This window comes from Paraburkholderia sp., assembly GCF_047605525.1.
In the GTDB taxonomy this organism is placed as follows: Bacteria; Pseudomonadota; Gammaproteobacteria; order Burkholderiales; family Burkholderiaceae; genus Paraburkholderia.
Genome location: NZ_JASGFN010000020.1, coordinates 1 through 57671, shown reverse-complemented (window position 1 = coordinate 57671; position 57671 = coordinate 1). Strand labels below are relative to the sequence as shown.

The window sequence follows — 57671 nt, the reverse complement described above, 5'->3', positions numbered from 1 at the left end:
CGCTCATTCCTGAACGCATGGACGACATGGAACCATCCGCCCGGCAGAGGCGATCTCCACGTCGTTGCCACAACTGGTCAGCGTGCCGGGTCTGCGCGATCCGGCATCTTTCTTACCGAGGTCGCATGCACGCGATGCGAGGTGAGATCAAGGAGACACCATGTTGCGTCGTCTTTTCAGACACATCTATGTGCAGGTCCTGATCGGGATCGCTGCCGGCCACTTTTTTCCGACGTTCGCCCAGTCATTGAAGCCGCTGTCCGACGTGTTCATCCGTCTGATCAAGATGATTACGCCGCCATTGATCTTCACCACGATCGTATGTGGCGCTTCGCAGATCGGCGAAATGCGGACGTTGGGCCGGATCGCGGGCAAAACCATCATCTATTTCGAGGTTGTGACCACGCTGGCCTTACTCATCGGAATGTTGATGGTGAACCTGATCGGGCCCGGTGTCGGCATGAATATCCAGCCGGGGACAGCCGATGTTCATGTGTTGGCGCAATTTCAGACGGAAATGCATCACGGTGGCGGCCTCACGGGCTTTTTTCTCAACATCATCCCTTCGAGTTTCCTGAGTCCCTTTGCTTCGGGCGACATGCTTCAGATCGTCGTGATCGCCTGTTTATTCGCGGTTGGATTGTCCTATATCGGCGAGAAGGGACAGCCGGCCCTGGCGTTCTTCGAGTCGGTGTCGGAGGTCCTTTTCAAGATTGTCGGCTTCATCATGAAGCTCGCGCCGCTCGGTGCGTTGGGGGCGATGGGCTTTGCAGTCGGGAAATATGGACTGTCCGCATTGAATTCGCTCGGCATGCTGCTCGTGACGATCTATCTGGCAACAATCTTTTTCCTCGTGGTCGTGCTGGGAACCATCTGCCGGATGAGCGGTTTCAGGCTGCTTCGATTGCTCAATTATCTGAAGGGAGAAATTCTTCTCGTCCTTGCCACGACGTCGTCTGAATCCGTGTTCCCGCAGTTGATCCGCAAGCTCGAAGCCATGGGCTGTCCGAAGCAGGTCGTCGGTATCGTGATGCCAATGGGCTACTCGTTCAACCTCGACGGGACCTGCGTCGCCCAGGTCATCTGCGCCATTTTCATCGCTCAGGCGTACAACGTGCCGCTGTCATGGGTCGATCAGATATCGCTGATGGTGCTTTCGATGATCAGCTCGAAAGGCGCGGCCGGCGTATCGGGCGCCGGATTCGTCACGTTGTTGGCCACGCTCACGGCGTTCAAACAGATTCCCATTGAAGGCGCGGCGCTCATTCTCGGCGTGGACCGCTTCATTTCCGAAGTGCGGGCCGTCACGAACATGATAGGAAACGCCGTCGCCACGCTCGTTGTCTCCGGACTCGAAAAGGAACGCGACAACGCTCAAATGGCCACCGTGCTGAAGCTTCGGCGCGTGCGTGGCGAGGCATAGGAAACCTTTGCCTGAACGCCAGAATTATTCGATTTTTCTTGATGAAGAATTGCTGAACAATCGATGTACGAAATCCGTTCAATCGTACTGCGCCGGCAGTTATTCGAGAGGCATCGTGAATACCGACAAACTTCGCGTCAGAGTCTGGAGAAGTGCTACCCGGGGGCTCGCTACCTATGACGTACCGCGTTACGAAAGTCAGACGGTGCTGGACGTCGTGACGTTCATTCAGCGGCAACTGCAACCCGACCTCGCATACCGCTTCGCGTGCCGCGTGGGCATGTGCGGATCCTGTGCGATGAACGTCAACGGCAAGGCGCGCTGGACGTGCCGCACGCACGTGTCGAAAGTCGCGGCGAACAACGAGCTGGAGATCGCGCCGCTGTCGAACCTGCCGGTCATCAAGGATCTCGTGACCGACATGAGCCCGTTCTTCGACAAGTGGAGCCGGGCAAAGGGGCAATTTACGGGAGACCGCACGCGCCACGAAGATTTCGCCAGGGTGAGTCCCGAGAGCGCGCAACGAAAGGCGGCGGACGCGGGGATCGAGTGCATCGGTTGCGGCGTGTGTTATTCGTCTTGCGACGTCGTGACCTGGCGTCCGGATTATCTGGGTCCCGCCGCGCTGAACCGGGCATGGACACTCGTCAATGACGAACGCGACACGCAGAAGCTCGAGCGCCTGCGAGCCGTGGCCGGCGATGCGGGCTGTCACTCGTGTCACACGCAGGGCACGTGCACGGAGCGTTGTCCGAAGCACCTTTCGCCGACGGCCGGCATTGCCGGCCTCAAACGGATGACGATGAAGGCCGCCCGCGAAGGAGACCTGTAATGCAAGCCATGTCTCTTCGCGTCCAGGCTCATCTCTGGTACTGGCAGCGCATGAGCGCGACCGTACTCGCGCTTTGCGTGTTCATTCACCTGGGCGTCGTCATCTACGCCGTCCATGGCGGCTTGAGCGCAGCGGCCATCCTCGGCCGCACTCGCGGCAATCTGTGGTTCGGCGGCTTCTATTCCATATTCGTGATTTCGTGCGCGATACATGTGCCTATCGGTTTGCTCAGAATCGCGGAAGAGTGGTTGAACTGGCGCGGAAAATCCGCGAGGGCCGTCTGTTTCGCATTTTCCGCCGGCCTCGTGTTGATGGGTCTGCGGGCCGTTTACGGAGTCGTATCGTGATGCGAAAGAACGACTATCGCGCCCGCGCGCATCCCGCCTGGTGGGCCTTTATGGTGCATCGTCTGTCCGGTCTGGCGCTGGCCTTGTTTCTGCCGGTCCACTTCTGGGCCCTCGGGCATGCCATTACCGGAGAAGCTTCTCTCGACGGCTTTCTTCGTTTGACCGACCAGCCACTTTTCAGGTTTGGCGAGTGGGGGCTCGTGGTTCTGCTCTCGCTTCACATGATGGGGGGTATTCGTCTCCTGCTGATCGAATTCCTCCCATGGACAGGCCTGAAGAAGAACTGGCTCGCCTTCGGCTTAGGAGCGAGTACCTGTACGGGTCTCGCATTCCTGCTCGCACTCATTCATTAACGCCGGGTCTCGAGAATTCGCGTTGCGCCAAAACCCCACAATCTGCTTTACCAATTTAACAATCCGGAAGAGACGGCCATGAAACTTGACCTCGACGTCGTCGAAGAAGCCTCGAAAGAGCTGTATATCCGCGCCCTCAAGCTGCTCCCACCCGACGTAAAAGATGGCATTGAAAGGCTTTCCGTGACGGAAACGTCTCCGGTCGCGCAGCGGGTCCTGGAGACGATGCGGACCAATATCCGCGTGGCCGAGAACACCGAGAACCTGCTTTGTCAGGATACGGGCATCCCCATATACAACGTCGCGCTTGGCCGCAACGTCGAGTTCGACGGATTCGAGCTGAAGGCGGCGATCCGCAAAGGGTGCGAACGCGCGACGAGGGAGCACCCGCTGCGTTCATCGGTCGTTCATCCGCTGACACGCAAGAACAATCACACGTCGTGCGGCATCGAGGTTCCCGTCATTCACGTCGACTTCACGGACGAGAACGAGACCGCGACCATCGAGATGGTGCCGAAAGGGAGCGGTTCGGAGAACAATTCGTTCCTGAAGATGGCCGTGCCGGCTGAGGGTATCGATGCGATCAGGATATTCGTCGTCGACTGTGTCATCTCCGCCGGCGGCAAGACATGTCCGCCGACTATCGTGGGCGTCGGCCTCGGCGGCACTTCCGATCTATCCATTGCGCTGGCCAAGCGCGCCGCGACGCGCGCGCTCGGCACCATCTGCGCGGACTCCGAGGGCGCCGCCCTCGAACGCGAACTGACTGATGCGGTGAACCGTCTCGGTGTCGGCCCGCAAGGTCTAGGGGGGGATAGCACGGCGTTTGCGGTGCATATCGAACTGGCGTCGACGCACATCACGATGAATCCCATTGCGGTCAACATGCAATGTCACTCCGCGCGGCGTGCGAAGGCACTGCTTACCACAGACGGTCTCACTTACGGATTCTGAAATGGCTCACTATGACCTCCACACGCCTGTCGACGAGTCACAGATCCGCAGGTTGCGAGTGAACGATACGGTGACCTTGCATCAGACGCTTTTCGGTATCCGCGACGCGACGCAGATCCATCTGTTCGACAAGGGGCGCACGACGGAATTCGACCTTCGAGGTCACGCTGTCATTCACACTGCGCCCAACGTGCGCAAGGTCGCGCCGAGCGATGAATTCCCGGCGGGATATCAGCCGGTCTGCATCGGCACGACCACGTCGGACCGCATGGAGCGCTTCACGCGCCCATTGATGGAACAGTACGGCGTGCGCATGATCGTCGGAAAAGGCGGCCTGCGCGAAGGATCGAAGTCGGCGTTCCAGGATCTCGGCGGCGTCTACCTGGCAATCATCGGTGGCACCGCAGCGCTCGAAACGACCTGGATCGAGAAGATCGAAGCCGTCGATCTGGACGATCTCAATCCGGAGTCGCTGTGGAAATTCAGGATCAAGGGCTTCGGTCCGCTGCTCGTGGCCATGGACAGCCACGGCGGCAGTCTGTACGACGAAGTCAAGGGCGACACCGCCGCGCGGCGAGCCGAAGTGCTCGAACGTCTGGGAGTACACGCAAGATGAATATCGAGCGCATCAGGACGGATATCCTGATTCTGGGATCGGGTGGCGCCGGTCTGTTTGCCGCGCTTCATGCGCACGGGCAGGCGCCGGACCTCTCGATCACCGTTGCGGTGAAAGGGCTGCTCGGGAAATGCGGCTGCACACGCATGGTGCAGGGCGGCTATAACGTCGCGCTGGCTCCGGGTGATTCCGTGGAGCGTCACTTCATGGACACGATCGAAGGGAGCAAATGGCTGGCCAACCAGGACCTTGCGTGGGCACTGGTGAATACGGCGGTCGAGCGCGTGCGCGAACTCGAAAACGAGCTCGGCTGCTTTTTCGACCGTAATCCCGACGGGTCGATTCATCAGAAAGCGTTTGCGGGCCAGACGTTCGACAGGACAGTCCACAAGGGCGATCTGACCGGAATCGAGATCATCAACCGGCTGGCCGAGCAGGTATGGAGCCGCGGTATCAACCGCCTCGAGGAGCACAGAGCCGTCGAACTGATCAAAACCGCCGACGGCAAACACATCGCCGGTGTGTTGATGATCGACATGCGGACCGGCAAGTTCATATTCGTGCAGGCGAGGGCGGTACTGCTCGCAACGGGGGGCGGTCCGACGATGTACAAGTTCCATACGCCGTCGGGGGACAAGAGTTGCGACGGACTCGCGATGGCGCTGCGCGCGGGCCTCACGCTCCGCGATATGGAAATGGTGCAGTTTCATCCTACGGGGCTGCTTGCCGGCAGTCATACGCGTATGACCGGAACCGTGCTCGAAGAAGGATTGCGCGGTGCGGGCGGGCAATTGTTGAATGGCTCGAAAGAGCGATTCATGGATACCTATGACAAGCGCGGCGAGCGCGCGACGCGCGACATCGTTTCGCGCGGCATCTATTCTGAAATGCGCGCGGGGCGGACTTCGCCCAATGGCGGGGTGTACATCCAGATGAGCCATCTCGGCCCCGACAAGGTCCGAAAGCAGTTCAAGGGCATGGTGGAGCGTTGCGCGGACTGCGGGTTCGATCTCGCGGGCGGGCTCGTCGAAGTGGTGCCAACCGCGCACTACATGATGGGCGGCGTCACGTTCCGCACCGACTGTAGTACCGAACTCAGCGGCCTCTTCGCCGCGGGAGAGGACACCGGTGGCGTGCACGGAGCGAATCGGCTGGGCGGCAACGGTGTGGCGAATTCCACGGTATTCGGTGGAATTGCGGGCGACAACATGGCGAAGTGGGTAAAAGCGCAAGGTCAGTTTCGGGAACCCGATCCGTTTGCCATCGAAGGCGCAATAAAGGATGCGGAAGCACCATTTTCCAGAAACGGAAAGGGCCTCGAGGACATTCGCGAATCACTCTATGAATGCATGTGGACGAATGTCGGCATTATTCGCGATCGCGACGGACTGTTGCGGGCACGGAAGATCCTGGGCAAGCTTTACGAACGCCTGTTGCTGACCGGTGTCGTGGACGGCACGCGCACATTCAACGCACAGTGGCACGATTGGCTGAACCTGAAGAACCTGATTTCAGTTAGCCAGATCATCACTGAAGCGGCGATATCCCGCGAGAATTCTCGGGGCGCTCACTTCCGCGAAGATTTTCCGGAGGCCGGCGATCTGGAGATGTCCGCTTACACGACGATTCAGAAACGTGAAGGAGAAGTCGAGATCAAACAGGAGCCAGTGATATTTAGCCGGGTACGGCCGGGAGAGACGATTCTTTGCGAGCAGATGGCGGAATGAGGGGTGCCGCGTGGCAAGCCCATTTCCAGAAACTGCTTTGCGGTCCAGCTTGAATCGAGCCCGCGCCGATCCACCCTATTTCAAACGGAGACAACATAATGCCCCCCAATCTCGTTCGTACGCTCAGGCGCGGGCTGGTGCTCGCCGCCGCGCTTTCCGCCGTCCTGCAAACGCAGTCGATCGCTCATGCAGAAGACGCCTGGCCCACCCAGCCGATCCGGATCATCGTTCCCTTTTCGGCAGGCGGTTCGACTGATGTGCTGGCCCGCACGATCGGCCAGGGATTGGGGATGTTATGGAAGCAGTCCGTGATAATAGACAATCGCCCGGGTGCGGGTGGCATGATCGCCGCTGAAGTCGAGGCGAAGTCCGCCCCTGACGGTTACACATTGATGCTGGCTTCGGGGAGCATGTTCACCGTCAACCAGTACATTTACAAAAAGCTGCCTTATACGGGCAAGGATTTCAGCTATATCACGACGGTGGCAAGTAATCCGATGGTCGTTGCCGTTGCGCCGTCTCTGCCCATTTCGAATGTAAAAGAACTGATTGCGTATGGGAAAACGCAACATCCAAAACTGAACTTTGGTTCGGCCGGCATCGGGAGTCAGGTTCACATGGCCGATGAAGCCTTTGCGGGAGCGGCGGGCATTCCGATGGTTCACGTGCCGTATAAGGGCGAGGTGCTTGCGCTGAACGATCTGATGGCGGATCGCGTACAGGTCGTGTTGCCGAACATCGCCGCGGCCATGCCCTTCATGAAGGGCAAGACGATCAAGGTGCTCGCCGTGACCGGCGACCGTCGTTCAGGCGCGTGGCCCGATATTCCAACGGTGAGCGAAGCCGGTCTGCCCGGTTTCAATGTGACGGGCTGGTTCGCACTCGTGGCGCCCGCCGGTACGCCTGCGAACGTCATCAACAAGATTCAGCAAGACACCGTGAAGGTGCTTTCCCAGCCTGATACTCGCCAACGCCTGGCGGTGCTCGGTATGGACCCGGTGGGCGACACGCCTCAGCAACTGCAGAGCAGGATCGCCTCCGAATCGGCGAAATGGCAAAAAGTCGTCAGTACGAGCCATATCACTGCAAATTGAAGTGCGGCGCGGTGCAAAGCCGACTCCCGGTTGTTCCTTCAGTTCTGGTTCCTTTAAGCCCGCCGGATGCAATATCCTGGCGGGCTTTTTCATTTCACCGGCCGATCTTCGACGTCGCATCACGAACGCAGCGGCCTTGCTGAAGTTAGCGCACGATCGATCGGCGATCAGGTGTTGAATTCGTTGGAAGGAACCGAAGGATCAATCGCTGCTTGCCCTCGGCATTTCGGCGCGTGATTCACCCGGACCTACGCGTTCCGCTTTGTTCGTGCGGCGGCGGTTTCGCTGTGCGGACAACGTGACCATCACGACGAGCAACAGGGATGCGACAAGGAATCCGAGACTGATGGGCCGATCGATAAATATGGACATATTCCCGTGCGAGATCAGCAGCGCACGGCGAAAGTTCTCTTCGATCATCGGTCCGAGGACGAAGCCAAGCAGGATGGGCGCAACCGAGAAGCCAAGGTAGTTGAAGACGGTGCCGAGAAGGCCGAACGCCAGAACCTGCCACACCTGGAAGAGGCTGTTCTGTGTGCTGAACACGCCAACCGCAATAAAGAACATCGCGGAAGGAAAGAGATAGCGATAGGGTAGCCTGAGCAATTTGACCCACACGCCTATCATCGGCACATTCAGCAGAACGAGAAGGATATTCCCGATCCAGAAACTCGCAATGAGTCCCCAGAAGATATCCGGGTGCTCGGAGATCAATTGCGGACCGGGCGTAATACCCTGAATAATGAGCGCGCCCAGGATCAGCGCCATGACCGGATCGCCGGGTATGCCGAGGCTCATCGTCGGGATGAAGTCGACCTGTGTTTTCGAGTGCGACGACGCCTCGGGTGCCGCGACGCCAGCAATCACGCCGGTCCCGAATGCCTGGGGATGCTTCGAGAGCTTGCGCTCGAGCGCATACGCGACGAATGTCGTGATCGTCGGGCCGGTTCCCGGCATGGCCCCGAACAGCGCGCCCACGGCCGTCCCTCGCGTCATTGGCCAGAACGTGGCTTTGAGTTCCTCGCGCGTGGGACGCATGTCCTTGAAGCGCACGTTGAGCGACTTGCCTGATACCTGCATCCTGTTGACGTTGCAAAGGAAATCGGCCAGACCGAAGAGACCCATGGCGATAGCGACCAGTTCAAGCCCATCGTTCATGTCGGTCAGGCCAAAGGTAAAGCGGAACGTGCCCGTATTGACATCGGTGCCGACCATGCCGCAAAGCAGGCCGAAAAGCGTCATGGCTACGCCCTTCAGCGCGGAGCCTCTCGACATCGTCGAGCCGGCGAGAAGACCCAGCAACATGACCGAGAAGATTTCCGCGGGACCGAACTTGAATGCCATTGCGGTGAGCAATGGAGAAGCGAAAATCATGAGGATGATACCGGTGGACGCCGCAAAGAATGAACTCAACATCGTGATGCCGAGCGCCGCGCCGCCTCTGCCTGCCTTCGCCATCGGATATCCGTCGAGGCAGGTAATCGCATGGGGAGGGTGAGACGGGAGATTGAGCAGAATGGCGCCGATCGCGCCGCCGTATTGTGATCCGTAGAAAATACCGGCGAGCATCAGTATCGCCGGGACCGGGTGCATCACATAGGTAAGCGGCAGCAGTATGGAAATCGCCGAAAGCGCCCCCATGCCCGGCAACACGCCTACCATGTTGCCCACGAGGACGCCGAAGAACGACCACATCAGGTTGGAGCCCTGAAGCGCAACCGAGAAGCCGTAAAGGAGGTCATGCAAGGATTGTTCGATCATGTTGCTTACTATCCCCAGGCAAACGGCGCCAACTGAAGTTTTAGCGCCCACGAGAAGACAACGAGGGCGATCGCGCACATGACGATCGACAACGCGGCTGCGCGAAACAGGGTATTGGTTCGGTCTCCGAGCGCGGAAATGAACACGATCGCGAACGTAGCGGGAAGCAGGCCGCCGTACTTGCCGATCAGGATGAAGGCCAGCGTGCCCGCGATAATGCAGACGGCGCCGCGCAGGTCGGGCAGTCGCGAATGCGGGTCCGTCGGGTTGGAGGCCGCTTTGGGCAGATCCCTCGCCAGCGTGGCAATCAGAATGCCGACAAAAGCCAGAAGAGTGCCCACGGCTACGGGGAAGAAACCCGCCCCCATGCTCGTCAACGTTCCAACGTCATAAGACATGCCGGCGTACGCGGCACTCACGCCGATCACGACCATCAGTGCGCCGGCGTAGTAATCCTTGCTGAAAGAAAGTCCGCGGTTCAATGCACACCTCCGCCGCCTGGAGCGATTGACAGCCGGCGCGCAGCCCGGCGCATGACGTCTGGGGAGTACGTGGGTCAGCTACGTTGCCCGGCTCGTGCGTGGTGGCTGGGCGAAAGAAGCATTACGAATGGAATTCTGCTGTACAACCGGCGCGGACCCGCGGCCCGCGGAGAGCATGGTCTGCTCGATATACTCATACAACTCATATGTATGAATCGCAATGTAGTGTGTTAGCCTTCTGATTGCCATCAGGGAAAACATGGGTGTCGGCGCATCGTCGATGCGCGAGAAGAAGAGAATCTTTTGTTGACTTCAAGAATTACTGACTTTTCACCGTGATGGATGACGCGAATAATCAATTCGATCAATGAAATGCGGAAATCAAAACGTTCTGAACAGGAGAGATCGCAATGTCGATTGCAAGCCGCGGCGCCGACACGCTGGTAAAGACGTTGTCGAAGGCAGGGGTGAAGCATGTCTTCACTCTGTCGGGCAACCACATCATGCCGGTGTTCGACGCTTGCATTGGCGCGGGAATCGAGTTGTTCCACACGCGCCATGAGGCAGCGGCAGTGCATATGGCAGACGCCTATGCACGGTTGACGGGTAAGGTCGGCGTCGCGCTGGTGACCGGTGGTCCCGGTCACGCGAACGCGGTTTCGGCGCTCTATACGGCTCAGATGGCGGAATCGCCGGTGCTGCTTCTCTCCGGGCATGCTCCCCACGATCAGTTGGGCATGGGCGCTTTCCAGGAAATGCGTCAGGCGGATGTCGCGGCGCCATTGGTCAAGATGGCGGCCACGGCACGGCATCCCCATGCTCTGGCCGATGAGGTTGTCGAGGCAATGCGCGTCGCCCAGTCCGGACGGCCCGGGCCCGTTCATTTGAGCCTTCCGACCGACGTATTGGAAGGCGCATCTCTGATGCCCGAAGAAGTGAATGCCGACCGCTTTTTGCCGTTCAGGCAACTGCTTGACGCTACAACGGCAAAGCGCCTGGCCGCGAGCCTCGCCGGCGCATCGCGTCCGCTGATCCTGGTGGGTCCGGCGTGCATGACCCGCGCCGGCCGCGAGCGGATCGACACGCTCGCGGCGGCACTTGGCGTGCCGGTCATTGCAATGGAGAGTCCGCGGGGAATCAACGATCCGAGTCTCGGGGCTTTCGCTGAAGTCCTCGCGCAGGCTGACCGCGTGATGCTGCTTGGCAAGCGGATGGATTTCACGCTGGCATTCGGAAGATCGCCCGCGTTTTCGCCGAGCTGCACGTTTCTGCAAATCGATCCGGAGCCTCAGGAGATTGCGCGCACGCGTCGCGCCGTGGGGGAGCGCCTGATCGGAACGGCTGTCGCGGATAGTTTCCCTGCGCTCGAAATGCTGGCCGCGATTCGCGGCGACGCCCGGACGGCCGACGAACGATGGGCGCGTGACGTGCAGGACGCGATTACATGGCGGCCCGAACAATGGAGTACAGCGTCATCGTCGCTGGAAAAGCGTATTCATCCTGTTCAGGCACTCGCGCCGTTCCAGACTCTGCTGGACAGCCATCCCGATGCCGTTTTCATCTCCGATGGCGGCGAGTTCGGGCAATGGGCGCAAGCTTGCCTGCATGCGCCCAATCGTGTCATCAACGGGGTTGCAGGGGCGATTGGCGCCGCGCTTCCGTTCGCGCTGGCCGCGCGCATTGCGTACCCGGACGCGCCAGTCGTTGCCGTGATGGGGGATGGCACTTTCGGGTTTCACGCGGCTGAAATGGATACCGCCGTGCGTTACGGGTTGCCCTTTGTCGCCTTGGTTGGCAACGATGCGCGCTGGAACGCCGAGTATCAGATCCAGTTGCGATGTTATGGCCCCGAGCGGCTGAACGGCTGCGAGCTGCTGCCCACACGCTACGATCGTGTGAGCGAGGCTTTTGGTGGATGGGGTGCTGTCGTCGAACATGCCGAAGATATGAGAGACGCGGTCACGCAGGCACAGGGTTCGAAGCTGCCGGCATGCGTGAACGTCATGATCGAAGGTGTGGCGGCTCCGTCTTTCAAGCGCCGCGTCTTGTAAGCCGCTTCTCGCTCGCCGCATTGCGCGGGCTTCATTCCGCGTACGCCGCCGAGGTCGGCGGCTCTGCGCTCATGTGCGCTTTCCCCTTTCTGTCCGGCGTGCTGTTTAGCACGCTGTTTGGCGGCCCAGCGCACAGAGCGGGATCTGCCATGGCGATAGTCTCGTTTCCAAACGGTACGAATTCCGTGCCGCGAGAGTGGCATGTCGTTTGCAACAGGTCGGCCTCCACACCATATCAATAACGAGAACCATCATGCGATCCGACCGCACCGCTGCCGAATTTGCCCAGCCTCAACCACTGCCGGGGGCGCTTCTCGATGACGCCGGCGAAAATGTGCGGCGACGTCCGGCACGAGCGCTGACGCGAGTTGCGTTCTGCTTTGCGTGGCTGTTCGGGCTGGAGCCGTTTCTGACGGTATCGTCCGACGAGGCAACGAGGCTCGATCGTCATTGAGACGTCGGGCGTTGAAAATTTCGTTTCGAGGCGGCGCAATTTCTACATGCGATGACGGCGGGAGTTGAGCCGTTGCGCGCATGCTGGCGCAAACCCGTTATTAGCATGAACAGGCGCTGGCCGATCGGCAATCGGGAATAGCTGTTGCGCGCATCCGGCGATGGGAGACCTTCCCGTTCATCTGGACACCCGCCATGCAAACCGATCCGACCATCGACCCCGTCGCCGACCCCGCCAACCAGCCGCTCGACGAACCCGACGAGCAGCCTCGGCCATTGCCGGATACGCCGCCCGAAACCGACCCGCTCGCACCCGGCGCCTCTCCGGAGGACGAGGAGGCGCTCAGGCGCTCCCGGCAGAGTTCATAAGCTGGAATCTGGCGGAATCAGGGAAACTCCGGTGTGAAAAAAGAGGACAACCGGGCCGTTAAATGAATACGGCAGGCTTATTGATATTTGCCTGCCGCTTTCAGCACGGGTTTTGTCACGCGGCGGCCGGCGCCGCAATTCACCTCCGGACAACGCCCGTGCTGAAGGCTTCTTCGCGATGCACAGGCATCTCATAAAAGCGCCGGCGAGTACGCAAGCTGAAGTGAGAATCCGGAACGCCGCCATCGAGGCGGATTTTTTATCGACGGTAGTTTCAGGTATTGCAGACGGAGAGCCTTGAGCTGTGAGGCTGACCGGGTTATCGAGTGAATCTGATAAATAGCAATTTCGCAGAATAATCAGCGTAATGGTGAAAAGAGTTAATCACGCTATAGAAAGCCCATTCACCGAATGGGGTGCGCGGAAATGACAGCGTCGACTCCATTAAGTTCCCCGCATGTCGGAACTAAATTCCAGTCGGCACCGAAAGCATTGCTTTCAATCGTCCCATTACAAAAATAACCGTAATTTATTCCTTAATTGTTCCGACCCGATTACATCACCCGTATTAAATTGATGTTGCAAACGCACAACTTTGAATATTGAAAGATTGCAAATTTCATTTGAATGGGATCATCGCGCCTTGCGTTGATTTTGCAATAAATGATGGAAAAACAATCACTTAGGTCATTCCTGCCGAAGATTGTTGCGGAATTCGAAAAATCCTGTTGTGTGATTTGTCGGCGCTGCTACTAGGGTGTCCCCCTACACTCACGCTTCGTTTCAAGGGTGTCCCGCTGATCCGCCCGGTTCGGCCAGCGGGGCGGCGGCAGATGCGGTGCATCCGCTGCGGAGGCAGGTTCCGCTCCCCGTATAAATTTTTCGAATTGGAGTTCCCATGAAAAAGAGTCTCATCGTCGTCGCGGCTGCCGCATCGTTCGCTTCGGTCGCTCACGCACAAAGCAGCGTGACCCTGTATGGTCTGTTGGACGCGGGCCTGACGTACACGAGCAACGTTGACCACAACTCCAAGTGGGCAGCAGGCAGCGGCGGCATCAACCAGAGCATGTTCGGCCTGCGTGGTTCGGAAGACCTGGGCGGCGGCCTGAAGGCAATCTTCACGTTGGAAAGCGGCTTCAACATCAACAACGGCAAGTTCGCTAACAACAACGGCATGTTCAACCGTCAGGCGTTCGTCGGTCTGTCGAGCGAGCAATTCGGTACGGTCACGCTGGGTCGCCAGTACGACGCAGTGCAGGACTATCTCGCACCGCTGACCGCGACGGGTAGCTGGGGCGGCACGTACTTCGCGCACCCGTTCAACAACGACAACCTGAACACCAACGGCGGTCTGTCGGTCAACAACTCGATCAAGTACTCGAGCGCTAACTACGCTGGCTTCACGTTCGGCGGCACGTACGGCTTCTCGAACCAGGCTGGCGCATTCGCAAACAACCGCCAGTACAGCGTGGGCGCCGCATACCAGTGGCAAGGCCTGCACGTCGGTGCTGCCTATGCACAGCAGAACAACCCGGCTGCTAACACAAGCGGCGCGTCGGACGGCGTTCTGGCGAACACCTCGGGCGTTCTGACCGGCGACTTCCGTCAGCGTCAGTTCGGCGCGGCGGCTTCGTACGGCTTCGGTCCGGCACTGGTCGGCGTGGCATGGACGCAATCGCGCGTCGACAACCTGGTCGGCGCGGCACCGGGTCAGCGTCAAGGCCACACCAACAACTATGAAATCAACGGCAAGTACAACGTGACCCCGGCTTTCGGCCTGGGCGTTGCGTACACGTTCACCGACGCACGCGGCTACGGCATCAATGGCGACGGCAACGACATGAAGACCCGTTACCACCAGATCGGCCTGCAGGCTGACTACTCGCTGTCGCGTCGCACGGACGTCTACGCTCAGGCTGTGTACCAGCACGCCATGGGCGACGGCGGCGTGGCTTCGATCTACAGCGGCGACAACTCGATCCCGACCTCGTCGTCGAAGAACCAGACGGCGGCTACGGTCGGTCTGCGTCACCGCTTCTAAGCTTCAGCAGAAGCTCCTGTAGTACCAGAAGGTGCCGTTCGCGGCACCTTTTTTTATGCTCGCGGCAAACCGGCCGGCGCTCGGCGTGCCGATGATGGATGGATCACGGTCCATGCTGCGCCTCCCACACTTCGGCGCGGCAACGTATTGCGGTCTTTGACAATTGGTCATTGCTTCGTTGACAAGAATTGACCTTTACCCAAGCTCGCTTCGAGTAGTCTCGAATAATTGTTGTATGGACACCATTTATACGGCGACACCAGCACGCGTTTGGCGCGTGCGCGCTTTGATGCATGAATACTCTTTCTTCCGAATCCGCCGCGACATGGCCGGTCGTTCAGGAGTTAACCGATGAGCAATGGCAACGTGTCGCGCCGCTGCTGCCCGAAACACTGAACGACGGACCGCGTCGCGGCCGTCCGCCGATCGATCTTCGCCGCGTGCTCGACAGTGTGATGTGGGTGCTGCGCACGCGTGCGCCGTGGAGCGCGATGCCCGATCACTACGTGCCGTATCAGACTGCGCATCGCTACTATCTGCGCTGGAAAAAGTCGGGCGTGCTGACCGAGATCATGTTCACGCTGTTCAAGACCGACGCGGCGCTCGAAATGCGCACGACGCGCAGGGGCGGCGTGCGCGCCGGCCAGGTCGCCGAGACCTGAGGAACACGGATTCGCCGCATGTGGCGCATCCCACTAGATCTGTTCGCGCCCGAACGCGCATAGACGCTCGAGATCGAGCACGTCGATCTGGTTATACGACAGACGCAGAATCCGCAGCCTTTCGAGGTTTTGCAGCGCCTGATTGATCCGCTGGCGCGACACGCCGGCGAGCAGGCCGACTTCTTCCTGTGAAATCGTGAACGTGCGGCCCGTGTCCGGATAGAGGTCCGGGTTGAACAATTGCGCGAGCGACTGCGCGACGCGCGCGTCCACGTCGAGCAGCCGGCTGTTCTGGATCGACGCGATGAATTCACCCATCCGGTTGTTCAGTTGCCGGATCACGAAGCCCGTGAACGGCAGGCTCGATTCGAGCAGCGCATGGAAGGTCGCGGACGGCACGAACATCACGAGCGACGGCTGGATCGCCGCCACGTCGTATTTGCGCAGTTCGCGCTTGATCACGCTGCCTTCGCCGAACCACCCGCCCGGCGGCACGCCCGACAGCGTGCAACTGCGGCCCGACGCGTTATAGATGGCGAGCTTGATGAGCCCGGTATGCACGCCGATCCAATAATCAGACGGTTCATTGCGGCGCGCGATCCACGCCCCGCCTTCCAGATGCTCCGCGTGCGCGCTGGCGAGCACGAGCGCCTGGTGCTCCGCGGCGAGCGCGCGAAACCACGCGCAGGCCGCGAAGAGCCGCGCGAGCCCGGCGGGCGCGACGCGCTGGGGCGGGCGGCTGTCGGCGCGGGCGATGGAGGGGGCGTCGTTCATAAGCGATAGGCGATAAGCGGCGATTGGGGAGCGGTTCCGGCCGGGCCGCTTCGGCTCTGGTCCGGATCCTGGATGCGCCTTACTCTGTCATTTGAATGACAGACAGTTCGCGATGACAATTGCTAGGCTTTCCATCAGAACGGCTTCCAGTCAGAACAATCATCGGCGCGGCCCGCGCCCCAGGAGACGATGCAATGACACAGCATATGTTCGACGAAGGTCTCGAGCGGCGCGAGGCCAACTACGTCCCGTTGACGCCGATCGACTTCCTCGTGCGCGCAGCGCAAGTGTATGGCGAGCGGCTCGCGGTCGTCCACGGGGAGATTCGCCGCACCTGGCGCGAGACCGACGAACGCGCCCGGCGGCTCGCGAGCGCGCTGCGCCAGGCCGGCATCGGGCGTGGCGATACGGTCGCCGCATTGCTGCCCAACATCCCGCCGATGGTCGAAGCGCACTTCGGCGTGCCGATGGCCGGCGCCGTGCTCAACACGCTCAATACCCGACTCGACGTCGCATCGCTGCTGTTCATGCTGCGCCACGGCGAGGCGAAGGCGCTGATCGTCGATACCGAATACGGCGAATTCGCGCATCGCGCGGCGCTCGAATTTCCCGACCTGCGCATCATCAGCGTGGCCGACGCGCTGCCCGCCGACGCCGCGCAATTCATCCGCGCGACCGACTACGAGCAGTTCCTGCAAAGCGGCGACCCCGCTTTCGAATGGACGCAGCCCGCCGACGAATGGGATGCGATCGCGCTCAACTACACGTCGGGTACGACCGGCGATCCGAAGGGTGTCGTCTATCATCACCGCGGCGCATATCTGAATGCGCTCAGCAATATCCTCGAATGGGACATGCCGAAGCATGCGGTCTATCTGTGGACGCTGCCGATGTTCCACTGCAATGGCTGGTGCTTTCCGTGGACCGTCGCCGCGCGCGCGGGCGTGAACGTCTGCCTGCGCAAATTCGACGCGAAGACCGTGTTCGAGCTGATTCGACGCGAGTGCATCACGCACTATTGCGGCGCGCCGATCGTGCAGAGCGCGCTCGCGAATGCGCCGGCCCAGTGGCGCGACGGCATCACGCATCGCGTATCGGCGATGGTCGCGGGCGCCGCGCCGCCGGCCGCCGTGATCGCGAAGATGAAGGAAATCGGCTTCGATCTGACGCACGTGTACGGGCTGACCGAAACCTACGGGCCGGCGGCCGTGTGCGCGAAACAGGACGCGTGGGACGCGCTCGACGACGACACCCGCGCCGATCTGACCGCGCGGCAGGGCGTGCGCTATCACCTGCAGGCGGCGGTCGCGGTGCTCGATCCGAACACGCTCGCGCCGGTGCCGGACGACGGCGAAACGCTCGGCGAGATCATGTTCCGCGGCAACATCTGCATGAAGGGCTATCTGAAGAACGAACGCGCGACCGAAGCGGCCTTCGCGGGCGGCTGGTTCCATACCGGCGATCTCGGCGTGCGCACGGCCGACGGCTATATCCGCATCCGCGACCGCAGCAAGGACATCATCATTTCGGGCGGCGAGAACATCTCGAGCATCGAGGTCGAGGACACGCTGTACCGGCATCCGGCGGTGTCGGTGGCGGCGGTGGTCGCGATGGCCGATCCGAAGTGGGGCGAGGTGCCGTGCGCGTTCATCGAGTTGAAGGAAGGCGCGCGGGCGACCGAGGAGGAAATCATCGCGCACTGCCGGCTGTTTCTCGCCGGCTATAAATTGCCGAAGGCGGTGCGCTTCGGCGAATTGCCGAAGACTTCGACGGGGAAGATCCAGAAGTTCGAATTGCGGGCGCGGATCAATGCGGAGGGGAAAGGGTAACGCGGTCACGCGCGGCGTCCGGGTCGTTCAGCAGGCTGCGCATCCCGTGAACCAAACGCGAACGCACGCGCCGTCAGATCCCTACCTTGTGCGCATTCAGGATCAGCCGCAAGCCGAGCGCGGTCACCGCGCTCGCGGCGATGCGGTCGATCCACGCCTTCCAGCGCAGATAGATTTCACGCGGACGCTTGCTCGAAAAGCACAACGCGACGATCGTGTACCAGCCCGCTTCAATCGCGAAGATCGCGGGCGGCAGCGCGAAGTAGCACCACACCGGCGGATGCTGCGGCAGCAGCGCCGCGAAAATACTGCCGTAATAGACAGCCGTTTTCGGATTGCTGAGCTGCGTGCTCAGGCCGATCCAGAACGATTTGCGCGGGTTGCCGGCGCCGCTTTGCTCGGCCTTGAATGCTAGCGGTTTCGCGGCACCGCGCCAGATCTTCGACGCGAGGTAGATCAGGTAGACGCCCCCGGCCACTTTCAGGCCGACATACAGCCATTCGACCGTCGCGAGCAGCGTATAGAGGCCGAGCAGCGCGATGCCGCTGAAGAACACGCCGCCGATGCCCATGCCGAGCGCCGTCGCAAGGCCGTCGCCGCGCGACAGGCCGATCGCGTTGCGCGCGACGATGACGAAGCTCGGTCCGGGACTCATCGCGCCTAGCAGCAGCGCGGCGAGGATCGTGAGGATGGCGGTCGAGGCGGGCATTGTCTTGTCTCCTGGAGGGGCGGCCGTCAATGAAACATGACTTGACGGGCCGATACCAGATCTTTCTGGCGAGCATCGCATTGTCCGCCAATTGCGCCGCTGAAGCCACGAATACTGAAAAAGCCGTAAGCCTCGCAATAAACGCTATTAGAAAAAATCCGTTGCTGCGGACCAAAGAAATTGAATGCTAGAATGCCCGTCCATACGCTGAAGCTCTCCCTCGGAACAACGAGGCGAAACGCGGGCGCAATTCGAACTGCCGGCTGGCGAATTGGCTTGATTCCGGCGCCCCGGCTGGTCAGGGCGCTTTAATTCAGGATTTAACAGGCATGTTTTCCGGGTGCGGGTATTTACGCATCGGGCGTGCTGCCACGCATTCGAATTGCCTCCGTTCCCTTTGAATTACGTATCGGCTTCGCGTCGTTTTGCTAAATCCCCGTTTGTTTAACGCCAGCACGAGCTGCGACATCCCTACGTTATGAAAGAGCGAGAAGGACAACAACGGCTGTTCGAATTCGATGAGAATGTGCGCGAGCGCATGATCGCGTGGATCCGCCACCGCATGGACCAATACGGCATCACGATGGAAGCACTCGCGGAATCGCTCGAGGCCGATGCGAATGCCGTGCGCGCGGTGCTGTACCGCGACGCTTTCGGCAATACGTGGGACGGTTACGGCGATAAACCCGCGTGGCTTGCGCGCGCGATTCACGCCGGGCAGAGCATCGACCATTTCCGCTGCTGATCACATTGCACGCTGTGCTCGTGCAGCGTGCTGATCGGCAAACGTGCGTATTTGCCGTTGATCGCATATGCGATCTGTCTTAACATCGGCGGGTCGTTGCCTGCGTCGTATCTGCTTCGTTCTGATTCGCGCGGCACAGAACTGGAAGCTGCATGCCGGACAGTCGTCGAACTTCTGCATCCGTATTTCCCGCTCATCGTTTCCTTGCGTGCGTTCGCTATGTCGCGTTGTTCGGCCTGCTGTGGCTGAACGTCGGCGGGTCGCTCTGCGTGGCTCGTGAAACCGCGCCCCTTCCATTAGCACCGCATTCGCCGGCGCGCGCCGCATCGACCGCGAAGCATCCGTCCAGCGCGAAACATCGAACTGCCGCCAAGCCCCGGCGGCGGGCCGTTCATAAGCGCAAGCGCGTCGCCCATGCAGAGCGTCCGATGCACGTCGCGAGGCTCGGCTCCCGATCCGGCCGTCAGGCTGCACGGGTGGTGCGGCAGCCGCATCTGCTGGCACGCTGCGGCTATACACGCAGATCGCGCGCGTTGCTGCGCTCAAAAGCCATCTATGTTGTCGACGAACGGACGCAGACGGTGCTCACCGCGAAGCAGGCCGACAGAGTGCTACCGATCGCGTCGATATCCAAGCTGATGACGGCGGTCGTGTCGCTCGACGCAAAGCGTCCGCTGAACGCTCCGCTCGACGTCACGCCGCAGGATCGGGACTTCGACAAATTCACCGGTTCGCGCCTGAGCGTCGGCTCGAGGCTGTCGCGTCACGACATGCTGCATATCGCGCTGATGTCGTCGGAGAACCGGGCCGCCGCCGCGCTCAGCCGCGATTACGCCGGCGGCCGGCCAGGCTTCGTCGCCGCGATGAATGCGAAGGCGCGTGCGCTCGGCATGCGGCATACGCACTTCGTCAACGGTACGGGCCTGTCGCCGCAGAACGTTTCGACCGCGCGGGATTTGTCGCTGCTGGTGGCCGCGGCGAGCCGCTATCCGTTGATTCGCGCTTATTCGACCGACCGTTCGCAGGTCGTCTGGCCCGGCCACGGGAGCCTCAGCTATCACAACTCGGACGCGCTGGTAAGAGCCGGCGACAGCGCAATCGTGCTGCAGAAAACCGGCTTCATCAACGAGGCCGGCCATTGCGTGGTGATGCGGATGCTCGTGCATGGCCGCCCGATCGATATCGTCGTGCTGGGGGCGCCCGGTCCGCGCGATCATATCGCCGACGTGGTGAGGATCAGCCGCTGGCTGCGCTGTTCGTTGAAATAGGCGGGTTCGGCCGGACGCGCTGACAGAGGCAAAAGCAGCGGGGGCAAAGCAGGGCAAAAAAAAGCCCGCGCAAGGCGGGCTCAACTTTTACTGCATGGAGTTTCGCGACCCAGTCGCTCGACGGATCATGCGCGGTTTATGTGAAAGCAATATGAAATTCAGAAAAAAGCGCTTCGCGGAATCGCTTCACCACCGCGCACCATAGTCATACGTCACAGATCGAAAAACACCGTTTCCTTCTCGCCTTGCATGTGAATGTCGAAGCGATACACACCCGCGTTATGCGGGTCGCGACGCGCGATCAGCGTGTCGCGGCGCTCGGCCGGCACCGATGCCAGCACCGCGTCGCTTCCGTTCGCCTGCGCTTCGTCGTCGAAGTAGATGCGCGTGAACGTGTGCAGCAGCATGCCGCGCATCGTCAGGATCACATTGATGTGCGGTGCCTCGCCGGGATTCGCGCGGCCCGGCTTCACCGTTTCGACGATAAAGCGCTTGTGCGGATCCGTGCCCGTGCCGACACGCGCAAAGCCGCGGAAGCCGGTCTTCGCGATGTCGTCGCGCGATTCCGGATAGTGGCCGTTCGCGTCCACTTGCGACATTTCGAGCATTGCGTCGCCGACCACCTTGCCGTTGCCGTCGAACACCTGGCCGACGATCGAGATGTGCTCGCCGGCCGCTTCGCGCTCGGCCAGCACGGGCGTGAACAGGCTCTTGTAGTCGAAATCGTATTGCTGCGGGCAAAGACCGTAGGCGAAGTACGGGCCAACGGTTTGCGAAGGCGTTTGCTTGAGAGTCGTCATGGCTTAGCGCTCCATCGGGGTTTCGTTCGGGCCGCGCAGCACGATGTCGAAATCGTAGCCGAGCGCATAGGCTTCTTCCGTAATGTCGAGCGAGAACTTCGAGATCATGCGCTCACGGGCATGCTCCGGCGTGCCCTGGTAAATCGGGTCGAACGCGAGCAGCGGGTCGCCGGGGAAGTACATCTGCGTGACGAGACGCGAGCCGAAATAATCGCCGAAGAGCGAGAAGTGGATGTGCTGCGGGCGCCATGCGTTCGGATGGTTGCCCCACGGATACGCGCCCGGCTTGATGGTCAGAAAGCGGTAGCGGCCTTCGTTGTCGGTGATGCAGCGGCCCGCGCCGAGGAAGTTCGGGTCGAGCGGCGCGTCGTGCTGGTCGGCCTTGTGCACGTAGCGGCCGGCGGCGTTGGCCTGCCAGATTTCCACCAGCGTGTTGCGCACCGGGCGGCCGCCTTCGTCGAGCACACGGCCCGTCACGATGATGCGTTCGCCGAGCGGCTCGCCGTTGCGCACCGCGTTGCGCGTCAGGTCGTGATCGAGCGCGCCGAGGTCTTCGGTGCCGTAGACCGGCACGCGCTGGTCGCGCAGCTTTTCCTTCAGCGGAATCAGCGGACGCGACGGGCCGCGTTTGACCGACGAGCCGTACGGGGGATAGATGTATTCGGGATGCGACGCGAACTCGCGCTTGGTGAGGAAAGAATCTTCCATGAAGTGTCTCCGTTGGAGGAATCGTGGGGTGCGACGTTATGACAGGCACTTTATCCAAAGCCAGCGGTTATGCAAAATGACGTTTTCGCTCTTTTCGTATAACCTTCTGTTATGCAACGCAGCCTCGCGGATAGCCGCGTCAAATTCCGTCATCTCCAGTGCTTTCTGGCCGTCGCCCAGTTCGGCAGCGTCCAGCGGGCGGCGGACAGTCTGTCCATCACGCAGCCCGCGGTATCGAAGACGGTCGCCGAACTCGAGGCGATTCTCGGCGTGAAGCTGTTCGAGCGCGGCCGTCACGGCGCGGTACCGACGCGCGAGGGGCAGCTTTTCATGCCGCATGCGAGCGCCTGCGTGAGCGCGCTGCGCCAGGGCGTCGATCTGCTCGCGCGCGCGGAAGGCGCGGCCGCGGCGACGCTCGAAATCGGCGTGCTGCCGACCGTCGCGGCGGTGCTGGTGCCGCCCGTGCTCCGGCAGTTCGCCGCGCAGTGGCCGCGCGTGATCGTGCGGCTTGCGACCGGCGCGAACCCGGAGCTGCTCGAGCGCCTGAAAGCGGGCACGATCGAATTCGCGATCGGCCGTCTCGCGGACCCGGAGCGGATGGTGGGCCTGAGCTTCGAGCAACTGTTTACCGAGCCGCTGATCGCGGTCGTGCGGGCCGGGCATCCGCTCGCGCAAGGGGCGGCGTTGCCGGCTACGTCGCTCGAGGCGTTTCCGATCGTGTTGCCGCCGTTCGGCACGCTGATCCGCCAGTCGGCCGAGAGCCTGCTCGGCGCGTGGGGCGTGCCGCCGTTGTCGGCGTTCGTCGAGGTGCTGTCGGTATCGACGGGGCGCGCGCTGACGCTCGAGAACGGCGCGGTGTGGTTCGTGCCGCGGAGCGCGGTCGAATACGAGCTCGCGCACGGCATGCTGGTGCGCGTGCCGCTGCCGTCCGCCGGCACCGGCGAACCGGTGGGCCTGATCCGCCGTTCGGACACGCAGCCGTCGGCGGTGGGGCGCGCGTTTATCGAGGCGGTGCGCGAGGTCGCGCGTGACAGGATGGCGGCAGTGTCGGGTAAGGACGCGGGCAAGAGCGTCGCTAAAACCGAGGGTAAAGCCGCGAAAAGGCGCGGGCAACGAGCCGGCCCGAACCGGGCGGAAACCTAGCCGGAACCGCGCGCCATTCGGCATATGAACCATCCGGTACAAAATGACGGTTGCGAACGCCCCGCGACCCGGTGTACAAACACGGTGCGAAAGCCGTCGCAGCTCGCGTTTGCCGCGGCACATCACGCCAGATCACGCATCATGCATTTCATCGCGAGCGGCCGGAGCGGTTGGCGCCGAACCCCGCAAAGACCGGCCGCCGCGTCGAAAGACCGTACAAGGAGATTGCCATGCCCAGCGACTTGCCCACTCCAGAGGCCGCGCAGCGCGCCGTGTCGGCGCCTGAGCACAATCCGCTCGGCACGGCCGGCCTCGAATTCGTTGAGTTCGCCGCGCAGGATCCGCGGGCGCTCGGCGAGACCTTCACGCGGCTCGGCTTCAAGGCGATCGCGCGCCATATCAGCAAGGACGTCACGCTGTACCGCCAGGGCGAGATGAATTTCCTGATCAATGCGGAGCCCGATTCGTTCGCCGCGCGCTACGCGGAGGAGTACGGCGTCGGCATCTGCGCGATCGGCATTCGTGTCGCCGACGCGCAGCGCGCGTTCGAGCGCGCGGTGGAACTCGGCGCATGGGAGTTCGAAGGTGAGCGCATCGGCGCGGGCGAGCTGCTGATTCCGGCGATCCAGGGCATCGGCGATTCGCATATCTATTTCGTCGACCGTTGGCGCGGGCGCGGCGGCCAGCGTGGCGGCCTCGGCGATATTTCGATCTTCGACATCGACTTCCGGCCGATCGAAATCGACACGGCCGAGGCCGATCTCAAGCATACGGGCAGCGGCCTCATTGCGGTCGATCATCTGACGCAGACGGTCGGCGAAGGCCGGATGCAGGAATGGATCGACTTCTATCGCGACCTGCTCAACTTCCGCGAGATTCATGAACTGCACGCGAACTGGCACGTGTCGTCGGAATCTCGCGTGATGGTGTCGCCGTGCGGCGCGATCCGCGTGCCGCTCTATGAGGAAGGCACGCGCCGGACCAGCCTGATGCACGAATATCTGCCCGACCATCCGGGCGAAGGCGTGCAGCATATCGCGCTCGCCACCGACGATATCCTCGCGTGCGTCGAGCGGCTGCTTGCCAATGGCGTCGAATTCGTCGAGCCGCCGACGCGCTATTACGATCAGCTCGATGCCCGTTTGCCGGGCCATGGGCTCGATGTCGAGCGGCTGCGGCGCACGCATGTGCTCGTCGATGGCGAAATCGGCGCGGACGGCGTGCCGCTGCTGTTTTTCCAGACCTTCGTGCGCCGCCGCACCGGCGAGATTTTCTTCGAGATCGTGCAGCGTCAGGGGCATCACGGCTTCGGCGAAGGTAATCTCGCCGCGCTCGCGCAGGCGCGCGAGGGCCGCTGATCACCCGCTCAGTCCCACCTTCGATCACGCGCCCGCGGGCCGCCGCGCCAACTCCGGAAAAATCGCGCCATACGTGGCGGCCTCCCGCAGCAGCCACTCGCGGAAACTCGCGAGCGGTTTGCCGTGGCTCAGCTCGGTCGGATAAACGAGGTAGTACGCCGCATCGGCGACGGCGGGCGCATCGAACGGAATCGCGAGGCCGAACTGCTCGAGCTGCCTGTCGACGAAAAAGCGCGGCACGAGCGCGATGCCGAGCCCGGCCGCGGCCGCGCTAATGAGCATCGTGTGGAGTTCGTAGCGCACGCCCTGCATCGTGCGGTTGTCGTCGACGCCGAGACTCGCGAACCATGTCGCCCAGCCGTCGGGGCGAGTCGTCGAATGCAGCAGCGGATAGTTGAGCAGCTCGGTGGCATTACGGATGGGTCGCTTCAGCAGATTCGCCGCGCACACCGGCACCACTTCCTCGCAGAACAGAAAATCCGCCGATGTGCCCGGCCACGTCGGTTTGCCGTAGTGAATCGCGGCTTCGAAATGCGTGTCGGCGAACGGGAACGTAGCGGTGCGCACGCCCATGTTTACACGCACGTCAGGGTATTGTTCGTTGAACGCCGCCATGCGCGGAATCAGCCATTGCGACGCGAAGGTCGGCAATACCGCGAGCTCCAGATAACCGCCGCCGCTGCCGTGCGCGATGATCGACAGTGTGTTGCGGTCGAGCTGTTCGAGCGCGCGCCGCACCTGCGCGCTATAGACCTTGCCCGCCCGCGTCAGCACCACACGCTGCTTGACGCGCACGAACAGCCGCACGCCGAGATTGCTTTCGAGCGTATTGATCTGCCGCGACACCGCGCTTTCGGTAAGGAACAGCTCGCGCGCCGCATGCGTGAAGCTTTCGTGCCGCGCGGCGGCTTCGAAAGCGAGCAACGCGCCCATGTTGGGAATCTTGAACTTTCGCACGTTAATTCCAAAAACGCATCAAGTGGCGATTTTATCTCGCTTTACGGCGACGCCGCGGGTTTTGAATAATCTTGCCCGTTATAAGGCCGTGTCGCGTGTCATGCTTGCGCCGGCCGGCACCGTCGGGCCTCGATGCGAGTGCTCGAAATAGCGCGTGGAGAATACGGATGCGAAACCAGAAGAATGCGAATGTCGAACAACTGCTGCTGAAACTGCTGGGCGTGGAGAAAACCGCGCGGCTCTTCACGACGCTGAACCATCCGCAAGTGCTGAACGAGTGGGAAAGCGGCAGCGTGACGCGCGCGGAACTCGCGCAGGCGATGAACATGGTGCTGTTCGACGATCTGCTCGCGCGTTCCGCCAATGGCCGCCGCTATACGGAGGAAACGGTCGCGGCGGGCGGCAGCGTGTACTTCGATCACGGCGCGCTGCGCACCGTGCGCTGGCCGCATAACGGCGCGCTGCCGTCCGGCGAGGCCGCGTTCGCGCGCATCCTGCGGCCGCTCGGTTTTCGCATCAACGGCCGTTATCCGCTCGATCGCCTCGGCATGACCGGCCGCGCGTGGGCGCATGACGACGCGCCCGACGAGATCGCGCAGTTCTTCGTCAGCGAATTGCACCCGGAACGTTTTTCGCCAGCGTTCCAGCAGGCGCTGACGAACGTGATCGGCACTTCGCGCGATCCGTTGACGCCGCGCGCGAGCGGCCTGCTGTGGGAACTCGAGCGCGACGGCGTGCTGCCGCTCGATGCGGCGCACGAATTGCTACCGGTCATCGTCGGCGCGTTCGCGCGTCAGCACGACATGCCACGCGAAGCCGATTACGAAGTATTGTTGAAGGAATCGGCGGAAATGGCGTGGATCGCGACCGAAGGCAACGCGTTCAATCACGCGACGGATCGCGTCGCGGACGTCTTCAGGCTGTCGGACGACGAGAAGGCGAAGGGTCGTCCGATGAAGCCGGAAGTCGAGCATTCGCGTTCCGGCCGCGTGTTCCAGACTGCGTATCGCGCGGATATCGTGCAGCGTGAATTTCGCGCGGCCGACGGCAGCATCGTCACGCGTGACGTGCCGGGCTCGTTCTATGAATTCATTACGCGCAAGCGCAGTTTCGATCAGGACGCGCGCCGCTGGGAAACGGACCTGCGTTTCGACGCGGGCAACGCACAGGGCATCTTCCGGATGACCGCAAGCCAGGCGGCCTGAGCGCAGGGCGGCAGCGCGGGCGCCGGGTATCGCAGACGAGGGGCGCAGAGTGGGTACGTCATTGGATGAAGAGCAGCGCACGGGCGTGCGCGCGAACGATGCCGCGAGCCGGCACGCGCCGAACGAGCCGCGTGTCGCGACGCCATTCGCGGCGAGCGACGCCGTGTTGCGCGCGCTGGAAAGCGATCTGCGCCAGCAGGTGCGCGGTGAAGTGCGCTTCGATCAGGGTTCCAGGGCTGTCTATGCAGCCGATGCGTCGAACTATCGGCAAATCCCGCTCGGCGTCGTCGTGCCCGCCGATATCGACGATCTGCTCGCCACGCTCGCCGTGTGCCGGCGCAACGACGTGCCGTTTCTCGCGCGCGGCGGCGGCACGTCGCAGAACGGCCAGTGCGTGAACGTCGCGGTCGTGGCCGACGCGAGCAAGTATCTGAACCGCGTCGTCTCGGTCGATCCGGTCGGGCGCGTCGCGATCGTCGAGCCGGGCGTGGTGTGCGATACGCTGCGCGATGCCGCCGAGCAGCACGGCCTCACGTTCGCGCCCGATCCGGCCACGCACAGCCGCTGCACGCTCGGCGGCATGATCGCCAACAACTCGTGCGGCGCGCATTCGGTGATGGCCGGCAAGACGGTCGAAAACGTCGAGGCGCTGGAAGTCGCGACCTTCGACGGCGCGCGCTTCTGGGTCGGCCCGACCTCCGACGAAGAACTCGAACGCATCATCGCCGCGGGCGGACGCCAGGGCGAAATCTACGCGGCGCTCAAACAGTTGCGCGATACCTACGCCGAGCAGATTCGCGCGAAATTCCCACAGATCAAACGGCGCGTGTCGGGCTTCAATCTCGATCAACTGTTGCCGGAAAACGGCTTCAACGTCGCGCGTGCGCTGGTCGGCACCGAGGGCACCTGCGCGGTCACGTTGCAGGCGAAAGTGCGGCTCGTGAAGAGTCCGGCGAAGCGTGTGATCGTCGTCGTGGGCTTCACGGACATCTATACGGCGGCGGATGCCGTGCCGCATTTCATGCGCTGCGGGCCGATCGCGATCGAGGGGCTCGATCGCGCGATCATTCGCGGCTTGCAGGCGCGCGGTTTGAAGAAGGACGAAATCGCGCTGTTGCCCGAAGGCGATGCGTGGGTCGTGCTCGAATTCGGCGCGCAGACGCAGGACGCGGTATTGGAGCAGGCGCGGGCCGCTGCCGCGTATTTCGCATCGGGCGAAGCGGGGCCGAACGTCTCGACGATGCTCGTCGAGGATCGCGCGCTGCAGGCGAAGGTGTGGTCGATTCGCGAGACGGGTGCGTCGGCGGTGGCGTTGTCGATCGATCGCGACAAGCCGGATCCGGTGGTCGGCTGGGAGGACGCGGCGGTCGATCCGCTGCGTCTCGGCGATTATCTGCGCGCGTTCCAGGCGCTCGTCGATCGCTACGGCTACGAAACGAGCCTGTACGGCCATTTCGGCGACGGCTGCGTCCATGCGCGTATCACGTTCGATCTGCGCAGCGCGGAAGGCATCGCGACATGGCGCGGGTTTCTGCGCGAGGCGGCGGAACTGGTGGTCGAATTCGGCGGCTCGCTGTCGGGCGAACACGGCGATGGCCAGGCGAAGGCCGAGTTTCTGCCGATCATGTACGGCCCCGAACTGATGCAGGCAATGGAGCGGTTCAAGGCGATCTGGGATCCGGCCAATCGCCTGAATCCGGGCAAGGTCGTACACGCGTATCGCGCCGATGAAAACCTGCGCATGGGGCCCACGTACAAGCCGGTGACGCTGCACACGAAACTCGCGTTCGGGAGTCAGGAGGGCGACGGCTTTCAGCGCGCGATCGAACGCTGTATCGGGATGGGCAAATGCCGCTCGCTCGAAGGCGGCACGATGTGCCCGAGCTATCGCGCGACGCGCGAAGAAAAGTACTCGACGCGCGGCCGTGCGCATCTGTTCTGGGAAATGCTGCAAGGCGAGGTCATCGCCGATGGCTGGCAGAGCCGCGAAGTGAAAGAAGCACTCGATACCTGCCTCGCGTGCAAGGGCTGCAAATCCGATTGCCCGACGCATACCGATATGGCGTCGTACAAGGCGGAGTTTCTTTCACACTACTATGAAAAGAACCGGCGGCCGCGTCAGGCGCTCTTCATGGGGCGAATCGGCGAATGGGCGCCGTGGGCCGCGCGTTTTCCGCGTCTGACGAACTTCATGACGGCGGCGCCGGGTTTGTCCGCGCTCGGTAAGTGGCTGGCTGGCGTATCGCAGGCGCGTGAGTTGCCGAGGTTTGCGGTTACCTCTTATAGGGAAGCCGCATCGCAAGCATCGAATCGCGCGCGCGGCGACGCGAAAAAAGTGATCCTCTGGGTCGACACGTTCAACGACCATTTCACACCGGAGATCGCGCGGGCCGCCGCCGACGTGCTGACGCAACTGGGCTGGCACGTCGTGCTGCCGAAGAACCGTTTGTGTTGCGGGCGTCCACTGTATGACTTCGGCCTGCTCGAACGCGCGCGCGAACGGCTGACGCAGATCGTCGATGATCTGGCGGACGATATCGCCGCCGGTGTGCCGCTGGTCGGTCTCGAGCCGGGTTGTTTGTCGGTGTTCAAGGATGAATTGCCGAAGCAACTACCCGATCACCCATTGGCGAAGAAGCTGTCCGCGCAAACGTTTCTGTTCTCCGACTTCGTCGTGCGTCAGCCGTTCGAGTGGCCGACGCTCGCGGCCGACGTGATCGTGCACGGCCATTGTCATCAGAAAGCGTTGTTCGGCATGCAGGGCGATGCGGCGCTGCTGAGCAAGCTCGGCGTGAAATGGAAACTGCTCGATACCGGATGCTGCGGAATGGCGGGGTCGTTTGGCTTTAACGTCGAACATCACGCGATGTCCGAGAAGATCGGCGAGGACAAGCTGTTTCCCGCCGTGCGACAGGCAATGGCGGTGAATGCGGAAACGATCGTGCTGACCAACGGCTTTAGTTGCCGCGAACAGATCGAGCACGGCACGGGACGGCACGCGCTGCATATCGCGCAACTCGCGCAGCGGGCGTTGGCGGCGCGTTGAGTATTCACACACCGCGCCGCACGTGCGCGTTATTTCTTCGCCGCATCGATCGCGCCTGGCGGCGTTTGCGGCAGATCCGCATTCGTCGCCATCCACAACACTTCGGCGTCTTCCTCGCTGGTGGACACTGCCGCGTGGCCCGTGCGGCTGTCGAAATAGAGGCTGTCGCCCGCGTTCAGGTGCGTCGGTGCGTATAGCTCCGAATAGAGGCACACGCTGCCGCTGATCACATACAGGAATTCCTCGCCTTCGTGGCGCCCCCAGTCGTCGAAGGCGTCGAGCGTGTGCGCCGAGATGCGGATGCGAAACGGCAGCATCGCCTTGTGCGCGAGATCGGTGGCCAGCAACTCCATCTGATAACCGCGATACGCATGACGCTGGCCTTCGTTTTTGCGGGTCAGCGCGCGCCGGCCGCTTGCGCTCACTTTCGGCGTGGAACCGAACAGTTCGCCGATTTCGATCTTCAGGCCCAGCACGATTTTCTGCAGCACGTCGAAAGTGGGGGACATCAGGCCGTTTTCCACTTTGGACAGCGTCGAACGGGACACACCGCACAAGCGGCTAGCCGTTTCGAGCGTCAGATCCTGCGCCTGACGGGCGGCGCGTACGCGCCGCCCGAGATCGGTGGTGGACGCGTCGGCGGATTTGATGAGATGGGTGTCCATGGGGGTTGCTGCTGGTTCGGGTACGCGCTTTATCGTGGCGGATGATGTTTCCGATAATAACATTTGGCGCGCCGGTCGGATTCAGCGGACATGGACGATGGGAAGGCGGGGCGGCGAGCAGTGATTTGAGCACCTGTACTCAGTGCCAACGTGGTTCGATGTGGGGAGTCAGGCGCCGGGTTATGGACCGGCCGAGGCGTCCGCGCGCTTTTCTCATCGGAAACCCGCGTGTTTCCGCCTCGACCCGCGCATATTGCGAACGCCTCTGAGCAAAGCCTGTGAGCGGGCTTATTTGACAGCAGCCACGCAATCGATCTCGATGTCGAAATGTCCCGGCCATGCGGGGACGTTGACGAAAATCCGAGCCGGTGGATCGACCGGAAAATAGCGCTTATAGACCTCGTTGACCGCGGCAAACCGGTCGACCGACGTGCAATAGACATTGCACTTGAGCACGTGTTCGAGCGACGAGCCGGCCGTCTCCAGACAGAGCTTCATCTGTTCGAGCACGAGTTCGGTCTGACGCTCGATCGGCGCATCGACCACCTCGCCGGTCTCTGGATCGAACGGTGGAAAGCCCGATACGTAGACCGTATCGCCGTGACGCGTCACTGCGGAAGTCGGCGCTTTCCAGTTCTCGAGGTAGGTGGACAACGGTTCGACGCGAATGATTTCGCGGGTCATGGTGATCTCCGGTTAAAGGCGTGTTCGCTTGTGCGACGGTTTTGAGCTTTCACGGCTTCACGCGCCCCCTCCGAAAAGCTCGTCGAGCTTCGAGCCGGGCGTCGCGCCGTTGAAGTCGAAACGGCCGTCGGCCAGCGCCTGCGCGGCCTGCATGAAGCCACCCCACGCCGCGCGCGAGAGTCCGCCGCCGACGCTGATGCGCCGCACGCCAAGCGCCGCGACGTCCTGCAACGTGAGAGTCGACGTCGAGCCGATCAGCAGATTGACGGGCTTCGGCGCGACTGCGGCGACCACCGCCTCGATCTGTTCGCGGGTCTGGATGCCGGGCGCGTACAGGCAATCGGCGCCCGCCGCCGCGTAGGCCTTCAGACGCGTGATCGCGTCGGCGAGATCGGGTTTGCCGGCGAAGAAGTTTTCCGCGCGGCCGATCAGCAGCGTATCGCCGCCGCTCTGGTCGATTGCGCGCCGTGCCGCGCTGAGCCGCTGCACCGCGACGTCGATCGGAAAGAGCGGCGCGGCCGCGTCGCCCGTCGAGTCTTCGATCGATAATCCGGCGACGCCGGTTTCGACCGCGAGCTTCACGCTTTCGGCGACACCTTCCGGATCGCGGCCGAAGCCGTTTTCGAAATCGGCGTTGACCGGCAGATCGGTTGCGTCGACGATCGCGCGCAGATGCGCGAGGATCGCGTCGCGCGGCAGCGTGTTGTCCGCGTGTCCGGTCGACCACGCAAAACCGGAACTCGTGGTGGCGAGCGCCTGAAAACCGAGGGTTTGCAGATAACGGGCGCTGCCCGCATCCCACGGGTTGGGCAGCACGAAACAGCCAGACGTGTGCAGTGCACGGAAGGCGGCGCGCTTTTCGGCGATGGTGCGAGGCATGGCGTATCTCCTGAAAATGAGGGAGCCGTGGCTCCCTCGTTGATCGTGCAATGTCAGGTCAACTCGGGCTCGGGTAAATCGGGATTCACCACAGGGAAGTCTATGTCCGTATCGAACGCATTGTTGATGAAATTCGTCAACATGAATTGCGCGCTCAACGCGATGATTTCGACGATGTTCGCATCGCTGAAACCGGCCGCGCGTACTTTATCGAGATCGGCTTCCGATACCTTGCCGCGTGTTTGCATCAGCGCTTTCGCAAATGCGACGGCCGCCGCGGTGCGCGGATTGCCCGACTGGCCGAGCCGGTTGCGGCGAATCTCGTCAGCGTCGATATGCGCGAAGTTGCTCGCCACGTACGTATGCGCGGACAAGCAATACTGACATTCGTTGACCTGCGACACGGCGAGCGCAATCGCATCGCGCAGCTTCGCGTCGAGCGTTTTCTGCAACGCGCCTTGCAACGCGGCCCAACCGTTGAGCGCCTGCGGACTCTGCGCCATGATGAGGAACAGGTTCGGCGTCATGCCGAGCTGCTTCGTGATGGCGTCGACGACGGGGCGCGATGCGTCGGGCGTGTGATCGGCGGCGGGAATGGCGATGCGTGCCATGCTGGTTCTCCTGTTCGATTGAAAAACGGTTTGGGGCTTGCTAGCGGGACGCGTCGGCGTGCCTGCATGAACAGCAGTCTAGGTTGGCGGGCTTTGCACGGGGTCCGGCAAATGGGTGAAAAAGTCCGGCACGTGCATGGGGTGGGAGAACCTCGGAACAGCATCGAAGCGCGTATGCTTGCCGGCTCACGCCGCGGACGCATCCGTCCGGTAATCGGCGGGGCTCGTGCCGTAGACATCGCGAAACGCGCGCACGAACGTGCCGCGGCTCGCGTAGCCGGCGTTGCGCGCGACCTGATCGAGCGGCGCGTCGCCGCTGCGCAGTTGCACCGCGGCCTGGCGCATGCGGATGTCGCGCAGCACCTGCATCGGCGATTGGCCGAGCGCTTCGGAGAAGCGCGCCATGAACGCGGAGCGGCTCAGAAACGCGGTGTTGGCGAGGCTCGCGACCGTATGCGGCGCGGCCGGGCGTGCGACCATCTCGGCGAAGGCGCGCGCGATCTGCGGATCGCCGAGCAGCGCGAAACGCTCCATCCACAACGCGTTGGATTTCAACGAGCGCCGCACGAGCGCGACGATGACCTGCTTGAGCAGCGCGCCGGACATCGCGCCCGCGCCGATTTCCTGCGCGGCGAGTTCGTCGAAGGCCGAGCGCAGATAGACATCGAGCCGGTCCGTCGCGTCGAAATGCTCGACGATCGGCGTCGACAGCGTCTGGAACAGATCGATCGACGCGCCGTACGTCGCGCTGAAGTAGCCGCAGATCATCACGGTCATCGGCTCTTCGTTGCCGGCGCGAAAGCGGCTCACCGAATCGACGACGCGTTTGTGCTCGCGCCCGAGCACCGTGGTCGGCGCAATGCCCGCATGCTGGCCTTGCACTTCGAGTCTGAGCGGGTGCCCGGGCGGCACGATCAGCAACGTGTGCGGCACGAGTTCGACGGGCGTGCCGCCTTCGATATGCAGCCTGCCGCGGCCGGAAAGAATGTAGTGAATGCCCGGCGCGGCATGGCCGTCCAGTTCGAGAATGAAGCCCGGACTCACGAGGCATTCGGACAGGCCGAGTACCTGAATCTCGAGCAGCGTCATGAGTTCGTCGAGATCTTTCTGCGCGATGCGGGAGGCGTTGGAGGCGGTCACGGGTGGCATATCTTCGGGCTCGGTGCGGCGGGCGAGTCGGAACAGAACCAGACGGAAGACAGCTTGCCCGCGTGTTGTTCGGCAAATCGGAAGTGCGCGTATTTTCTCACTTCTTCAAGCTTCACGATCAGGCCGCGCAAAATGCAAAAAGCGAGCACATGCCTGGAAAAGCATGGCTCGCTTCATCCCGCAAAGAAACGGCAAAGAAACGGCAAAGCCGTAAAAACCTGAATGGTCTCCCAGACCACTACTCCTCACTACTCTTTGCTTGCTATTCGTTACTCGCTATACGTTCGCAGCAGTCGTCATTGGTCCGCCGGGTTCGTCACCATCGGGTGCTGACCCGTTTGCGACGAGCCCGTTGCCGGCATTCCATAGCCCGTATTGTCGCCGTGAGCCATCGCGTTCTGCGCGGCCACGCGCGCTTCGGCCGCCTGGATGTCGGCGGGATAGCTGGAGTCTGTTGCTGTCGCCGGGTTATAGCCCGCCTGTTCGAGCTGCTGTATTTGCGCTTTGACTTCCGCGCGTGTGACCGGCTGCCCGGACTGCGCAAACGACGCGACCGGCACGACGATCGCAGCCGCCAGTGCGACTGCCTGAATCAGCGATTTCATGATGTTTACCTCCGACATTGTCTATCCGGTGCCGTGGCATGACCGGCACCCATGAACGGAGTCTAGGAAGCATCGAAGCCTGGGGAAACTACCAGGGCGTTAATTCAGTATTGCAGCAAACAACCAGTCGGCACGCTGTAATCTCGCCGCGCCGGTTTTCGTAAAACAGTGGGAAAGCTCGCGTAAATCCGTTTAGACACCCTTGCGAACATCGACACGATAGGCGGTCAGTTGCCGGTAGGTATCGCCGGGCCGCACGATCACTTCGTCGTGTCCGGTCATATTGATCTCGTTCGGAAAACCGCCTGCCTCGAGGCACAAACCGGCATGCCGTGGATAGCGAACGCCGCCGCGTCCCGCGTCGCCGTTCAGCGCATTACCGGTGTAGAACTGCAAGCCGCGCTGATCGGTGGACACGGTCAGCTCGCGTCCGCTGCCCGGATCGTAGGCGCACGCTACCTCGCGCAGCGGCGGTGTATTGCCGTTCGCGGTGGCATCCGGCGGCTCGCGCAGCACGTAGCAATGATCGAAGCCGCCGGCTCGCGCGAGCTGCGTGTGCGGCCAGTCGAGCCGCGCGCCGATCGGCGCGCTCTGCCGGAAGTCGAAGGCATTGCCGGCGACGTCGGCGAGCTTGCACGGAATCATCGTGCTGTCGACTTCGAAAAAGCGTTCGGCATCGATCGACAGTACATGGCCGCGAATGTCGGTGCCCGCGCGGCCTGTCAGATTGAAGTACGGGTGACTCGTCAGATTGAGCGGCGTCGCCGCGTCGCTGATCGCTTCGTATTCGATCGTCAGCGTGCCGTCGTCATCGAGGGAATAGCGCACCTGCACGGTCACGTTGCCCGGAAAGCCGGCGTCGCCTTCGGGCGACTCGAGTCGCATCCGCAACGTGCCGTCGTCCTCGCTGACGTCCCATAGCGCGCGATGAAAACCGACCGTGCCGCCGTGCAGCAGGTTCGTGCCTTCGTTGCGATCGAGCGTGTACTCGATACCGTCGAGCGAGAAGCGCGCGCCGGCAATGCGATTCGCCCACCGGCCGATCAGCCCGCCCATGTAGGTCGTCGCCTTGACGTATTCGTCGGGTGTGTCGTGGCCGAGCAGGATATCGCCGAGGCGTCCCGCGCGATCCGGCGCGTGCCACGAAACCAGCGTGGCGCCGAGGTCGCTGATGGCGACTTTCATGCCGTGCGCGTTACGCAGCGTGTAGAGCCTGACTCGATCGCCGCCGTGCAGCGTGCCCCACGGCCCGGAAGAAAGTTGTGCGATGCTGATCATTGGCCAGTGCGAGAGAAAGAGAAGAAGCGATGAAAAAGCAGATTCAGCCAGCCGCTTTCGTCGGTTTCGGAATACTCACGCGCTCCTGATATTCGCGCGGCGTGCAGCCGAGTTCGCGGCGAAATACCGCGTACATGTATTGCAGCGATGTGAAGCCGCAGCGAATCGCCACTTCCGCGATCGACGCATCGCGTTTCGCGAGCAGCGACTTCGCGACGTCGAGCTTATGGCGCAGGATTTCCTGATGCACGGTGCATTGCCGCTCGCGCCGGAAGTACTCCTCGAGCGACGAACGCGACACGCCCACATAGTCGGCGACCTGTTCGGTGCGGATGCCCTGGCACGCGTACTGGCGGATGAAATGTCGCGCGCGCATCACGTACGGACTCGCGAGCGGCTGATGTCGCGTCGATTCGAGCACGTTGATGCCGACCGGCGGCACGAGAATGCGGCGCCCCGGAAAACGCGCGCCGCGCAGCATCTGATGCAGGATGTGCGCGGCGGTGCGGCCCATTTCCTCGGTGCCCTGAATCACCGACGAAAGCGGAATGCGCGTCAGCGTGCGCGTGAGCGGATCGTTGTCGATGCCGATGATCGCGACTTCCTCGGGCACCGGAATGCCGGCGATCAGACACGCCTGCAGCAGATGCCGCGCGCGTGCATCCGTTACCGCGATGATGCCGACCGGCTTCGGCAATTGCCGCAGCCACGTGGTGAGCTGCTCGATTGCCTGGTTCCATGACGGCGCGCTGGTCGACAGGCCGCGATAGATCTCGCTGTCGATCTGTTCGGCACTGCGTCCGTCCTGGCCGCGCAAATGGGCGAACGCGAGTTCGCGTTGCTGCGCCCAGCGGTTTTCCTGCGCCTGCGGCAGGCTGTACAACGCGAAGTTCTCGAGACCCGCGCCGATCAGATGCGTATACGCGAGCGACACGAGCTTGCTGTTGTCGGTCGCGATATAGGGCAAATCCGGCGGGTACTGCGTCGGATCCTCGTACGACGAACCGACCGCGACCACCGGCAGCGGACAGTCGCGCAATGCTTCGTCGACGGCGGGATCGTCGAAATCCGCGATGATGCCGTCGCCGTCGAAGCGCTGAATGCCCGCGAGCCGGCAGCGAAAGTCTTCTTCGAGGAACAGGTCCCACGCGACTCGCGTCGACAGCAGATAGTTGCCGATGCCGGTGATGATTTCACGGTCGTACACCTTGTTCGCGTTGAACAACAGCGCGATCCGATGGGTCGTTTGGGGGGCTTGCGGACGGGTCATGGGGGGTATGCGGCGGGTGGGCGGCTCCGTTTTTAAGCGTCCGGCTATTCTAGGCCCCGAATCGCGCAGCGATGGTAAACAAACGCGCGGGGCGGTAAGAAACATCAAGCGGACTGCGCAATTTCGCAATTGCCGGCACACCGTGCAAACGGCAGCATGGCGTCACCCCGTCGGCCGGCTCGGCACTGTCGCGCGAGTTGCGGTGCAACAAAAAACTGGAGACGCTGTGATGTCTTATTTCGAACGCATTCCCGAGATCCGTTATGAAGGCCCGCAATCGGACAATCCGCTTGCGTATCGCCATTACGACAAAAGCCGGAAGGTACTCGGCAAGACGCTCGAAGAACATCTGCGCATCGCGGTGTGCTACTGGCATACGTTCGTATGGCCGGGCGTCGATATCTTCGGTCAGGGCACGTTCCGGCGCCCGTGGCAGCAACCCGGCGACGCCATGGAGCGCGCTTTGCAAAAGGCCGATGCCGCGTTCGAATTCTTCTCGAAGCTCGGCACGCCGTATTACACGTTCCACGATACCGACGTCGCGCCCGAAGGCGCGAGCGTAAAAGAGTACAGCGAGAACTTCCTGCGCGTGTCCGATTACCTCGCGCGCAAGCAGCAGGACACCGGCGTCAAGCTGCTGTGGGGCACCGCCAATCTGTTTTCGCATCCGCGTTACGCGGCCGGTGCCGCAACTAGTCCGAATCCGGAGATCTTCGCGTTTGCCGCAACCCAGGTGCGTCACGCGCTCGACGCGACGCTGCGGCTCGGCGGCGAGAACTACGTGCTGTGGGGCGGCCGCGAAGGCTACGACACGCTGCTCAATACCGACCTCGTGCGCGAACGCGAGCAGCTTGCGCGCTTTCTGCGCATGGTGGTCGAGCATGCGCACAGGATCGGCTTCAAGGGCGCGTTGCTGATCGAGCCGAAGCCGCAGGAGCCGACCAAGCATCAATACGATTACGACGTCGCGACCGTGCATGGCTTCCTGCTGCAATACGGGCTCGACAAGGAGATTCGCGTGAACATCGAGGCGAATCACGCGACGCTTGCGGGCCATTCGTTCCATCACGAGATTGCAACGGCGTTCGCACTCGGCATCTTCGGCAGCGTCGATGCGAATCGTGGTGATCCGCAAAACGGCTGGGATACCGATCAGTTCCCGAACAGCGTCGAGGAGCTGACGCTCGCTTTCTACGAGATTCTGCGGCACGGCGGCTTCACGACCGGCGGCATGAACTTCGATTCGAAAGTGCGGCGCCAGAGCGTCGACGCGGAGGACCTGTTCCATGGCCATATCGGTGCGATCGACAACCTCGCGCTCGGCCTCGAACGCGCGGCCGTGCTGATCGAAAACGCGCGTCTCGAACGGTTCAGGCGGCAGCGCTACGCGGGCTGGGAGACGGAGTTCGGCCGCAAGATCCTGTCCGGCGACTATTCGCTGTCGACGCTCGCGGCGGACACGTTGGCACGCGATCTCAATCCGCAACATGCGAGCGGACAGCAGGAGCGCATGGAGAACATCGTGAATCAGGCGATTTATAGCGGACGTTGAGCCCGCGGCTCGCAGCGCAGACCGATACATCCGGTATTCCGGCTATCACAACATCAGGAGACAGAGAATGAAATTCGCCATGCGTCGCAATGTACTGGGTTCGCTGCTGTGCGGAGCGGTACTCGCCAGCCTTTCGCTCGCCGCGCCGCTCGCGCACGCGAGCAAGGATCATCCGGAAATCGGCTTCTGTATCGACGATCTGCGCGTCGAGCGCTGGTCGCGCGATCGCGACTATTTCGTTGCCGCGGCGGAAAAGCTCGGCGCGAAGGTGTCGGTGCAATCGGCCGACGCGAGCGAGGAGCGGCAGATCTCGCAGATCGAAAACCTGATCTCGCGCGGCGTCGACGTGATCGTGATCGTGCCGTTCAATTCGAAGACGCTCGGCAACGTGGTCGCCGAAGCGAAGAAAGCGGGCATCAAGGTCGTGTCGTATGACCGTCTGATTCTCGATGCGGATATCGATGCATATATCTCGTTCGACAACGAGAAGGTCGGCGAAATGCAGGCCCAGGGCGTCTATGACGTGCGGCCGAAGGGCAACTACTTCCTGCTCGGCGGCGCGCCGACCGACAACAACGCGAAGATGCTGCGCCGCGGCCAGTTGAAGGTGCTGCAGCCGGCGATCGACAAGGGCGACATCAAGGTGGTCGGCCAGCAGTGGGTGCCGGAGTGGAGCGCAGCGACGGCGCTGCGCATCATGGAAGACGCGCTGACCGCGAACAACAACAGGATCGACGCGGTCGTCGCGTCGAACGACGGCACCGCCGGCGGCGCGATCCAGGCGCTGGCCGCGCAGAACCTCGCGGGCAAGGTGCCGATCTCCGGTCAGGATGCCGACCTCGCGGCGGTGAAGCGCGTGGTGGCCGGCACGCAGACGATGACGGTCTACAAGCCGCTGAAGCTGATCGCGGGCGAGGCGGCGAAGCTGTCGGTGGCGCTGGCGAAGGGCGAGAAGCCGGTCTTCAACGCGCAATACGACAACGGCAGGAAGAAGGTCGATACCGTGCTGCTACAGCCGACCAAACTGACGAAGGCGAACATCGACCTCGTCGTGAAGGATGGCTTCTACACGCAGGATCAGCTCGCGAGCAAATAAGACGGAAGACGGGCGCGGCACGATTCCCACGCTTCGCGGGCGGCGACACCCGCGAAGCGTGGCCGCTCACCCACCTTGCAGCGAGGCATAGTGAATGACGCAACCTCTTCTGGCGATGCGCGGCATCGTCAAGGCTTTTTCCGGCGTGAAGGCGCTCGACGGCATCGACCTCACCGTCTCGCCGGGCGAATGCGTGGGCTTGTGCGGCGAAAACGGCGCGGGCAAATCGACGCTGATGAAAGTGCTCTCCGGCGTGTATCCGCACGGCACCTGGGACGGCGAAATCAGATGGGAAGGCGAACCGCTGAGGGCCACCAGCATCCGCGATACCGAACGCGCGGGCATCATCATCATTCACCAGGAACTGATGCTCGTGCCGGAGCTGTCGGTCGCGGAGAACATCTTCCTCGGCAACGAGATCACGCTGCCCGGCGGCCGCATGAACTACGCGGCGATGTATCAGCGCGCCGACGAACTGCTGCGCGAACTCGGCATCAGCGGTATCAACGCCGCGCAACCTGTGATGAACTACGGCGGCGGCCATCAGCAACTGATCGAAATCGCCAAGGCGCTGAACAAGCGCGCGAAGCTGCTGATTCTCGACGAACCGTCGTCGTCGCTGACCGCGGCGGAAATCGCGATTCTGCTCGACATCGTGCGCGATCTGAAGCGGCGCGGCATTGCCTGCGTGTACATCTCGCACAAGCTCGACGAAGTCGCGGCCGTGTGCGACACGATCAGCGTGATTCGTGACGGGCGTCATGTTGCGACCGAGCCGATGCACGCGCTCACGACCGACCGCATCATCTCGCTGATGGTCGGCCGCGAGATCAGGAACCTGTTTCCGCGCGAGCCGCATCCGATCGGCGACGTGATCTTCGAAGCGCGCAATGTCACCTGCTTCGACGTGACGAATCCGCGCCGCAAGCGCGTGGACGACGTGTCGTTCTCGTTGCGGCGCGGCGAAATTCTCGGTATCGCGGGACTGGTCGGCGCGGGCCGCACCGAGCTGATGCAGGCGATTTTCGGCGCGTATGCCGGCGTCAGCAACGCGAGCGTCGTGCTCGACGGCAAGCCGCTGAAAATCAACGCGCCGATCGACGCCATCCGCGCGGGTATCGCGATGGTGCCGGAGGACCGCAAACGCCACGGCATCGTGCCGGGCCTGAGCGTTGGTCACAACATCACGCTCGCGGTGTTGCAGCGTTTTGCATCGGGCGGCCGAATCGATTCCGCGGCCGAGCTCGACACGATCCACACGGAGATGAAGCGGCTTTCGGTGCGTGCCGCGAATCCGATGCTGTCGATCGCCAGTCTTTCCGGCGGCAACCAGCAGAAGGCCGTGCTCACGCGCATGCTGCTGACCGATCCGAAAGTGCTGATCCTCGACGAACCGACGCGCGGCGTCGACGTCGGCGCGAAATACGAAATCTACAAGCTGATCTTTCAACTGGCGCAGCGCGGCATGTCGATCGTGATGGTGTCGTCCGAATTGCCGGAAGTACTCGGCATCAGCGACCGCGTGCTCGTGATCGGCGAGGGCGAGTTGCGCGGCGACTTCGTCAACGATGGCCTCACCCAGGAGGACATACTCGGCGCCGCGATCCGCCCCGCGCATTTATCTTCGAACCCAACCGCAGCGAGTGCCGCATGACTCCCGACGTGACTTCCCAACGCACCGACGATGCCGTACCGCGACGCGCATTCGGCGGCACCCAGCGTATCCAGCAACTGTTCGCGCGCTACAAGATTCTCGCGCTGCTGATTGCGGTCGCCGTGATCTGGACGTTCTTCTCGGTGCTCACGCACGGCGCGTTCGTTACGCCGCGCAATCTGTCGAACCTGCTGCGGCAGATGTCGATTACCGGCATGCTCGCGTGCGGCATGGTGTTCGTGATCATCGCGGGCGAGATCGATCTGTCGGTCGGTTCGCTGCTCGGTCTGCTCGGCGGCGTCGCCGCGATTCTCGACGTGAACCGCCACTGGCCGATCGGCGTGACGATTCCGGTCGTGCTGTTGCTGGGCGTGGCGGTCGGCATGTTCAACGGCTGGTGGTCGACGTACCGGCGCGTGCCGTCGTTTATCGTCGGGCTCGGCGGCATGCTCGCGTATCGCGGCATTCTGCTCGGCATTACCGGCGGTTCGACGATCGCGCCGGTGTCGGACAGCTTCGTGTTCGTCGGCCAGGGCTATCTGCCGCGGCTTGCCGGCGACACGCTCGCCGTCATACTGTTCGTGCTGCTCGCATTCCTGACGATCCGCCAGCGCGCGAACCGTCAGTGCTATCAGTTGCGGGTCGTGCCGTTCTGGCAGGACGTCGCGAAAGTGATCGGCGCGGGGGCGATTCTCGCGGGCTTCGTCGCCACGCTCGACCGCTACGGCGGCATTCCGGTTCCCGTGCTGCTGCTGCTCGCGCTGCTCGGCATCTTCACGTGGATCGCGACGCAGACCGTGTTCGGGCGCCGCATCTACGCGGTCGGTTCGAACCTCGAGGCGACGCGGCTGTCCGGCGTGAATACCGAGCGCGTGAAGCTCGCGATCTTCGCGCTGATGGGGCTGATGTGCGCGTTCGCCGGCATCGTCAACACGGCGCGGCTCGCGGCCGGTTCGCCGTCGGCGGGTTCGATGGGCGAGCTCGATGCGATCGCCGCGTGCTTTATCGGCGGCACGTCGATGCGCGGCGGTTCCGGCACCGTGTACGGCGCGCTGATCGGCGCGCTGGTGATGGCGAGCCTCGACAACGGCATGTCGATGCTCGACGTCGACGCCTACTGGCAGATGATCGTGAAGGGCGGCATTCTCGTTCTGGCCGTGTGGATCGACGTGATGGCCGGCTCGAACCGCCGCTGACGCGCTGAATTGCAGGAACCGGGGTGGGGCCGGCGCGGGCCGGGACACCCCGTTTTTTCGCGCAGTTAATGAAACGCCCCACGATTTCCCTTGCTGTCATCCCCCGCCCGCATTCCCGCGCCCCACGGCGTGTCCAGTTGAGCGCGCGCATTTAAGTCCCACGCGCTCGTTTCCGTCTTATTACTATTCCGCAAAAGTGCAGTCATGCGTTTTTGCGCCTTCGCCGTTTCCCCGTCACTGTGCGAGCCGGACGAGCCATGCCATGTTAACGCGCAGAACCTTCCTGCTCGGCGGCGCCAGCGCGGTAGGCGGGTTGCTGGTCGGCTGGACCGTGCTGCCGCCGCGGCAACGCCTGACAGGCTCGACACCGCTGCCGATCCAGGGCTCGCAGGTTGCGCTGAACGGCTGGGTCAAGATTGCCGCCGACAACAGCGTGACGGTCATGATGTGCAAGGCCGAAATGGGACAGGGCATCCACACGGGCCTTGCGATGCTGCTCGCCGAGGAACTGGACGCCGACTGGTCGCAGGTGCGTGTCGAGGAAGCGCCGATCGACAAGATCTATAACGCGGTGCAGAGCATCGTCGACGATCTGCCTTTTCGTCCCGACGACGACAGCGTCGTCAAGCGCGGCGTCGTATGGATCACGCGTAAGGCGGTGCGCGAGTTCGGCACGATGATGACGGGCGGCTCGTCGAGCATGAACGATCTATGGACGCCGATGCGCGAGGCCGGCGCGTCCGCGCGCGCGATGCTGATCGGCGCGGCGGCCGGGCGATGGGACGTGCCGGCCGGCGAATGCCGCGCGGAAAAGGGCTACGTGCTGCACGCGTGGGGGCATAAGGCGAGCTTCGGCGAACTGGCGACCATGGCGGCGCGGCAGCCGCTGCCGCGCAAGGTCGCGCTCAAGCAGCCGGCCGATTTCAAGCTGATCGGCCAGCCCGTGCGCCGCATCGAAGCGGCATCGAAGATCAACGGCACCGCGCGTTTCAGCATCGACGTGCTGCCCACCGGTTTGCTGTACGCGAGCGTCGTGATGTGCCCGGTGCTCGGCGGCACCGTCGCGCATTTCGACGTGACGCCCGCGCGCAAGATGCCGGGCTTCATCAAGGCGTTCGCCGTGGCTCCTTATGCCGGCGGGACCGGTGCCGTGGCGGTGATCGCGGACAACCCGTATCGCGCGATGAACGCGGTCACGGCGATCAAGGTGGATTGGCACAACGGCGCGGCGGCCACGCTGTCGAGCGTGGACGTGCAGCAGCACCTCGTCGGCGCGCTCGACGACACCGACGGCCACGTGTATTTCGAGCGCGGCCATCCCGACACCGCGATGAGCCACGCAAAGCGCACGATCGAAGCCGTGTACTACGTGCCGTATCTCGCGCATGGCGCGGTCGAGCCGCTGAACTGCACCGCGCAGGTGGCGGACGGCGCGGCGACCATCTGGGTGTCGACGCAAGTGCCGGCGCTCGCGCGGCAGCATGTCGCGAAGGCGCTCGATATCGACGCCGGGCAGGTCGACGTGCAGACGCAATTGCTCGGCGGCGCGTTCGGGCGGCGTCTCGAACTCGATTTCATCGCGCAGGCCGCGATGATTGCGCGCGAGGCGGACGGCCGGCCGGTGCAGACCATCTGGTCGCGCGCGCAGGATTTCACGCACGACTTCTACCGGCCGGCGTGCGCGGCATCGCTCGAAGCCGGCTTCGACGAGCACGGCAAACTGGTCGCGTGGCATGCGAAGTCGGCGGGGCAGGCGATCGTGCCGGAATCGCTCGCGCGCTATTACGGCGTGCCGCGCATTCCGATCGACAAGACCACGTGCGAAGGCGCGTTCGACCAACCGTACGAATGGCCCGCCGCGCGTGTGTCGCACAGGATCGTCGAACTGCCGGTGCCGATCGGCTTCTGGCGCTCGGTCGGCCATTCGCACCAGGCGTTCTTCACCGAGAGCTTCACCGACGAAGCCGCGGTGGCGGCCGGCCAGGATCCGGTTGCATTTCGCGCGGCGCTGCTCGCGCAGCATCCGCGGCACCTGGCGGTTCTGAAGCGCGTCGAGGCGTTATCGGGCTGGGGAAGCCCGCTCAAGCGCGCTCCCGATGGCGCGCGGTGCGCGCGTGGCGTTGCATTGCATGAAGCATTCGGCAGCGTCGTCGCGCAGGTTGCCGAGGTATCGATCGGGCCGAAGCAGCAGATTCGCGTGCATCGGGTGGTGTGCGTGATCGATTGCGGCTTGCCGGTGAATCCGAATCTGATTCGCCAGCAGATGGAAGGCGGCATCGTATTCGGTCTGTCTAGCGCGTTGCAGAACGAGATCACGATCGTCAAAGGCGAGGTGCAGCAGAAGAATTTCGTCGACTTTCCGGTCGTGCGGATGGACGTGTGTCCGGCGATCGAAGTCGACATCATGCCGAGTCAGTTGCATCCGCAAGGCGTCGGCGAACCGGGCGTGCCGCCGGTTGCGCCGGCGGTGGCCAATGCGGTGTTCGCGCTGACCGGGCAGCGTCTGCGCACGTTGCCGCTGCGGCTCTCGTGACGTGATGAAGTGACGCGTGGTGCGGTGGATGACTCGAGGTTAGGCGCTTGGGATTCAGGAGGCGGGGATGAGCGTGCTGAACATCAACGGACGCATGGTCAAGGTCGAGGCCGAACCGGACATGCCGCTGCTATGGGTGCTGCGCTGCGATCTCGGCATGACCGGCACGAAGTTCGGCTGCGGCGTCGGCATTTGCGGCGCGTGCACGATCAATCTGGATGATGCCGCGTGCTTTGCGTGTCAGACGCCGATGTCGAGCCTGCATACGCAGAAGATCACGACGATCGAGGGCATCCAGGGGCGCGAAGCGCAGGCGCTGAAAGCGGCGTGGATCGAGCTCGACGTGGTGCAGTGCGGGTATTGCCAGAGTGCTCAATTGATGGCGGCTCTCGCGTTGCTGAAGCGCAAGCCTGATCCGACCGATGCCGATATCGATGCGGCGATGACGCCGGTGGTGTGCCGTTGCGGCACGTATCCGCGGGTGCGGGCGGCGATTCATCTGGCGGCGGGGAAGGGGCGCTAGAGTTCGTACTCGCGCGCCCCCTGGAACAGCTTAATTAGCCAGCATCTCCACCACGGCAACCACCGCCGTGAAGATACCGATGCATCCGCCCAGCGTAGCTGCACCTTGCAGGAATGGCGACATAAGTGACCCCGTAGCGTGTAGTGGTGTCACGTATTTAACTCGAAATGAAAGCAAAAAGAAAGGTTTTCAAAAATAAATCGAAACCTCGTCAGGGCGCCTTGGCTGCCGTGGCAGCCGCGGGCACCGGCACCGTCCCGGCAGACGCCGCAACCGGCACGGCCTTCACCGCCTCACCCGGCGCACTTTGCCCTTCCACCTCCCAGCCGCCGCCGAGCGACAGGAACAGATTGACCTGATCGATTGCCACCTGCCCCTGCGCCGCCGCGAGTTGCGCCTTCGCGGCCGTCAGCGTGCGCGTCGCGTCGAGATCGGAGATGAACGACTCGCGCCCGGCGCGATACAGTCGATGCGTTTCGTCTGCGGATTCCGTCGCCGACTTCAGCGCCGCGCGCAGCGAATCGGCGCGTGCGTAGTCGGACGCGTAGGTCGCGAGACTGGTTTCGGTTTCGCGCAGCGCGGTCAGCACCGCGCCGTCGAACTTCGCGAGCGCGACCTGGCTCGACGCCTGCGCCTCGCGCACGCGGCCGCGCGCGCCGTTGGCCGGGAAGGTCCAACTGATCAGCGGGCCGAATGCCCAGCGCGCGGTCGGCGACGTGCCGATGTCCTCGAGAATGCCGGTGTAGCCGGCCGACGCGCCGATGCTCACGGTCGGATACAGCGCGCCGGTCGCGACGCCGATGCGCGCGGTCGATGCCGCCAGTTGACGCTCGGCCTCGCGGATATCCGGGCGGCGTCTGAGTAGCGCGGCGCCATCGCCGATCGGGATCGGCTGACGGATTTGCGGCAGCCGGTCGCAAGCGAGCACGGCCGGCGGCAGATCCGACGGCGCGCGCGCGAGCAGCGCCGCGAGCTGGTATTGCGCGATCTTGCGGCGCGCCGCGTAGCGCGGGATATCCGCCATCAGATTTTCGACCTGGGTCTGGCCGCGCGTCACTTCGGTCTGGTTGCCGCGGCCCGCGTCGCGCAGCCGGCGCGACACGTCCACGCGCTGTTTCTGCAGCGCGAGCGATTGCTGCGCGATGCGCAGTTCCTCGGCGGCCGAGCATTGCTCGACGTACGAGCGCACCACGTCCGCGACCACGGTGATGCGCGCGAGGTCGCCGGCGGACTCGACGGCCTCGGTGTCCGCCTGCGCCGCTTCGACGCCGCGGCGCAGCTTGCCGAACAGATCGAATTCGTACGAGATGCTGATGCCCATGTCGCCTTCGTTCGCGACCGGCAGTTTCTCGGACAGCAGATACTGCTCGGCCGATTCCTGCGCGCGTTCGATCGCCACCGACGCCTTGCCCGAGAAGCCGCCCTGCGCCTGCGCGACGCCGAGCGCCGCGCGCGAGCGCGCCAGATTCGCGGCCGCGACGCGCAGGTCGGTGTTGGATTTCAGCGCTTCGTCGACGAGACCGTTCAGCACCGGATCGTCGTAGAGCTTCCACCAGATGGTCGGCGTGTTGAGGGTCGACGTCAGCGCCGGGTCGGCGCCTTCGATCGGTCCGTTCGCGAGCGGCGCATTGACGAGCGCCTGCTTCGGCAGCGTGTAGTCGGGGCCGACGTTGAGGCAGCCGTTCAGCGCAAGCGCCAGCGGCAGCAATGGCAGCAGCGCGGGCAGACGCGGCAGCGAAGACAAGGTACGCGCGAATTTCATTGCGACGCGCCCGACGAAGCCGCGGCCGACACGGCGGAACTGGACGCGACGGCCGAACCCGGCGCCACCGCCGCGGCCGACGCCGCCACCGTTCCCGACGCCGGTCGCCTTCTGGCCGGCGACAGATCCCGCACCGACACCGTCGCCGTCCGTCCGGCGATCATGCGGAAATCAGCGGGCACTTCATCGAGCGCGACCCGCACCGGAATGCGCTGCGCGAGCCGCACCCAACTGAACGCCGGATTCACGTTCGGCAGCAGGTTCGAGCCTTGCGTGCGGTCGCGGTCCTCGATGCCGGCGACGATGCTCTGCACGTGACCGCGCAGCGGCGTCGGCTCGCCCATCACGGTGATGTCGACCGGCTGGCCGATGTCGATGCCGCGCAGCTTGGTTTCCTCGAAGTAGCCGTCGACGCGGAACGAATGCATGTCGACCACCGAGACCACCGCGCGTCCCGCCGCGACGAATTCGCCGACGCGCGGCGCGCGGTCGTTCAGATAGCCGTCTACCGGACTCCTGATCGTCGCGCGTTCGAGGTTCAGCCGCGCGGTGTCGATCGCCACCTTCGTTTCCGCGAGCGCGGCTTCGCCGGTTTCCACGCGCGAGCGGCTTTCCTCGAGCACTTCGGCGGCGACGAGGTTGCCGAGTTTCTGATTGCGCGCGTATTCGCGGCGCGCCTGCGCGAGCGTCGCGTTACGCTGCAGCATGGTTGCCTCGGCCTGGCGCAGCGCGAGCGTGTAGCGCGCCTGGTCGATCACGAACAGCACCTGACCTTGCTTGACCTGCTGGTTGTCCGTTACTTCGACCGCTGAAATCAGCCCCGAGATATCCGGCGCGACCTGGATCACGTCGGCGCGCACGTGGCCGTCGCGGGTCCACGGCGCGAACATGTAATAGGCGACCAGTTTCCACAGCACGAGCGCTGCGATCACGACGACGATCAGGGTCAGCAGGATCTGACCGACGGAGAACCAGGTTTTTTTCACGTTATTAGTCTGTGCGAAACGACGACGACAAGGCCCAGCACCAGCACGTAGATGCCGAGATCGAAGATGGAGCGATGCCAGACGAAGCGGTAAAAGCCGACGTAGGCGAGCACGGTGCGGATCGCGAGGTTGATCAGATACGCGATCAACATCAGCACCAGCACGGCCGGCACGAACACGCCGAAGATATCGATTTCACCGATCATCGCGGGAACTGGAAAAGGAGTGGAACGGGTTGCGGAAACAGGCGCGGGAACGGGTGCATCACGCGGCGGCCTCCGGTTCGGTCGGCGTCGGTTTCGTGAGCGTGGCCGGAAACAGCGAAAGACGCAAGCCGACCAGCGCGTGCAACGCATCGCGCAACTGGCGCGCGGAGGTTGGCGAAGTTTCGGTCGGCGCCGCGGCATTCGCGAGCCCTTGCACGGTGACGCGCGCGACCGCTCTGTCGATCGATGCCATCAGGCTCTCCGGTACCGGCTCGCGCCGGCGGCTGTCGACGCAGCTTTCGTAATATGTACGCACTCCATCGAGAACATGTTCGATCGCGGCCGGCGCTTCGCCGCCGAGCTTGCGGGTGAGGCGCCGCAGATCGAGTGCGTTGAACGCGATGCGCAGATCGCGGAAGCTTTCGATGGATGGATGGCGATGGTCGTCGGTTGCGCCGAGGCGTGGGATGAGCTGCAACAGACGGTCGAGCATGCGCGCGGCGAGATTGCGTGGATCCTCGATCGGCCGCGTCGACGCGGTGAGCGCGACGTCGGCCCAGCTCGAGCGCAACAGCCGCGCCGCGGCGAGTTCGGCGCCGAACGGGCGCGTCACGCGGGTCCACAGATACGCATACAGTAGACCGGCGAGGCCCGCGAGATTCGCGTTCATGAACGTGAGGAAGTTCGCGTCGTACGCGTCCTGAATACTGATGAACGTGGCCGTGTTCACGGCGACCAGCACCGTCACCATGTTGAACTGCGGACGCGGGATCAGCGTGCCGACCAGAATGAACGGCACCGAGAACAGGATCACCAGCATCGGGAAGTCGTGCACCTGCGGCAGCACGACGAACAGATAGAGGCCCGCGGCCGCCACGCTGACGGCGGTCGCGACGAAGAAGCGGAACACGAACGGCGCGGGTTCGTCGAGCGCGGCGAAGAAGCAGCAGGCCACCGCCGCGAGCGTCACCGCGCTCGCGCCGTCGTTCCAGCCCGAGCTGATCCACAGCGTACACGCGAGGATTACCGCGGCGCCCGCCGACAAGGTCGCGAACAGCATCATGCCGCGATCGTAGAAGCGCTCGGTGCCGCCGAGCCGCCAGTGACGGAAGTGCGGCCGCCACGAACCTTCCTCGCGCGTGATGATGATGCGCAGCGAGCGGCAGTCCTGCCACACGTCGATCACCTGCTTGAGCCGCCACAGCGCGTTCGACAGCAGCGCGCCGTTCCAGTGCGTGAGCGCGGCGGCGGGCGGCCGCATCGCGGCGATGCGCTCGCGCAGCGCGTTGGCGGTTTCGTCCGGGTGATCGCCCTCGCTGACGGCGGGCAGCGGCTGGTTGAACCACTTGATCACGTCGGCGAGCAGCGTGTCGAGCCCTTCTGGCCAGCTATGCCGGCCGTTGTTGTAAAGCGCGAGCAGCGGGTCGGCGAGCGACGACATGATCGGCAGCAGCAGTTGCATGCGCCCGCGCAGTTCGTGCGCGCGTGCGAGCACATCGGGTCGCGTGTGATCGTAGGCAAGCTGGCTCAGCAGCAGTTCGAGACCGTTGATCGTGCTGGCGATGCGCTGCCGCGCGCCCGAGATCGCCGCGCCCGCGATGCGTCCCGACAAGGTTTCGGTCGCGTAGAACGCGGCGTCGCGAAACCACGCGTCGGTGCGCTCGATGATGGTCGGCGCGAGCCGGCTCGGAAACAGCGCACTGCCGACGATGCTCGCGCAGACGATGCCGAGCGTGATTTCCTCGGTCCGGCTGACCGCGAGATCGAAGATGCCGGTGGGATTCGTCACCGACGGCAGCGCGATGATCGGCATCGTATAAGCGGACAGCATGAACACGTAGCTGCGCGCGGTGCGGTCGGACACCGCGAAGTAGAGCATCGTGCCGACCCACGTGGCGACGATCACGCTGAACAGATACGGCGATTCGACGAACGGCGGCACGAGCAGCACCGCGCCGGCCGCGCCGAGCGCGGTGCCGAGCGCGCGATAGATCGCCTTGGAACGGGTCGCGCCGATGAACGGATTCGACACGATGTAGACGGTGGCCATTGCCCAGTACGGCCGCGGCAGTTCGAACGCGAGGCCGATGTAGAGCGCGAGCATCGCCGCCGCGAAAGTCTTGACCGAGAACAGCCAGTCGCGAAGGGTGGGATAGACCATAAACCGTTACGCGGAATCGGCGTTATGCGGCGCCGTTGCGCGGGCGCCGCGTCTGGTGGGCCTGCGTGCGTTGGCGGTGCCGCGGGATTGGCTGGCGGCTTTGCCGGTGGTTTTGCCCGCCGGTTTGCCAGATGCGTTACTGGTTTTGATGGTTTTGCCGGCGACGGACGCGCGCCTCGCCGGTGCGCGCTTTTCCGGCGCTATGCGCGTCGCTGCCGCGTCGCGCCCGGTGCCCGGCTCGGCGCGCCCGGCGGTGTCCGTCGCGAACGCGGCGAACACGCGCAGCGCGGCTTCCAGATCGTCGCGCGATACGCCTTTGAGCGCCTGTGCGCGCAATGTGACCAGTTCCTCTTCCATCTTCGCGGTGACGGCGCGGCCTTCGTCGGTGAGCGCAACGGTCTTGGCGCGACGGTCTTCGGGATCTTCGTCGCGGCGCATCAGGCCGGCCGCGCATAACTGGTCGAGCAGCCGCACGAGCGACGGCCCCTCGATACCGACGTGATCGGCGAGCGTGACCTGGCGTACCGCCGAGCCGAGCCGGCTTGCGGTCAGAAGCGGCGTCGCGCACGCTTCGGAGACGTTGAAGGCCGCAAGCACGCTATGACTCGTGCGCCGCCATTTTCTGGCGGCGACGACCAGCGTGCTGCTGACGGTACGGCGCAGGACATCGAGATTCGACATGGCCGGTATTGTATTTCCAAAAAATTCGTTAGCAAACTATTGAATTGGAAATTCGTGCGGCGCCGGCGGAGTTTGCTGCGCGAATGCGACAGTGGCGTTAAATCAGTGGGGAGGGGGCTTGCTTATTGGCAGCCCATGCATCGGCTTTGCGCAACGATTTCAGGCGGCCAGCACGAGCCGCACCGTGCGCGCCAGTTCGTCGAGCTGGAACGGCTTGCGCAGGACCGTGCAGCGCTTGACCGCGAGGCCGGAGATGTCGACGTCCGCATAACCGGTTGCGAGTATCACCGGCAGATCGGCGCGCAGCTTGCGCGCTTCGGCGATCACGTCGATGCCGTTCATGCCGGGCATCGCGAAGTCGACCATCAGCAGATCGGGATGGTTGTCGTGCAGGAGCTTCAGGCCGGCCTGGCCGTCGGCCGCCTCGGTCACCGTATAGCCGAGCATGCGCAACGATTCGACGAGCATCGCGCGCACTTCGCCGTCGTCCTCGACGACGAGCACGTGCCTGTCGCCGGCGGCGTTCGCTTCGGCGCCGGACTGCGCTTCGGTCCGTGCGGCCACGCGCTCGCGCCATGGCAGCCAGATCTGCACGGTGGTGCCCACGCCTTCCTCGCTGAAGACGCGCGCGGCGCCGCCCGCCTGTCGCGCGATGCCGTACACCTGGCTCAGGCCGAGCCCGGTGCCCTTGCCGACCGGCTTGGTCGTGAAGAACGGATCGAACACGCGCGACACGATCCCGGGCGGGATGCCTACGCCGGTATCGGTGACTTCGATCACCACGTAACGGCCGTCCTTCAGTGTCTGGTCGGGCGCGTCGCGCGTCTTCACGCGAATGTCGAGGCGGCCGCCGCCCGGCATCGCGTCGCGTGCATTGATCGCGAGGTTGAGCACCGCGAGTTCGAGCTGATTGGCATCGGCCTGGGTCCACATTTCGTCGCGCTCGAATTCATTGCTATAGCGGATGCCCGAGCCGAGCGACACCGCGACGATGTCGCGCATGCCTTGCAGCAGCGCGACCACGTCGACCGCTTTCAGATCGGGATTGCTGTTGCGCGAGAAGGTCAGCAACTGGCCCGTCAGCTTCGCGCCGCGTTCGGTCGCGCGTTTGACGGTGGCCGCCATGCCGCGGATGCGCTCGTCGCCGCTGACCCGCGCGATCAGCTCCGCATTGACCATGATCACGTTCAGCAGATTGTTGAAGTCGTGCGCGATACCGCCCGTCAACTGACCGAGCGCTTCCATCTTCTGCGATTGCACGAGCACGGCCTGCACCTTCGCGCGCTCGTGAATCTCCGCCGTCAGCCGGTCGTTGGCGGACGCGAGTTCGTGCGTGCGCTCGGATATGCGGCTCTCCAGCGAATCGTTCAACTGCACGAGCGCCTTCTGCGCGGCGAGGCGATCGGAGAGCAGACGCCGCGCTTCGTACTGCCGCGAGCGTGCCCGCAGCGACGAAGCAACCGCGCGCCGCAGCGTCTCCGAATTGAGCGGACGTTCGAGCACGACCACGTTGCCGAGCTGTTCGAGCACTTCGAGTCCGCGCGCGGAGCGGCGCTCGGGACTCGGCGCGGCGAGCACGATGAACGGAAAGTCGGACCATGCGGGCTGCCGCTCGAGCCATGCGAACAGGCGCGTCGCCTGTCCGTTCGCAAGCGCTTCCTCGGTGAGCAGCGCGGTGCCCGCGCCGGCGTCGAGTTCGGCGGCGAGCATGCCGGCATCGCCGCACGTCACGCACTCGCGCGCGTCGTTGTGCAGGACCGCGGCGATGACCTCCGCGTCGCGGCCGAAAGGCGCCAGAATCAGGACCCGCTGCTCCATCGCTTACTGCCCTGAGGTATCGATCAGCCCGCTCGTCGCGCCGAGCATCGCGGTACTGCCCCGATACGCGGGCAAGCCGGACAGCACGCCCTCGAAGTCGCGCAGCGCTTCGCCGACCTCGACGCCCTCGGCGCCGAGACGGAACTGGCGGATCGAGTGTTCGTGCTCGTTCGCGCGGCTCTTCACGGTGGTCACCGCTGTCAGCACTTCGCCGTGGTGCTCGAAGTAGCGGAACAGCACGACCACGTCGCTGAGATAGCTGATGTCGATATCGGTCTGCACTTCGCCGATGACGCCATGCTGCCCGAGTATCAGCATCGTGATCACGCCCTGCTGGTTCAGGTAGCCGAGCAGCTCGTGCATGTGCAGCAGCAGATAACGCTCGCCGGGCATTGCCTGTAAATACGCGTTCAGGCTGTCGATCGCGACGTGGCGCACGCCCTGTGTTTCGACCACGTGGCGCATCTCGTTCGATAGTTGGCCTGGCGAGATTTCCGCCGGATCGATGTGGCGCAGCATCAGCAGGCCGCTTTCGATATGCGGCTCGAGCGGCATGCCGAACGCCGCGCAGCGGCCCATCAACGTGGTGAGCGTTTCGTCGAATACATAGTAGGCGCAGCGCTCGCCGCGTTCGAGCGCGGCGATCAGGCACGACACCGCGGTAGTGGTCTTGCCGACGCCTGACGGGCCGATGATCAGCGCATTGGTGCCGGGGATCAGGCCGCCGCCGAGCAGCGCGTCGAGCCCCGGGGTGCCGGTGCTGACCGGCTGCATCGCGAATTCGCTGCGATGCTCGGCCGCGACGAGACGCGGATACACGCGCAGGCCGCCCGTTTCCAGCGTGAAGTCGTGGAAGCCCTCGCGGAACTTGATGCCGCGCATCTTCGTGACGCGCAGGCGGCGACGATTGCCGCCGTAGTCGTGCGCGACGTTGTCGAGTCTGATGACACCATGCACGATGCTGTGGAGCTGAACGCCTGCCGGGTCGGCCGAAAGATCATCGAGCAGCAGCACCGTGCATGCGCGCGTCGAGAAATGGCGCTTGAGCGCGAGGATCTGCCGGCGATAGCGCAACGAATTTTCCGACAGCAGACGCAATTCGGAAAGGCTATCGAGCACGATGCGCGCGGGCTTTAATTTGTCGACCTGCTGGATCACGTTGCGCACGCTTTCGCCGAGTTCGACTTCGGCCGGGTGCAGCACGGTTTGCTCGTACTGCGGCTCGAGGCCCTCTTCGGGCAACTGTTCGAGGATCGTGAAGCGGTCGAGATTCCAGCCGTGGCTCGCGCCGACCGCGAGCAGTTCCGCGCGCGTCTCGGAGAGCGTGATGTAAAGGCCGGATTGCCCTTCTTCGAGGCCCTTGAGTAAGAATTGCAACGCCAGGGTGGTTTTGCCCGTGCCCGGTGCGCCTTCCACCAGGTACATCCGGTTCGGCGTGAAGCCGCCGCCCAGGATGTCGTCGATTCCTTCGATGCCGGAGGCAAGGCGGGCGGGTGTGGGGGCAGGAGTAATCGACATGATGGTGGGGCGCGTGGCGGTTGTGTGAGACGTCCGCGGTTGTGTCAACGGGATGGTGACGGCGGTGATTTCCGTGGGGTGGTATGGCCACGCAATTTGTGTGCCGCATGGTGGCGGCGTACGACGTCGACGCGCGTGGGCATGAAGCGTGCTGTCGCCATCTGAGGCAGCCGGCGAGTCGTTTGCAGTATTTCCGAGGTGCCGCCGACTCATTTCGCGCTTCCTGCTTCCCACTCCGCACTTTCAAACCGCCACGCCGAACATGAAACCCTATCGACTACCCGCTCTCGCATTGGCCGCGGCATCGCTAGGCGCGCTGCTGCCGTGCAGCGCATCCGCCGACGATTCGCCACGGCCGTGCGCCGCGCTCAAACGGATCGTGACTGCCGCGCCGGACGGCTTTGCATCGCTCTCGCCCGACGACGGCAAAGGCGTCGCGCAACCCTATGGCGACGACGCGCAATGCGCGGCGGCGCATCGCAGTTTCCAGTGCACGTGGACGCCGCATCAGGCGGCGGGCTCGAACACGGACGCGTTGGAGGCGGTCGCCGCCGATATCGCGTCGTGTTTGCCCGATGCGACGCACGATCAGAATTCGCCGGGACGTCAGCACTTTTTTCTCGGCGCAAAAAATCACCGCACCGAGATCACGTTGACGCCGGCGGGGGCGAACAGATTGCGGCTCGTGGTATCCGGACGATAAGCCGCGGTTCTTTTCAGACGATGGCGGCTGGCCACCATGTCCAGCCGCGCCGCGAGCGGCGTAATTCGACGACCGACAGCGGCGCGATCTCGATGCGCGAAAACACTGCCGGCGATGCGCCGAGCGCATGCACCAGGGCGGCTCGTACCAGCGGAGCGTGTGTGATCGCGATGATGGTTCGTGCGTGGGCCGACGCGCCGAGTGTCGCTTCGTTTTCTTCGTTTGCCGCGCGGCTCGCGGTTTTATTCGACTCCGGTGCGTCAAGCCATGCGCCGATCCGCTGCACGAGCTGACTGAACGATTCGCCGCCGGGCGGCGCGGCGTCGGGCTCGCGCGTCCATGCGGCGAGTTCGTGCGGCGCTTGAGCGGCAATCTCCGCGAGACGCTTTCCGCGCCACTCGCCGTAGTGCATATCCGCCAATGCGTCGACAGGCGTTGCGACGAGGCCGAGCGCCGCGGCCGTATCGCGCGCGCAGGCGGCCGGGCTCGCGAACACGGTGGCGTCGGCGGGAAGCGCGAGACGTGCGCGCGCGGCTTCGGTTTCGCCGCGGCCGCGTGCGTCGAGCGGCTCGTCGGCGGGAAAGCGGCCCGCGCGCTGCGCGGCGGTTGCCGCGTGGCTTATCAGTAACAGTCGCGTATCCATTCTGTGTGTTTACGTTGCCGCCGCGCCCGGCTTGATGGCTTCGTCAGCAGGCCGGGAGCGTTCGTGAAGCTATCACGACGGCCGAAGTTTAGCGCGTAGAATGGTGGCGCTGCGAAGCACGGAAGCCGGTGAGAACCCGGCGCGGTCGCGCCACTGTAATCGGCATTGCAAGTCGTCAGAAGAGCCGAAAGCCAGACCTGCGCTTCGTACCATTCCTCTGCAATCTATTTCGGGGCGCGTTACCCCAGGAGATGTCCATCATGACCGAAGCTGCTTTCGATCCCGCCGCGCGGCCGGCGGCTCAGCCCACGCCCATTCCTTTGCGCGAATTGCTGCCGTGGGTGGTGTTCGGCGGTTTGCTGCTGTTGCTCGCGCTTTATTTCGTGGGTGCGGAAGAGGGCGCCACGTCGCTCGTGCCGGGCATGTACGTGCATGAGTTCGTGCACGACGGCCGTCATCTGCTCGGCTTTCCCTGCCACTAACGGAGCCTGACATGGTGGGTAAATTGTTGGTACGCGGGATGCTCGCGGGCGTCGTCGCGGGCTTGCTCACGTTCACCTTCGCGCGAATCGTCGGGGAGCCGCAGGTCGATCAGGCCATTTCATTCGAAGAAAAAGCCGCCGCCGCGCGTGGCGAGGCACCCGAACCCGAAATCGTGAGCCGCGAGACGCAAGCGGGGCTCGGCTTGTTGACCGGTGTGGTCACGTATGGCGCGGCGATCGGCGGGCTGTTCTCACTGGTGTTCGCCTACGCGTATGGACGGGTGGGCGCGTTGAGCGTGCGGGCGTTGTCCGCGTGGCTCGCGCTCGGTGCGTTCATTGCGATCGTGATCGTGCCGAACATCAAGTATCCGGCCAATCCGCCATCGGTCGGCGATCCGGAGACGATCGGCACGCGCACGGGCCTGTTCTTTCTGATGATTGCGATTTCGCTTGCGACGATGGTGTTTTCGCTGAAAGTGCGCCGTCGCGTGGTCGCGAAGCTGGGCGTGTGGAACGGATCGATTGTCGCGGGCCTCGTGTTCGTCGTGATCATCGCGGCCGTGCAACTGTCGATGCCGGTCATCAACGAAGTGCCTGCAACGTTCCCCGCGGTACTGCTGTGGAAATTCCGCGTCGCGGCGATCGGCATGCAGGTGATCATGTGGACGACGATCGGGCTGCTGTTCGGCGCACTGGTCGAACGCAGCGCTTTCATGCGCGCGAATGCGCGCGTGACGATGAAGTCGGCGTGAAGTTAATGGAGAAGCGTGACCGCGCAAGCGGTCGCGCTTCGCGCGCAATACGCGAGAACGTTTTTATTTCAAGTACCTGGCGGGGTTGTGGAACGGTTATCCACAGGCTTGTTCCCATTTTCTGTGGAAAAGTCCGCGGAATGGTTTTCGCAACGGCTCTAATCGAGTACTTGCCATGTCGAAGCCTCTTTGGTATTGGCGTGCTCTCTATTAGTCAGTGCGCACACAGCAGTCGCGAAACTTCTTGTACTGCAGCCAGGCGTTCCGCCTGATGTGGAAGATTCATTGCTGAAGTTTCTTTCTCTTTCGACATTCTTCAATCTTCTCCGGCTCGACGAGTGAGACGGTTAACTCAATGAACCTTTCCCTAACATTGCTCATTTTTTAAGCTCTATAACTTTTCGAAAATAAATTGCGAGAAAGGGTTGACGGGGTACAGGCCGCATCGCATAATTCGCCTCCCGTTTGATGACGGACGCGAAGAAAGCAGAGCTTTCACGCAAATGATCTTTAAAAACCAGCAGCCGATAAGTGTGGGCACTTGATGCGGGATGCGG

53 protein-coding genes and 1 riboswitch are annotated in these 57671 nt (G+C 63.3%); of the genes, 29 read left to right on the top strand and 24 right to left on the bottom strand.

Annotated features, from left to right (window positions below; translation table 11 throughout):
- The first annotated feature begins 160 nt into the window (after nt 1-160).
- The 8 genes from dctA (at nt 161) to QM685_RS25855 (ending at nt 7346) form a co-directional block, all read left to right on the top strand.
- The gene (dctA, locus tag QM685_RS25890) at nt 161-1423 is read left to right on the top strand and encodes a C4-dicarboxylate transporter DctA (protein WP_415120785.1); all 1263 of its coding nucleotides are present in this window, start codon (nt 161-163) and stop codon (nt 1421-1423) included.
- 115 nt (nt 1424-1538) lie between these two features.
- Entirely contained in the window at nt 1539-2255 is a 717-nt protein-coding gene (locus QM685_RS25885) for a succinate dehydrogenase/fumarate reductase iron-sulfur subunit (protein ID WP_415120783.1), read from the top strand.
- Nucleotides 2255-2602 (top strand): succinate dehydrogenase, encoded by a 348-nt coding sequence (locus QM685_RS25880; protein WP_415120781.1) that lies wholly within the window; start codon nt 2255-2257, stop codon nt 2600-2602. The genes QM685_RS25885 and QM685_RS25880 overlap by 1 nt, the downstream gene beginning before the upstream one ends.
- The gene (gene sdhC / locus QM685_RS25875) at nt 2602-2955 is read left to right on the top strand and encodes a succinate dehydrogenase, cytochrome b556 subunit (protein WP_415120779.1); all 354 of its coding nucleotides are present in this window, start codon (nt 2602-2604) and stop codon (nt 2953-2955) included. Before QM685_RS25880 ends, sdhC begins: the two co-directional genes overlap by 1 nt.
- A gap of 78 nt (nt 2956-3033) precedes the next feature.
- Nucleotides 3034-3909, top strand: coding sequence for a fumarate hydratase (locus QM685_RS25870; protein WP_415120777.1), 876 nt, complete (start codon nt 3034-3036; stop codon nt 3907-3909).
- A gap of 1 nt (nt 3910) precedes the next feature.
- A complete protein-coding gene (locus QM685_RS25865; RefSeq protein WP_415120775.1) occupies nt 3911-4525 on the top strand; it encodes a fumarate hydratase C-terminal domain-containing protein in 615 nt (204 codons plus the stop codon).
- A complete protein-coding gene (locus tag QM685_RS25860; protein ID WP_415120773.1) occupies nt 4522-6252 on the top strand; it encodes an L-aspartate oxidase in 1731 nt (576 codons plus the stop codon). The genes QM685_RS25865 and QM685_RS25860 overlap by 4 nt, the downstream gene beginning before the upstream one ends.
- Before the next feature lie 98 nt (nt 6253-6350).
- Nucleotides 6351-7346: a Bug family tripartite tricarboxylate transporter substrate binding protein gene (locus QM685_RS25855; RefSeq protein WP_415120771.1), complete on the top strand. Its 996-nt coding sequence runs from the start codon at nt 6351-6353 to the stop codon at nt 7344-7346.
- A gap of 201 nt (nt 7347-7547) precedes the next feature.
- On the opposite strand, the gene QM685_RS25850 is transcribed toward QM685_RS25855, so the two are convergent.
- Both QM685_RS25850 and QM685_RS25845 read right to left on the bottom strand, forming a co-directional pair.
- On the bottom strand, nt 7548-9107 hold the full coding sequence (locus tag QM685_RS25850; RefSeq protein WP_415120769.1) for a tripartite tricarboxylate transporter permease: 1560 nt from the start codon (nt 9105-9107) through the stop codon (nt 7548-7550).
- 8 nt (nt 9108-9115) lie between these two features.
- Nucleotides 9116-9541 (bottom strand): tripartite tricarboxylate transporter TctB family protein, encoded by a 426-nt coding sequence (locus tag QM685_RS25845; RefSeq protein WP_415120964.1) that lies wholly within the window; start codon nt 9539-9541, stop codon nt 9116-9118.
- A 458-nt stretch (nt 9542-9999) separates the two neighbouring features.
- Here QM685_RS25845 and QM685_RS25840 point away from each other — a divergent pair, with 458 nt between their 5' ends.
- The 5 genes from QM685_RS25840 (at nt 10000) to QM685_RS25820 (ending at nt 15165) form a co-directional block, all read left to right on the top strand.
- Nucleotides 10000-11640: a thiamine pyrophosphate-binding protein gene (locus QM685_RS25840; RefSeq protein ID WP_415120767.1), complete on the top strand. Its 1641-nt coding sequence runs from the start codon at nt 10000-10002 to the stop codon at nt 11638-11640.
- Nucleotides 11641-11893: 253 nt separating this feature from the next.
- Nucleotides 11894-12094 (top strand): hypothetical protein, encoded by a 201-nt coding sequence (locus tag QM685_RS25835; RefSeq protein ID WP_415120765.1) that lies wholly within the window; start codon nt 11894-11896, stop codon nt 12092-12094.
- Between the two features lie 194 nt (nt 12095-12288).
- Nucleotides 12289-12462, top strand: coding sequence for a hypothetical protein (locus QM685_RS25830; RefSeq protein ID WP_415120763.1), 174 nt, complete (start codon nt 12289-12291; stop codon nt 12460-12462).
- Between the two features lie 898 nt (nt 12463-13360).
- Nucleotides 13361-14503, top strand: a complete 1143-nt coding sequence (locus QM685_RS25825; protein WP_415120761.1) for a porin — start codon at nt 13361-13363, stop codon at nt 14501-14503.
- A gap of 293 nt (nt 14504-14796) precedes the next feature.
- Entirely contained in the window at nt 14797-15165 is a 369-nt protein-coding gene (locus QM685_RS25820; RefSeq protein ID WP_415120759.1) for a transposase, read from the top strand.
- 33 nt (nt 15166-15198) lie between these two features.
- Here QM685_RS25820 and QM685_RS25815 read toward each other — a convergent pair whose 3' ends face one another.
- Nucleotides 15199-15939, bottom strand: coding sequence for a Crp/Fnr family transcriptional regulator (locus tag QM685_RS25815; RefSeq protein WP_415120757.1), 741 nt, complete (start codon nt 15937-15939; stop codon nt 15199-15201).
- Nucleotides 15940-16133: 194 nt separating this feature from the next.
- On the opposite strand from QM685_RS25815, the gene QM685_RS25810 reads away from it, so the two are divergent.
- Entirely contained in the window at nt 16134-17768 is a 1635-nt protein-coding gene (locus QM685_RS25810; RefSeq protein WP_415120755.1) for an acyl-CoA synthetase, read from the top strand.
- Between the two features lie 73 nt (nt 17769-17841).
- On the opposite strand, the gene QM685_RS25805 is transcribed toward QM685_RS25810, so the two are convergent.
- Entirely contained in the window at nt 17842-18477 is a 636-nt protein-coding gene (locus tag QM685_RS25805) for a LysE family translocator (protein WP_415120753.1), read from the bottom strand.
- A 478-nt stretch (nt 18478-18955) separates the two neighbouring features.
- On the opposite strand from QM685_RS25805, the gene QM685_RS25800 reads away from it, so the two are divergent.
- Together QM685_RS25800 and QM685_RS25795 are read left to right on the top strand one after the other, a co-directional pair.
- Nucleotides 18956-19222 carry an H-NS family nucleoid-associated regulatory protein gene (locus QM685_RS25800; RefSeq protein WP_415120751.1) on the top strand — a complete coding sequence of 89 codons (267 nt, stop codon included), beginning with the start codon at nt 18956-18958 and terminating at the stop codon, nt 19220-19222.
- A gap of 152 nt (nt 19223-19374) precedes the next feature.
- Nucleotides 19375-20490, top strand: coding sequence for a serine hydrolase (locus tag QM685_RS25795; RefSeq protein ID WP_415120749.1), 1116 nt, complete (start codon nt 19375-19377; stop codon nt 20488-20490).
- Between the two features lie 212 nt (nt 20491-20702).
- On the opposite strand, the gene pcaG is transcribed toward QM685_RS25795, so the two are convergent.
- Both pcaG and pcaH read right to left on the bottom strand, forming a co-directional pair.
- Nucleotides 20703-21290, bottom strand: coding sequence for a protocatechuate 3,4-dioxygenase subunit alpha (gene pcaG, locus QM685_RS25790; protein WP_415120747.1), 588 nt, complete (start codon nt 21288-21290; stop codon nt 20703-20705).
- A gap of 3 nt (nt 21291-21293) precedes the next feature.
- Nucleotides 21294-21998, bottom strand: coding sequence for a protocatechuate 3,4-dioxygenase subunit beta (gene pcaH / locus QM685_RS25785; RefSeq protein WP_415120745.1), 705 nt, complete (start codon nt 21996-21998; stop codon nt 21294-21296).
- Between the two features lie 111 nt (nt 21999-22109).
- Between pcaH and pcaQ the strand changes: the two genes are divergently transcribed.
- A complete protein-coding gene (pcaQ, locus tag QM685_RS25780) occupies nt 22110-23141 on the top strand; it encodes a pca operon transcription factor PcaQ (RefSeq protein WP_415120743.1) in 1032 nt (343 codons plus the stop codon).
- 230 nt (nt 23142-23371) lie between these two features.
- On the top strand, nt 23372-24499 hold the full coding sequence (gene hppD / locus QM685_RS25775; RefSeq protein ID WP_415120741.1) for a 4-hydroxyphenylpyruvate dioxygenase: 1128 nt from the start codon (nt 23372-23374) through the stop codon (nt 24497-24499).
- A gap of 24 nt (nt 24500-24523) precedes the next feature.
- Here the strand turns inward: hppD and QM685_RS25770 are convergent, their stop codons facing one another.
- On the bottom strand, nt 24524-25456 hold the full coding sequence (locus QM685_RS25770; protein WP_415120739.1) for a LysR substrate-binding domain-containing protein: 933 nt from the start codon (nt 25454-25456) through the stop codon (nt 24524-24526).
- Between the two features lie 167 nt (nt 25457-25623).
- On the opposite strand from QM685_RS25770, the gene QM685_RS25765 reads away from it, so the two are divergent.
- Nucleotides 25624-26661, top strand: coding sequence for a DUF1338 domain-containing protein (locus QM685_RS25765; protein ID WP_415120737.1), 1038 nt, complete (start codon nt 25624-25626; stop codon nt 26659-26661).
- Nucleotides 26662-26710: 49 nt separating this feature from the next.
- Nucleotides 26711-29707: an FAD-binding and (Fe-S)-binding domain-containing protein gene (locus QM685_RS25760; protein WP_415120735.1), complete on the top strand. Its 2997-nt coding sequence runs from the start codon at nt 26711-26713 to the stop codon at nt 29705-29707.
- A gap of 29 nt (nt 29708-29736) precedes the next feature.
- Here QM685_RS25760 and QM685_RS25755 read toward each other — a convergent pair whose 3' ends face one another.
- The 8 genes from QM685_RS25755 to QM685_RS25720 all read right to left on the bottom strand — a co-directional run bounded on the left by QM685_RS25755 (nt 29737) and on the right by QM685_RS25720 (nt 36848).
- Nucleotides 29737-30372: a helix-turn-helix domain-containing protein gene (locus QM685_RS25755; protein WP_415120733.1), complete on the bottom strand. Its 636-nt coding sequence runs from the start codon at nt 30370-30372 to the stop codon at nt 29737-29739.
- A 288-nt stretch (nt 30373-30660) separates the two neighbouring features.
- Nucleotides 30661-31056 (bottom strand): RidA family protein, encoded by a 396-nt coding sequence (locus QM685_RS25750; RefSeq protein WP_415120731.1) that lies wholly within the window; start codon nt 31054-31056, stop codon nt 30661-30663.
- A 57-nt stretch (nt 31057-31113) separates the two neighbouring features.
- Nucleotides 31114-31935 carry an isocitrate lyase/PEP mutase family protein gene (locus QM685_RS25745; RefSeq protein ID WP_415120729.1) on the bottom strand — a complete coding sequence of 274 codons (822 nt, stop codon included), beginning with the start codon at nt 31933-31935 and terminating at the stop codon, nt 31114-31116.
- A 53-nt stretch (nt 31936-31988) separates the two neighbouring features.
- A complete protein-coding gene (locus QM685_RS25740) occupies nt 31989-32546 on the bottom strand; it encodes a carboxymuconolactone decarboxylase family protein (RefSeq protein WP_415120727.1) in 558 nt (185 codons plus the stop codon).
- 186 nt (nt 32547-32732) lie between these two features.
- Nucleotides 32733-33686 (bottom strand): AraC family transcriptional regulator, encoded by a 954-nt coding sequence (locus QM685_RS25735; protein WP_415120725.1) that lies wholly within the window; start codon nt 33684-33686, stop codon nt 32733-32735.
- Nucleotides 33687-33991: 305 nt separating this feature from the next.
- Nucleotides 33992-34300, bottom strand: a complete 309-nt coding sequence (locus tag QM685_RS25730; protein ID WP_415120723.1) for a DUF4148 domain-containing protein — start codon at nt 34298-34300, stop codon at nt 33992-33994.
- A gap of 192 nt (nt 34301-34492) precedes the next feature.
- The gene (locus QM685_RS25725; protein ID WP_415120721.1) at nt 34493-35578 is read right to left on the bottom strand and encodes an aldose epimerase family protein; all 1086 of its coding nucleotides are present in this window, start codon (nt 35576-35578) and stop codon (nt 34493-34495) included.
- 43 nt (nt 35579-35621) lie between these two features.
- Nucleotides 35622-36848, bottom strand: coding sequence for a XylR family transcriptional regulator (locus QM685_RS25720; RefSeq protein ID WP_415120719.1), 1227 nt, complete (start codon nt 36846-36848; stop codon nt 35622-35624).
- A 229-nt stretch (nt 36849-37077) separates the two neighbouring features.
- On the opposite strand from QM685_RS25720, the gene xylA reads away from it, so the two are divergent.
- The 6 genes from xylA to QM685_RS25690 all read left to right on the top strand — a co-directional run bounded on the left by xylA (nt 37078) and on the right by QM685_RS25690 (nt 45402).
- A complete protein-coding gene (xylA, locus tag QM685_RS25715; RefSeq protein WP_415120717.1) occupies nt 37078-38400 on the top strand; it encodes a xylose isomerase in 1323 nt (440 codons plus the stop codon).
- Nucleotides 38401-38467: 67 nt separating this feature from the next.
- Nucleotides 38468-39496, top strand: coding sequence for a D-xylose ABC transporter substrate-binding protein (gene xylF, locus QM685_RS25710; RefSeq protein WP_415120715.1), 1029 nt, complete (start codon nt 38468-38470; stop codon nt 39494-39496).
- Between the two features lie 94 nt (nt 39497-39590).
- A complete protein-coding gene (xylG, locus tag QM685_RS25705) occupies nt 39591-41150 on the top strand; it encodes a D-xylose ABC transporter ATP-binding protein (protein ID WP_415120713.1) in 1560 nt (519 codons plus the stop codon).
- On the top strand, nt 41147-42346 hold the full coding sequence (locus tag QM685_RS25700; protein WP_415120711.1) for a sugar ABC transporter permease: 1200 nt from the start codon (nt 41147-41149) through the stop codon (nt 42344-42346). Before xylG ends, QM685_RS25700 begins: the two co-directional genes overlap by 4 nt.
- 262 nt (nt 42347-42608) lie before the next feature.
- Nucleotides 42609-44879 (top strand): molybdopterin cofactor-binding domain-containing protein, encoded by a 2271-nt coding sequence (locus QM685_RS25695; RefSeq protein ID WP_415120709.1) that lies wholly within the window; start codon nt 42609-42611, stop codon nt 44877-44879.
- 67 nt (nt 44880-44946) lie between these two features.
- Nucleotides 44947-45402, top strand: a complete 456-nt coding sequence (locus tag QM685_RS25690; RefSeq protein WP_415120707.1) for a (2Fe-2S)-binding protein — start codon at nt 44947-44949, stop codon at nt 45400-45402.
- 211 nt (nt 45403-45613) lie between these two features.
- On the opposite strand, the gene QM685_RS25685 is transcribed toward QM685_RS25690, so the two are convergent.
- The 7 genes from QM685_RS25685 to QM685_RS25655 all read right to left on the bottom strand — a co-directional run bounded on the left by QM685_RS25685 (nt 45614) and on the right by QM685_RS25655 (nt 54534).
- Entirely contained in the window at nt 45614-47164 is a 1551-nt protein-coding gene (locus tag QM685_RS25685) for an efflux transporter outer membrane subunit (protein WP_415120705.1), read from the bottom strand.
- Nucleotides 47161-48150 (bottom strand): efflux RND transporter periplasmic adaptor subunit, encoded by a 990-nt coding sequence (locus QM685_RS25680; RefSeq protein WP_415120703.1) that lies wholly within the window; start codon nt 48148-48150, stop codon nt 47161-47163. The genes QM685_RS25685 and QM685_RS25680 overlap by 4 nt, the downstream gene beginning before the upstream one ends.
- Nucleotides 48147-48356 (bottom strand): DUF1656 domain-containing protein, encoded by a 210-nt coding sequence (locus QM685_RS25675; protein ID WP_415120701.1) that lies wholly within the window; start codon nt 48354-48356, stop codon nt 48147-48149. The genes QM685_RS25680 and QM685_RS25675 overlap by 4 nt, the downstream gene beginning before the upstream one ends.
- Nucleotides 48357-48414: 58 nt before the next feature.
- A complete protein-coding gene (locus QM685_RS25670; RefSeq protein ID WP_415120699.1) occupies nt 48415-50517 on the bottom strand; it encodes an FUSC family protein in 2103 nt (700 codons plus the stop codon).
- A gap of 6 nt (nt 50518-50523) precedes the next feature.
- The gene (locus QM685_RS25665) at nt 50524-51198 is read right to left on the bottom strand and encodes a MarR family transcriptional regulator (RefSeq protein WP_415120697.1); all 675 of its coding nucleotides are present in this window, start codon (nt 51196-51198) and stop codon (nt 50524-50526) included.
- Nucleotides 51199-51357: 159 nt separating this feature from the next.
- Nucleotides 51358-53016: an ATP-binding protein gene (locus QM685_RS25660; protein WP_415120695.1), complete on the bottom strand. Its 1659-nt coding sequence runs from the start codon at nt 53014-53016 to the stop codon at nt 51358-51360.
- 3 nt (nt 53017-53019) lie between these two features.
- A complete protein-coding gene (locus QM685_RS25655) occupies nt 53020-54534 on the bottom strand; it encodes an ATPase domain-containing protein (RefSeq protein WP_415120693.1) in 1515 nt (504 codons plus the stop codon).
- 262 nt (nt 54535-54796) lie between these two features.
- On the opposite strand from QM685_RS25655, the gene QM685_RS25650 reads away from it, so the two are divergent.
- A complete protein-coding gene (locus QM685_RS25650) occupies nt 54797-55237 on the top strand; it encodes a hypothetical protein (RefSeq protein WP_415120691.1) in 441 nt (146 codons plus the stop codon).
- A gap of 13 nt (nt 55238-55250) precedes the next feature.
- On the opposite strand, the gene QM685_RS25645 is transcribed toward QM685_RS25650, so the two are convergent.
- Entirely contained in the window at nt 55251-55880 is a 630-nt protein-coding gene (locus tag QM685_RS25645) for a histidine phosphatase family protein (RefSeq protein ID WP_415120689.1), read from the bottom strand.
- Nucleotides 55881-55954: 74 nt separating this feature from the next.
- A riboswitch (cobalamin riboswitch) is annotated at nt 55955-56100 on the top strand.
- A 40-nt stretch (nt 56101-56140) separates the two neighbouring features.
- Here QM685_RS25645 and QM685_RS25640 point away from each other — a divergent pair.
- Nucleotides 56141-56362: a CbtB domain-containing protein gene (locus QM685_RS25640; protein WP_415120687.1), complete on the top strand. Its 222-nt coding sequence runs from the start codon at nt 56141-56143 to the stop codon at nt 56360-56362.
- An 11-nt stretch (nt 56363-56373) separates the two neighbouring features.
- Nucleotides 56374-57114, top strand: a complete 741-nt coding sequence (locus QM685_RS25635) for a CbtA family protein (protein WP_415120685.1) — start codon at nt 56374-56376, stop codon at nt 57112-57114.
- A gap of 377 nt (nt 57115-57491) precedes the next feature.
- Here the strand turns inward: QM685_RS25635 and QM685_RS25630 are convergent.
- A partial coding sequence (locus tag QM685_RS25630; RefSeq protein ID WP_415120683.1) for a hypothetical protein occupies nt 57492-57671 on the bottom strand: 180 nt, incomplete at its 5' end.

Bases quoted from the DNA above. Each gene is read 5' to 3' on its own strand.
- QM685_RS25635 (WP_415120685.1), top strand. From the start codon at position 56,374: ATGGTGGGTAAATTGTTGGTACGCGGGATGCTCGCGGGCGTCGTCGCG.
- QM685_RS25805 (WP_415120753.1), bottom strand. From the start codon at position 18,477: ATGCCCGCCTCGACCGCCATCCTCACGATCCTCGCCGCGCTGCTGCTA.
- QM685_RS25845 (WP_415120964.1), bottom strand. From the start codon at position 9,541: ATGGTCGTGATCGGCGTGAGTGCCGCGTACGCCGGCATGTCTTATGAC.
- QM685_RS25660 (WP_415120695.1), bottom strand. From the start codon at position 53,016: ATGGAGCAGCGGGTCCTGATTCTGGCGCCTTTCGGCCGCGACGCGGAG.
- QM685_RS25755 (WP_415120733.1), bottom strand. From the start codon at position 30,372: ATGGACACCCATCTCATCAAATCCGCCGACGCGTCCACCACCGATCTC.
- QM685_RS25740 (WP_415120727.1), bottom strand. From the start codon at position 32,546: ATGGCACGCATCGCCATTCCCGCCGCCGATCACACGCCCGACGCATCG.
- QM685_RS25650 (WP_415120691.1), top strand. From the start codon at position 54,797: ATGAAACCCTATCGACTACCCGCTCTCGCATTGGCCGCGGCATCGCTA.
- QM685_RS25825 (WP_415120761.1), top strand. From the start codon at position 13,361: ATGAAAAAGAGTCTCATCGTCGTCGCGGCTGCCGCATCGTTCGCTTCG.
- QM685_RS25690 (WP_415120707.1), top strand. From the start codon at position 44,947: ATGAGCGTGCTGAACATCAACGGACGCATGGTCAAGGTCGAGGCCGAA.
- QM685_RS25670 (WP_415120699.1), bottom strand. From the start codon at position 50,517: ATGGTCTATCCCACCCTTCGCGACTGGCTGTTCTCGGTCAAGACTTTC.
- xylA (WP_415120717.1), top strand. From the start codon at position 37,078: ATGTCTTATTTCGAACGCATTCCCGAGATCCGTTATGAAGGCCCGCAA.
- QM685_RS25830 (WP_415120763.1), top strand. From the start codon at position 12,289: ATGCAAACCGATCCGACCATCGACCCCGTCGCCGACCCCGCCAACCAG.
- QM685_RS25840 (WP_415120767.1), top strand. From the start codon at position 10,000: ATGTCGATTGCAAGCCGCGGCGCCGACACGCTGGTAAAGACGTTGTCG.
- QM685_RS25750 (WP_415120731.1), bottom strand. From the start codon at position 31,056: ATGACCCGCGAAATCATTCGCGTCGAACCGTTGTCCACCTACCTCGAG.
- xylF (WP_415120715.1), top strand. From the start codon at position 38,468: ATGAAATTCGCCATGCGTCGCAATGTACTGGGTTCGCTGCTGTGCGGA.
- QM685_RS25700 (WP_415120711.1), top strand. From the start codon at position 41,147: ATGACTCCCGACGTGACTTCCCAACGCACCGACGATGCCGTACCGCGA.
- QM685_RS25665 (WP_415120697.1), bottom strand. From the start codon at position 51,198: ATGTCGAATCTCGATGTCCTGCGCCGTACCGTCAGCAGCACGCTGGTC.
- QM685_RS25860 (WP_415120773.1), top strand. From the start codon at position 4,522: ATGAATATCGAGCGCATCAGGACGGATATCCTGATTCTGGGATCGGGT.
- dctA (WP_415120785.1), top strand. From the start codon at position 161: ATGTTGCGTCGTCTTTTCAGACACATCTATGTGCAGGTCCTGATCGGG.
- QM685_RS25850 (WP_415120769.1), bottom strand. From the start codon at position 9,107: ATGATCGAACAATCCTTGCATGACCTCCTTTACGGCTTCTCGGTTGCG.
- pcaH (WP_415120745.1), bottom strand. From the start codon at position 21,998: ATGGAAGATTCTTTCCTCACCAAGCGCGAGTTCGCGTCGCATCCCGAA.
- QM685_RS25820 (WP_415120759.1), top strand. From the start codon at position 14,797: ATGAATACTCTTTCTTCCGAATCCGCCGCGACATGGCCGGTCGTTCAG.
- QM685_RS25765 (WP_415120737.1), top strand. From the start codon at position 25,624: ATGCGAAACCAGAAGAATGCGAATGTCGAACAACTGCTGCTGAAACTG.
- QM685_RS25800 (WP_415120751.1), top strand. From the start codon at position 18,956: ATGAAAGAGCGAGAAGGACAACAACGGCTGTTCGAATTCGATGAGAAT.
- QM685_RS25880 (WP_415120781.1), top strand. From the start codon at position 2,255: ATGCAAGCCATGTCTCTTCGCGTCCAGGCTCATCTCTGGTACTGGCAG.
- QM685_RS25685 (WP_415120705.1), bottom strand. From the start codon at position 47,164: ATGAAATTCGCGCGTACCTTGTCTTCGCTGCCGCGTCTGCCCGCGCTG.
- hppD (WP_415120741.1), top strand. From the start codon at position 23,372: ATGCCCAGCGACTTGCCCACTCCAGAGGCCGCGCAGCGCGCCGTGTCG.
- QM685_RS25695 (WP_415120709.1), top strand. From the start codon at position 42,609: ATGTTAACGCGCAGAACCTTCCTGCTCGGCGGCGCCAGCGCGGTAGGC.
- xylG (WP_415120713.1), top strand. From the start codon at position 39,591: ATGACGCAACCTCTTCTGGCGATGCGCGGCATCGTCAAGGCTTTTTCC.
- QM685_RS25655 (WP_415120693.1), bottom strand. From the start codon at position 54,534: ATGTCGATTACTCCTGCCCCCACACCCGCCCGCCTTGCCTCCGGCATC.
- QM685_RS25730 (WP_415120723.1), bottom strand. From the start codon at position 34,300: ATGAAATCGCTGATTCAGGCAGTCGCACTGGCGGCTGCGATCGTCGTG.
- pcaG (WP_415120747.1), bottom strand. From the start codon at position 21,290: ATGACGACTCTCAAGCAAACGCCTTCGCAAACCGTTGGCCCGTACTTC.
- QM685_RS25865 (WP_415120775.1), top strand. From the start codon at position 3,911: ATGGCTCACTATGACCTCCACACGCCTGTCGACGAGTCACAGATCCGC.
- pcaQ (WP_415120743.1), top strand. From the start codon at position 22,110: ATGCAACGCAGCCTCGCGGATAGCCGCGTCAAATTCCGTCATCTCCAG.
- QM685_RS25645 (WP_415120689.1), bottom strand. From the start codon at position 55,880: ATGGATACGCGACTGTTACTGATAAGCCACGCGGCAACCGCCGCGCAG.
- QM685_RS25745 (WP_415120729.1), bottom strand. From the start codon at position 31,935: ATGCCTCGCACCATCGCCGAAAAGCGCGCCGCCTTCCGTGCACTGCAC.
- QM685_RS25815 (WP_415120757.1), bottom strand. From the start codon at position 15,939: ATGAACGACGCCCCCTCCATCGCCCGCGCCGACAGCCGCCCGCCCCAG.
- QM685_RS25720 (WP_415120719.1), bottom strand. From the start codon at position 36,848: ATGACCCGTCCGCAAGCCCCCCAAACGACCCATCGGATCGCGCTGTTG.
- QM685_RS25725 (WP_415120721.1), bottom strand. From the start codon at position 35,578: ATGATCAGCATCGCACAACTTTCTTCCGGGCCGTGGGGCACGCTGCAC.
- QM685_RS25810 (WP_415120755.1), top strand. From the start codon at position 16,134: ATGACACAGCATATGTTCGACGAAGGTCTCGAGCGGCGCGAGGCCAAC.
- QM685_RS25855 (WP_415120771.1), top strand. From the start codon at position 6,351: ATGCCCCCCAATCTCGTTCGTACGCTCAGGCGCGGGCTGGTGCTCGCC.
- QM685_RS25835 (WP_415120765.1), top strand. From the start codon at position 11,894: ATGCGATCCGACCGCACCGCTGCCGAATTTGCCCAGCCTCAACCACTG.
- QM685_RS25640 (WP_415120687.1), top strand. From the start codon at position 56,141: ATGACCGAAGCTGCTTTCGATCCCGCCGCGCGGCCGGCGGCTCAGCCC.
- QM685_RS25870 (WP_415120777.1), top strand. From the start codon at position 3,034: ATGAAACTTGACCTCGACGTCGTCGAAGAAGCCTCGAAAGAGCTGTAT.
- sdhC (WP_415120779.1), top strand. From the start codon at position 2,602: ATGCGAAAGAACGACTATCGCGCCCGCGCGCATCCCGCCTGGTGGGCC.
- QM685_RS25675 (WP_415120701.1), bottom strand. From the start codon at position 48,356: ATGATCGGTGAAATCGATATCTTCGGCGTGTTCGTGCCGGCCGTGCTG.
- QM685_RS25795 (WP_415120749.1), top strand. From the start codon at position 19,375: ATGCCGGACAGTCGTCGAACTTCTGCATCCGTATTTCCCGCTCATCGT.